Origin of the sequence: Pseudarcicella hirudinis, assembly GCF_900115665.1 — a bacterium.
In the GTDB taxonomy this organism is placed as follows: Bacteria; Bacteroidota; Bacteroidia; order Cytophagales; family Spirosomataceae; genus Pseudarcicella; species Pseudarcicella hirudinis.
In genome coordinates, this window is record NZ_FOXH01000008.1 from 1 (window position 1) to 57,671 (window position 57,671).

Below are 57,671 nucleotides of genomic sequence, written 5' to 3' on the forward strand. Positions count from 1 at the left end.
ACTTAATATACTTCCTGCCATCTTAGCCGGGGTGAATCTGTGTGTAACTTTAAACTGATTTTGATACCTCTGTCTGTCTCCTGCTCTTTTATTCCAGGTTCCAATTTTATTTTCCCATCTTGACAAATAAGCAAGTATAGTTCTGTCATCCAGTGAAGGGAAGTTATGACGGTCATAAACCTCACCAGTTTCATTATTGATTACTTCAAGTTGTCCAACCCAGAAACGCATATACTCATTAAATACCATTTTTGCGGTCGGTTTAACAAGTCTGCCAGCGAAAAGATTATTCAATAACTCAATCACATCAGCAGTTACCTTTACAGCGTTTTTATTCTCATGCTTCCGGCTTATTAAAGACTCTAAACCTTCTGTATCAAATTTTCGTAGAGCTTCCAGGAAACGACGTTCATTCGCAGGTAAAGTATGCTCATATCCATACTTCATTTGCTGAACCTTTTTAAAATACATTGCATCTTTCCAAATTGTTGTTGGTATTCCTCTCAAACTTCCTCTCTTAGAGAGTCTCTCAGTCGTACGAGCTGTTTTTAACATACCTGCTGCTTTGAGTGTACATGCGTTAACCGTGTATTCCTTGACGTGCTTGCTTTCCAAGCCTTTACCACTTTCAAAGTGGTATGACAGATAAAAGTCTTCAACATCTTTCGAAAATCTGTAAAACTTATCCATCCAGTCAATCACCTTACGAGGGTCTCCAAGTTTTTCTTTAATATCAATTGATAATGAATCAAAATCTATTAAGAGTTCTCGGCCATTACCGCCTGACTGAAGTTTCTTAATACCTAAAGTTGAGTCTTTATGCCTTTGTATATTTTTTTTCAAATGTTCATAGCTATTGAAAAATGTCGGCACTAATTCATCAACTTTTACAGCGATTTTATCTTTCCATTCGATTGGCATACTACTTTGTCTATTGATTGAATAATATGACTTTTTCTCTTTTCAATCATTTTCTTTATTGTTCCACTTATTAAATCACTTTGAGCCGTGCCTTGAAAAACTCTATATACAGACCTAGAATTTACCTTTAAAATAGTTGCTATTTCTTTCAAGTCACCTTTTTTCAAAAACTCCTTTCCTTCGAAAATTTCTGATTCTGTTTCAATGCTCTCAATTTCTTCCATTTTTAAATGTTGCATTTTTGTTTATTTTTGTAGTAGTATTGTTTACTTGTATGCAATATTATAAGATATATTCTAATTACACAAATAAAAGATAAGATATTTTTTAAGATATTTTCTAAAATCATGGATTCCCCCCTACAAAGAATAAAGCAATACATTGATTACAAAGGAGTTACAGTAGCTCAGCTGGAAAGATCAATAGGTATGTCAAATGGTTCATTTGCCAGCCAATTAAAGAATAATAAATCTATTGGCTCAGATAAAATAGAAAATATCTTAAGATTTTTTCCAGACTTAAACCCCGCATGGGTATTTCTTGGAACAGGAGAAATGACAAATTCTACACATGAAACCTCACAATTAGAAAAAAAACAACTACCGGATAATAAGTTTTTCAATGCTGAATCAATTGGTATTTTAAAAGATACCTCAGATGATTCTTATGTTTCTAAAAATGGAATGATCTTTTTTGAAATTGGAAATGGAAAGCTTCAGATGTTAATGCCATTAGTGGAATCTTACGCTTATGCAGGTTACTTACAGGGGTTCAATGAAGTTGAGTATTTAGATGAATTACCCAAGTTTTCTATTATAGTTGATAAATATTATAAAGGTATCTACAGAGCATTCCAAGTTAGAGGAGAATCAATGTTTGATGGAACTATACAGTCAATATGCTCAGGAGAGGTTGCAGTAGGAAGACATATAAGTAAGGATTACTGGAAGTCTAAGTTTCATTTACATCAATGGGAAGACTACATAATAGTTCACAATGAAGGCATTATTATAAAAAGGATAATACGCCATGATGTTGAAAATGGAATTATCGTTTGCCATTCTTTAAATCCAGATAAAGACATTTATCCTGATGTTGAAATAAATCTATCTGATTGCTTAGAAATATATAATGTAATTCAAACAACTAGGACTAGACAATTTTAGTACTAATTGTAATCATTTTTAAGCACACACACATTTATTTTCAAATATTATCCTGATAAAAACGATATAAGTAACTAATAAATAACATATTACATTTATGTTCCACGATTTTTTAATGTTTTTAGTGGTATGTTCCACGCATTTTTTGTGTATTTTTGATAGTTTTTAAGCACTCTATTATACATTTGGTTACATATTTTTACACAGTTTTGTCCCTCCAACTGTCCCCCCAACTCATAAAAACCTATGTAAATCGGTCAAAAACATACTTTTTTCATGCTTGTACTGCTCGAATAAAACGCTTTAAAAATGAGGCATATAAACACTCATTTTAACAAATGAAAAACGCCTTAAAATAGCCGTTTCCGGTTCATTTAAGGCGTTTTTTGCTTGTTATTACTACAGTATATATACTATCTATTTATATCCTTTTAAAAGCCGTTAACGTTTATGTACATACTACGTAGTATCTTGTATTTGTGTACATTTCGTTTTAATTAACACCAATAAGAAAATTTTAGGCTAATTTATTGTATTTCAGTTCTTTAAATCTGCAAAATTAGACAAATTATACTCTATGTTTATGTACTTATTGTTTTACCGCCTATATATGATTGAAGAATCATTACTTTTCCTGTTAACTTTTATCGCCACAGACCGAATGTACAAAATCCATCGGTTCCTGAGATTCAGATTAAAAATAATAGGTTTTTCCTTTAAACTTATTACCATTTGTCTATTCCAATAGTGCAATAATCTTTAACACTTTCTCACATCATTTAAAGCATATCTGTCTTGAAAAAGCTATTAGCCATCTCACTCTTTTTCTTATGCATAGCCTGCAAAAAAGATACTTCATCCGACAAAAGCAGTAATACTTTACAGTTTCTGGTCTTAGGAGACTGGGGAAGAAACGGCACGCAAAATCAACAGGAAGTTGCCAATCAGATGAATCTTACTGCCCTGAGTGAAAACACAGAATTTGTTATTTCTACGGGCGACAACTTTTATGAGACAGGCATACAAAGTACCAGCGATCCTCAGTGGAAAACTTCTTTTGAAGATGTTTATGCCGGAAAGGGTCTGCAAAAAGACTGGTTTGTGGTACTTGGGAACCATGATTATCAGGGTAATCCCGGTGCACAGGTTTTATATTCTCAGAAAAGCACCCGATGGAAAATGCCTGCCAGGTATTTCACTGTTGTTAAACCTATAGACGGAACAACTGCTGTAAGGTTTGTATTCATCGACTCCAACCCTTTTGTCAATGAATACCTTCAAAAATCAAGTCTGTATGCAGATATTCTTCAGCAAAACACTAAAAAACAATTGGCATGGATTGACAGTGTACTGACAAACAGCAAGGAAAAATGGAAAATTGTAGTAGGTCATCATCCGATTTATTCCGGAGGATATGGCCACGGTAATCAGGATGAACTAATTGCGCAATTGAAACCTATTCTGGAAAAAAATCATGTTCAGATGTATTTCTGCGGACATAGCCACAGTTCACAGTACTTAAAAGTCCCGGGCAGCCTGGTAGATTATGTGGTGGCCGGAGCAGGTTCTTCCACACAGGAATTTGTGCAACCTCAAACTTCAGTACTTTTTGGCACAATTGCCCCAAGCTTTACACTGGTAAGCATTTCTTCCGACAGCCTGAAAACGAGCTTTATTGATACGACAGGTCATGTACTTTTTAAAAACCGCAGAAGCTATTAAAATTTCCGGCAAAAACTTCGTTTCATAGTTCCGGAATTTAAAAACCAGATAACTTATACCCTCTTTAAAATGAAATTATACATTTCCGGAAAACCTTACAGACATAAATCTGCTTTCAGGGTTCTGCTTATATTTATTGCCTATTTAGTCAGTTTAACCCCCACAAGTGCTTTTTCTGAAATTGACAGCCTTTCTCATCCGGACAAAAAACGCCTGAAAACTTTGATAATTTCTGAAACTGCCGGGTATGCCGCTACATTAACAGGGCTTAGTGCCGCATGGTACAGCGAAAAAGCAAGCGGATTCAGGTTTTTTAACGATAATAACGAATGGCTTCAGATTGATAAACTAGGGCATTTTTATACAGATTATAATCTATGCCGGGTAAATCAGAGAGCATTTCTCTGGACAGGCCTGGATCATAAAAAGGCTACTTTATATGCAGGATTGTCAGGGCTTTTATTTATGACTACAATTGAAGTGCTTGATGGCACACAACCTGAATATGGTTTTTCCTGGGGAGATATGACTGCTAATATTCTGGGTCCCGGTATGTTTGTAGGGCAGGAAATACTCTGGGGAGAAAGTCGTATTCAGCCTAAATGGTCGTTTCATCCAACGGAATATGCCGCTTTATCACCCAATCAGCTAGGGAGATCATGGAATGAACAATGGCTTAAGGATTACAACGGGCAGACTTACTGGTTTTCAGCCAACATTGCCAAATTCCTCAGAAAAGATACGGGATTTCCCAAATGGCTTAATGTAGCGGTAGGTTATGGTATTCAAAACATGGTCGATGCGGATCCGGCCAAAAGTATTGCCAGAGGTTATACGCCTTATCGTCAGTATTATCTGGCATTAGACCTTAATCTTCAGCATTTTAAAACCAGATCCAGGTTACTGAACACACTGCTTTTTCTGGCAGATCAGATTAAAATCCCGGCCCCGACCCTTGAATATAATTCAAAATCAGGCTTTTCTTTTCATTCTTTATATTTTTAAACTACACGGTCTGAAACTACAGATTTTCAACAGATTCATTTTCTACTTTTGAATCAACTTACACGATTCTTAATAAACAGAAACATGAAAAAAACAATTTTGCTTGGAATAATGGGGCTTTCAGCCCTTACAGGCTTCTCACAAACCAAAGAAATTCCTGAAGCTGTTAAAGCTAAAATCACACAGACTTACCCAAAAGCGGAGAAAGTAAAATTTGAAAAGGAAAAGGGAAATTTTGAAGCGGGTTTTAAGAACGAAGGTAAAGAAATGTCTGTCGTACTGGACGCCAAAGGTAATATTCTGGAAACAGAAACGGACATAAACTTCTCCGGATTACCTAAGGAAGCAAAGCAATATATTGCCGAACACTTTAAAGGCAAAAAAATCAAAGAAACTGCTGAAATAACTGATGCACAGGGAAAGAAAAAATTTGAGGTTGAAATTGGTGGAAAAGATTATCTTTTTGATGAATCAGGTAAACTTTTAAAGAATTAATCGAAATACAACTTAATAAGCCCTGCTTCAGAAACTGGGCTTATGATTCCTCTTTTCTGATAAGTCTGGCGGTATAAATCCACAAACCAGCTTTATTCACTAACTCAATCTGCTTTTCTGAGTAGTAAATTTATGTTATCATCCTTCATTATTTTGTTCATTTGCGCACTCCTCGCCTTTTCTTTAAGTGCAGTTTGCGGTGGCGGTGCAGGGTTAATCTTAATGCCTGTTCTGGGAGCTTTTTTACCGGTAACCTATGTTCCTGTAGCACTTTCAATCGGAACTTTCTCAAGCTCATTCTCAAGAATCATTGTTTTTTACTCAAAGATTCGCTGGGATATTGTACGATGGTTTGTTCCTGCGGCTTTACCTGCCGTGTGGTTAGGCGCATGGCTGCTTAGTTACGTCAATCCGATGTACATTCAGTTATTGATGGGATTGTTTTTAGTCATCAATCTGCCTCAGATCTTTAAAACGCCTAAACCTGACACTAACAGCAAATTTTTACCTGCCTGGGTGCTTCTGTTTATTGGTTTTCTTACGGGCTTTGTTTCAGGATTAACCGGGGCCGTTGGCTTATTGTTCAACAGATTTTATTTCAGATATGGGCTCAGCAAGGAAGAAATTGTAGCAACCCGCTCGGCAAATGAGATAATTCTCCATCTCATAAAACTTTGTCTTTATGCTTCATTCGGCATAATTACGGCTAAAGTAATAAGTCTGGGAATAGCAGTGGCAGTGGCAGCTATTATCTCCTCTTTCTGCATGAAATGGATACTACCCCGTTTAAGCGAATCTGTTTTCAGGAAAGTTGGTTATACAGCGATGGTTCTGTCCGGTTTTTTCATGCTGGCAGAATCCGGAAACCGAATCAGCAATGCTAAAAATATCAACCTGAGTTTCACCCCCGTTTCTGATGGCCTTGAAACCAGAATGCAATGGAAATCTATGAATATTGCCTTTGAATTTACATATGATGAAGGCTTTGAATACGAACAAATTATCCCGTTTTCAGATTTGCCTGTTCAGAAACAGTCTTTTGTCCGGCAATTCAGTAAAGACGCCGATCATGTGGTAATCGAAGAAGTCTTTGGAAGAGACCAACATTTTTATGAATTGTATGTAACCAGAAAAGGGGCTATCAAAAAATTTGATTTCTGATTATTAAAGGCTGGAAATAATACTCTTAGCAACCTTGATCATCGCATCCGGAGAAGTCTTACTCGTCAGCCTGTTTACTTTAAATCTGAGCATTTTATTGCCCTTTCTAGCCAGAATAAGGTAAAAGTTTAGGGAGTCTGTATGTGAAAATGACTCGCATCCGGTCACTTGAAGAATGTCTAAACTGGCCCCTCTGAGATTTTGTGTAAGAATATCTGTAAACACTTTCCGGGCTGAAGATTCGTCCTTATATTTTTCAAACATATAGTACAACTTACCTGTTTTCCTGGTTTTAGCGTCTTCTGAAATGGCGGTATAGGTGCATTTGCACTGGAGAATTGTCTCTTTCATAGTTGAAGACTTTTCAGATAACCGGGCTGACTGACCGAGAATACTTTCAGCTTCAGACTGAGTAATGCAGGATTGCGGAATACTGTCAGAATGAACAAATGGTTCTTTTTGAAAATCATAAGCAATACCTAAGCGCTGTTTTTCAAATGAATGTTTTGGAGACCCGGAAAAGATAAATAACAAGACTGCCGGAATAAGAATAAGATTTCTCATGGGCTGGATGGTTGCAGTCTTTCCGCTGCCGGGATTAAAATACATTGTTATTCAAAACATCTCCTTTTTATTCCAAAAACCGCCATAACATTTTCACATAATAGGCTATTAAGTTACATAAATTTCAGCTATAAATCCGGAAGGGTTTACTAAAAACATTCGAAACTAATTATCATTTGGTAACATACTGTTAATATACACATAATCTCCTTATCCTTTCCGATCCCCTACTTTTGTCAGTTATAATCTATTCAGGAATCATCATTTCACAGTTCTGTTACCTTCAGGAATTTTACGCTCATAAACAAGGGATACGCATGGGTACTTCCCTGAGGGCTTATAACCTCATTTATAACATTTAAAAAAATGAAAGTATTAATTGTAGAAGACGAAAAAGAACTCTCAAAAAGCATTGTTAACTATCTTAAACAAGAGCAATTTGTCTGTGAAACTGCTGAATGCTACGCAGAAGCACAGGACAAAATAATTTGTTATGACTACGATTGTGTTTTACTGGATATTTCTTTACCTGACGGAAACGGTTTTAATCTTCTGGAATTACTGAAAAGTCAGAAAAAGAATGATGGTGTAATTATCATCTCCGCCAAAAATTCTATTGATGACAAAATTAAAGGGCTGACATTAGGCGCGGATGATTATCTTTCAAAACCATTCCATTTAGCTGAATTAAGTGCCAGAATTAAGGCGATAATCCGCAGAAAAAGCTTTGAAGGAAATAATCAGGTTGTAATCGGTCAGCTGGTGATTGACCTCAATCAGAAAACCGCCAGCTGGGGACAGGATTTGCTGGAATTTACCAGAAAAGAACTTGAACTTTTATTATTTCTTCTCTCAAATAAAGAGAAAGTTGTTTCAAAAAAAGCTATTGCGGAACATCTTTCAGGAGATAATGCAGATTTATTTCCCAATTTTGATTTTATCTATGCGCATATCAAGAATCTGAAGAAAAAAATGGCAGAAGCCGGATGCCCCGATTATATACAGTCTGTTTATGGATTAGGTTATAAATTTGTTTATTGAGATGCAATTATTAAGTAAAACTGTCCGGAGTTATCTCATTTATTGCGTTGTCATTATTATTTGCAGCATTCCGACCTTATATTTTCTGTTATATAATTTTATCAGACACGAATCGGAAGAAGCCCTTCACATCAGGAAAGAGCATATTATTAAAAGCACGGCAAAGCTTCATTCTATCAGGGAGCTGCAACAGTATATACAATTCCATGAAGATTTAACCATTACTCCGCTTGACTCTTCTATTGAAAAAACTGATGAAAAAACGTCGAAAATATTCGAATATGATAGTATTTCTCAGGAAAATATTCCGTTTGCAATCTTCTCATTTCCGCTTGAATTTGAGCATAAAAAATACCGGATCGACCTCCGTGAGTCTTTAATTGAACGGGAAGAGCTGATGGAGCTCATTCTTTCTATCCAGATCAGCGTATTAATGCTCCTTCTGGCGGGATTATTCTTTATCAATAAGAACCTTGCTTCCAAAATCTGGACTCCTTTCTATCAGATTCTGGAAAAAGTGAAAGAAATAGAAGTAAATCGTGATGCAGAATTGAATCTCCCCAAAACCAACATCCGGGAATTTGAAGATTTAAAACAGGCCATTCTTTATCTGGCCAAGAAAAACCGCAGAGTTTATCAGGTACAGAAGGAATTTACAGAAAATGCGGCACATGAAATGCAGACACCACTCGCCATATTTCAGTCAAAACTGGAATTACTGATGCAAAGCATGAACCTCAATGAAGAACAAGCTAATCTTATTGAATCATTACTTAACGTCAGTCAGCGTTTATCCAGACTCAACCGCAGTCTGCTTCTGCTGGCTAAAATTGAAAACGAACAATTTATTGAAAAAGAAGAAATTGATGTTTGTGAGGTAATTCAGGCACTTATCGGGCAATTCTCTGAACAGTTCAGGTATCAGAAGATTAAGTCGGACATTCATTTACCGAATCCGATCTACCTGAAAGCAAATACTACTTTACTGGAAATTCTCTTTTCAAACCTCATCTCAAACGCCATTAAATACAACCTTGAACAAGGTATCTTTCTATTGAACAGCAATAGCCGGAATGAAATAATTATCAGTAATTCTGGTCGGTTATCTGCTGTGCATTCGGCTGACATGTTTGAACGTTTCACCAAAAATGCTTCAGCGCAGGAAGGCATTGGTTTAGGGCTTGCCATTGTTAAAAAAATATGTGATACCTGCCATTATCAAATAGATTATCATTTTGACGACGATCTTCGTCTTCATCATTTTAAAGTAAAATTCTGATCTGCTTTTGCCTATGAATGAGGCAAAAGCCTTTTGCTTTAAAGGAATTGTTACCAAAACATCAACACCATGTTAAATCAAAAATGATTGCGCAAAAATTCTAAATTCATTCAGAATTGCCCTCATTCCTTTGCATGAATATTAACTATCCCGTAAATAATCATGCAGCATTTTTACAAAATTATAATTTTTCTTCTCCTCTCAAATCAGCTTCTTGCCGGAAGTCTAAAAGGCAAAGTAGTTGATTCCCGTACCAATGAACCACTTGTCGGAGCTTCTGTGACTGTGAAAATAAATGACAAAAAGATTGGCACGCTGACAGATCTGGAAGGTAAATATGAAATCAAAAATATCTCTGCCGGAACTTACGAAATTCATTGCAGTTACACCGGTTATAAGAAAGCAGAGCATAAAATTACAGTAACTCAGGACAAAATCACTTTTAATATTTCATTGACCGAAACGAGTATCGACATCGGGGAAGTAGTCGTAAAAGGTTCTGTAAACAAAGAAACTGAATCCAGTGCCCGGAAATCTGAAAAAAACTCAGATAATATTCTCAACATTATTCCGGCAAAAACAATCCAATTGCTTCCGGATATTACGGTAGGTAACATTTTACAAAGAATTTCAGGGGTTTCGGTAGTGAGAAACAGCAGCGGGGACGGCCAGTATGCCATCATCCGGGGAATGGATAAGCGTTATAATTATACCCTCGTAAACGGCATAAAAATCCCAAGTCCTGATAATAAAAACCGTTACGTTCCGATGGATATTTTTCCGGCAGAAATGCTGGAAAGGCTGGAAGTCGTAAAGGCATTGACGCCAAATATGGAAGGAGATGCAATCGGCGGAGCAATGAATATGATTATGAAATCTGCGCCTGATCATCTTACCATTTCCGCAACGGCTTCAACCGGATACAGTCAGCTATTTGCAGACCGACCTTTTTCAGGTTTTGATTCAAAAGGCATCGCTTTTCAGGCTCCATCAGAGATTCATGGCAGTAAATATGTAGCAGTTCCTTCTGATTTTTCCGTAAAACACCTGAATTATCAGGAAGTCAAATTGCCTGTCAATTCATTATTCGGCTTCACACTTGGAAACAGAATTCTGAATAACAAACTGGGATTCGTAATTGCTGGAAGTTTCCAGAAAACTTACCGGGGAAGCAATTCTATCTTTTTTAACCCAAATGGACAGCCTTCTCCCGATCCTGCCCCAAATACCCCGCTTTTTGATAAAATTCAGAAAAGAGAGTATTCTACTTTACAGACAAGATCAGGTTTGCACACAAAATTAGACTACCTTCTCAATGCCAACAATAAACTAAGTCTGTATGGCATGTTCATGCAGTTAGATGAAGAAATGCATCGTCATACCATGGATAATTCATTTACAGTACTGGGAGATGAAAGCATTCTGGATCGTTCAAGGTTTCAAAGACAAAACATTTACAATGCAACTTTACAGGGAAATCATACCTTAACCCCTAAATTAAAGTTTAACTGGTCTGCTGCATATTCAAATGCAACGAGTAAAACCCCGGACTGGACTGACCTCAGTGTAACTTATAAAATTACTATGGGTGCAGATGGAAAACCTACGGAATCTGCAAGATATATTGATCCTGTTACACATATCTGGACACATAATCAGGATGAGGATAAATCAGGTTACCTTAACTTTATCTATGACCTGAAGAAAAATGTAGAAATATCTGCCGGAGGGATGTATCGTACAAAAAACCGAAGTAATTTCTATACTTCAAACCGGCTTAATACGGTTCTTCCGGGGGCAGACCGTCAGGTATTTACCACAATCAATCAGGCTATATTCTCCTTCAGACCCGAATCTGATGCTTATGCCGATACGACCAACGGAAATAACTATACTGCTCAGGAACAAATCACAGCGGCTTATATTCAGGGAAAAGTACTCCTGAATAAATTGCAGATTGTGGGTGGATTAAGAGCAGAGAATACTTCTCAAAGCTATACCTCACAACTTCCGGTTACTGCAATAGGCAAGACAGGTAAAATAGAATACCTGGATTTATTGCCGAGTGTTCATTTCAAATATTCACTGGATGAACGCCAGAATATCAGACTATCCTATTTCAAAGGAATCAGCAGACCTGGTTATTTCGAATTTATTCCTGCCCCGATTGCCGGAGATTATTTCGACGAAAGCGGTAATTACAACATCAAGCATACCCAGTCGGACAATATTGACCTCCGATATGAGATTTTCCCGAAAGGTAATGAGCAGTTATTGGTAGGTGCTTTTTACAAAAACCTGACAAATCCGATCGAATACGGATTTCAGCAGGTAGGTAACAACTCTTATTTATATACGCCGCAAAACTTCGGAAATGCGACTAATTACGGTTTTGAACTTGTTTTCGTAAAATACCTGAGAAACTGGGGAATTTCAGGTAACTATACTTATACAAAATCTTCGATCACAACTACCAAAAGAGTTTATTACCGTGATGCCAATGGTTTTATTCAGAATGCTCCTCCGGCAACTCCTGAATACCCGACCCCTCCTACCCAAACCAGACCTTTACAAGGCCAGTCTGATCACATTGCCAATATTTCATTAATCTATAAAAATGCCAAACTCGACTTTGATGCACAACTTTCCTGGGTTTATACAGGAAAAAGAATCAACATTGTTTCGCCTTACAAGGATCTTGATTACTGGCAAAGAGGAACCTCTCAGTTAGATTTTTCAGCAGAAAAAAGACTCTTGAAAAATTTCTCGGTATTCGTAAAAATGACCAACCTGCTTAATAATCCGATTATTGTTGAAATCCTTCACCCAAACACACTCGGAGGCTTACCGGAACAAACGCAGGATGATAAAATTTTAGTCCAGAAAGATGTTTTTCAGCAAACCTATCTGGCAGGTATTCGCTATAAACTTCAATAAACCCCGACCGGAAAGGGAAATCCTAACATCAGCGCTCTCCATCCGGATTCAGGAGAGACTAAACAAATAAACATGAAAAAGTTTTCAAATCTTCTTATTGCAATTTGCCTGCTGGCTTGCGTATTCTCCTGCAGTAAATCGGATGAGGTTGTTACCGTTTCTCAGCCATTATTAACTATCGGTAAAGCAGTGGATAACAAAACACCTTTGTCAGGATCTATTAAAGGAACCATGAAAAGCGATTCTGTTTACAACGTAAACGGAGATGTTTTCATCAACGAAAATGACACATTACTTATCCAGCCCGGTGTAAAAATTTATATTAACGGGAATTATAGTATCGTAGTAAAAGGAACTTTACTTTCACTTGGTTCTAAAGATAAACCGATATATTTCACAGTTAAAAATGTTACTAAAACAGATCAGATTGGTGCAGACCCAACCACAGATCCTGCTTATAAAGGACTTTGGGGAGGTATTTTAGGAGAAACTACAGCTAAATTATTGGTGGTAAAATGGACACACGTAGAATTTGGCGGTGGAAAAGCAACCGTTTCTCCGGTTTCTTTTATCGCAAATAACGGAAACACTTATCCTTTGTGTTTCAGTAATCCGGACGGTGTTTTTGTTTTAGAGGATTCATGGGTTTACGGTTCAGTTGATGATCCTATCCGTACTTTCGGTGGAAAATTGCATGTAATGAGAAATACCTTTGAAAAAAGCGGATTTACCGGAGGTGAATGTCTCAATATTAAATCGGGAAGTGTCGGAAACTTCGCTTATAACCTGTTTATCGGTTCTGCTACCAACGGTTCTAAAGCTTCCAATAACGGAGGTAAAAACCCGCAGACTACGATCTATATGTACAACAATACGTATATTGATTGTGGTTACCGTCGCGCAGCAGCTGGCAGAGGAGGTTCTATCAACTTTGAGGAAGGCTCAAGAGGAGTTGCGTATAACAACCTAATCGTAAACTGTAAATATGGTGTACGAATTGTCGGAGCAAATGGTACCTATCTTGGAAATACTTTAGTCTCTGCTGATACAGCCAATATCAAATATGGTTATAACTTCAATTACGTAGATTCTACTTTTATCGCAAATGAAATTTACCCAACCGGATTTGCTACTAAAATACAATCAACTGACATTCCGGCACCTGGTTCTTTCCTTCCGGCTTCTTATAAGCCAGGACAAGTATATGATGGTTCGGCTGTCGTAGGTAAGAATAATCCTTCTTTTGTTAATTTCCCATTACCTCAAACCAGCAAAAGAATGAGAGATATCAGTGTGGTAGGAACCTATAATTTCAGATTGCAATCAAACTCTCCTGCACTTGGTAAAGGATTTACCGGATTCTCTCCTTTGGCAAATGGTGTTCCGGTAAGTGCGAATTTCGGAGCGACAGAAATTACACCTCCGAATAAAGACCTTGGCGCTTATCCTTCGGATAATTCAGGGAACAAACATTAATATTTCTTTCTCCCCGGATTCTTTCAAATCAGAAAGATCCGGGGTTTGAAACCCCCAGAACCTTTCACAGAAAAGTCCCCCTTCATGAATAAATTTAAATATTCATTCCTGCTCTTAATGCTCTCATTACAGGTTTTTGCTCAGAAAGACCAGCATCGTTCCCTGAATTTCTTTGTATTGGGAGATTGGGGAATGAAAGGACAGGAGCAACAGACCGAAGTTGCCAATCAAATGAGAAATGAGGCAAAAACCTCAGATCTTTCCTTTCTGCTAACTACCGGAGATAACTTTTATGAAAAAGGTGTGTTAAGCACTACTGATGAACACTGGACTTTATCCTATGAAAATGTTTATCAGGAATTAACCAGGCAGTTCAATTGGTATGCAGCGTTGGGAAATCATGATTATATGGGCTCTCCTGAAGCTGAAACGGCATATCATAAGGTCAATCCTAACTGGAATCTTCCTTCAAGATATTACACATTTGTTAAAGAAACTCCTGATAAGCAAAAGGTTCGTTTTGTAGTATTGGATACCAATCCTTATGCCACTGCCTATTATAAGGATCCGAAATATGCAGAATATGTTAAAACACAGGATACTACACGCCAGACTCATTGGGTAGACAGCGTGTTGGCAGTTTCAAGTGAACCCTGGAAAATTGTGGTTGGCCACCATCCCATTTACAGCTCAAAACCTAAACCCGGAGAAACAGAATTTTTAAGATCCTCAATTGCCCCTTTGCTGGAAAAATATAAAGTGCAGGCTTACTTTTCAGGACATGACCATCTCATGCAGTTTAACAAACCTGAAAATACTTCGGTAAGTTATATTATTTCCGGAGGAGCCGGAAAACCACGGAACTCCGCTACAAAGGAAACATTCACCGTTTATTCTGAAAACAAAGCAGCATTCGCCTCCTGCAGCATTCAAGGTAAAACACTGAAAATAACCTTTATAGATGCACAGGGTCAGCATTTATTTGACCATAAAATCCATCGGTAAATCATTAATTGTTCTGTAAATCTCCAATATAAGCATAAGCTTCTTGTCAAATTCATCATTCAATCATTAAACAATGAAAAATTTATTCAGAAATGCCTCTTTGATGGCAATGGCTGTTTTAGCCGGAAATATGCAGCTATCTGCTCAAAACACTATAGCTCCAACCTATAAATTCATTAAGAAAATAAACCTGACCGGAAACGGCAAATGGGATTTCCTGAAAATGGATGGTGAAAAAGAAAGACTTTATGTCTCCCATTTTGACAAAGTGCATGTCATAGACCTTAATACAGACAAACAGATTGCTGAAATTACAGGACTGAACGGTGTTCATGGCATCGGACTCGCCAAAGAGATTTCCAAAGGATATATCACAAACGGAGGTAATAATACGGTTACTGTTTTTGAAGATAAAACTTTCAAAGTCCTTAAAACAATCAATGTAAAAGGGAAAAAGCCGGATGCAATTATTCATGATAAAGCATCTAATAAAGTTTTTGCTTTTTGTGGAAAGAGTAATAATGTAGTGGTTATTGACCCGGTAAATGATGAAGAAGTTGCCTCAATTGAACTTGGTGGTAAACCGGAAATTGCCGTAGCAGACGGAAAAGGATTAATTTTCAACAATATTGAAGATAAAAATGAAGTGGTTGTTATTGATTCTAAGAATTTAAAAGTTAATAAGCACTACTCTTTAGGAAATAACAAGGCTCCTACAGGAATAGCTTTAGATGCCAAAAACAATCGTCTTTTTGTAACTTGCGAAGAATCAAAAACATTGGTAATTATGAATGCGGAAAATGGCAAAATAATTACGGTTCTTCCGATAGGTGAAAATGTTGACGGGGTTATTTATGAAAAAGAATTAGGCCTTATTATTACTTCCAACGGAGATGGCACTGCAACTATCGTTAAGCAAATCAGTGCAGATTCTTATAAGCTGGCTCAAACGCTGAAGACAAATAAAGGTTGCAAAACCATTGTTCACCGTGGAACCACACATAATATATTCTTAAGTGGTGCAGAGTTTTCTGAAAAGGAAATCAAACCAGATACATTCGGGGTATATATTTACGGACCGGGTAAATAACATCAGTCCTAAGATTAACCTTAGAAGAGGCTGCCTGAAAATGGTAGCCTCTTTTCGTTTTCCCCCATCCCATGGTTTGTGACCCACAAACCACAAACTACCTTGATTAACTCATTTGTAAAGACACAAACGAGGCTAAGCAATTACTGAAAACATTCAACTTTCTGACTTCTGTTTATTTTCACCATGGTTTGTGACCCACAAACCATCACAAACTACCTTGATTAACTCATTTGTAAAGACACAAACGAGGCCATGCAATTACTGAAAACATTCAGCCTTCCCGACTTCCATTTATTTAACTAATTGGTTAAAAGACACTTAATAACAACACATGATTTATCATAATGGATAATAACGGTACAGTCTTGGTCAATTATCACCAATCCATTTGCAAGTGAGCCAAATATCTTTGTTAAGGAATCTTTATCGATTCTTTAACAAATCTGCCCATCATTTTACCGAAAAATCATGTTATGAAAAAACAACTATTAAGAAACCTCATTATACTCTCCGTTTTTTTATGCTACGGTATGACATCCTATGCACAAAAAATCTCACTAAAAGGGAAAGTGACAGATCAGGAAGGCAAAGCCCTGCAGGGAGTATCTGTAATCGTAAAAGGCACAACCAGGGGAACACTTACCTCTCAAAGCGGTTTATTTGAAATCAGTGCCAGTCAAAAAACTGTGCTGGTTTTCAGATATGTCGGGTTCAGGACAGAAGAGCGCAGCTTTGAAAACAGCAATAATAACATCGACATTCAGCTAAAGCAGGATGACTCGGCCCTCGAAGAAGTTGTTGTTACAGCTTTAGGGGTAAAACGCGACAAAAGGGCCTTGACCTACAGTTCTCAGGATGTCAAAGGAGATGAACTTGTCAAAGCCAAAGAACCAAATATCGTAAATGGTCTGGCAGGAAAAGTTTCCGGTGTACAGATCACCAGTTCCTCCGGTGCTCCCGGTAGTTCTTCCAGAATTGTAATCAGAGGAACAACCTCAGTATTCGGAGATAACCAGGCATTAATTGTGGTGGACGGTGTTCCGATCAATAATGATGAAACCGGTAACCTGAACTCCGGCCCGGGTAGCAACCGTCTGGTTGATATTGACCCTTCAATTATTGAAAGTGTCAACGTATTAAAAGGGGCTGCAGCTACTTCTCTCTATGGTTCAGCAGGTGCAAGAGGAGTTTTAATGATTACTACCAAAAGTGGTTCTGCTGAAAAAAAGCCCGTTTTATCCTTCAGTGCTGATTACTCCTTCGAAAATCCTCTTCTCCCGCAAACCCAAACGAAATATGCACAGGGTTCAAGAGGGCAATTTATCGATGGAGAAGCCAATAAAACCAGTCTTTCATGGGGGCCGCTTATGGATACTCTTAAAGTCAATGGTGCCCCTGCGAAGAGATATGACCTGCAAAAAATGTTTTTCAAAACAGGAATTACCCAAAACTATACAGTTGGTTTAAGTGGTGGTGGCAGTAATTCAAGCTATTATATTTCTTATTCAGATTTTAACCAACAGGGAAGTGTTCCCAATACTTCATTCAACCGTCATGCCCTTTTCACGAAATACACTACAAAAGTATTCAAAGATTTAACCAGCAATTTCCAGTTTAACTACAGCAATACTTCGAACGACAGAATGCCCGAAGGATACGCCCTGGAAAACCCGATCTGGACAGTCTTAGCCGGACCCGTTTCATGGAATCCTCTACCCTATCTGAATCCGGACGGAACTCAGCGGGTTTATCGCTATTCCCGGAATAATCCATTTTGGGTATTGGACAATGTTTACAACAAATCTACGGTAAACCGTTTCATTCCGATCATGACATTTACCTATTCTCCGTTAAGCTGGTTAACGGTTACGGAAAGACTTGGTGCAGATATTTACGGGGAACAGTCGAAGTACAAAGAAGCGCCAAGTTCCACCTTAGCTACTTTAGGAAGAATCATCGAACAAAACACCAATTTCAGAAGATTTAATCATGATCTGATCATCAGTGCCAATAAAGACTTCGGTAATTTCGAACTGAATGCCTTATTGGGAAACAATGTCACTTCAATTTATACGCAGAACCATTATATCAAAGGTACAGGTTTAAATATTGATGGTTTTGACAACGTCGGATCTGCCTCTACAATAACGGCTTATGAGAACAATTTTTTACAGCGTAAAGTTGGTTTCTATGCACAGGCAAACTTAGAATATAAACATTTTCTGGCTTTATCACTTACCGGAAGATATGACGGAAGTTCTGTACTTAGCAAGGAAAAAAGTTTCTATCCTTACAGCTCTGTTGCAACAAGCTTTATCTTCTCTGAATTGCTGTCGGGTTCTTTAAGTGAAGTAATTAATTTCGGTAAAATCCGCTTATCCTATGCCACTGTCGGAAATGATGGCGTTGGTCCTTATTCTCTTACTACCCCTTTTATTATTCCTAACTCTCCGAATACACCTAACTTCAATAACCTTTCATTTCCGTTTCAGGGACAAGCAGGATTTTTGCTAAGTCCGACCTTAGGTAATTCGAATCTGAAAAACGAAACCCTTAATGAATATGAAATCGGATTGGAAGCAAAATTTCTGCACAACAGAATCGGATTGGAAGCTTCTTATTTTAACCGCAAAACAATTGATGGCATTATTCCTGGTGTAGCCATTGCTCCTGCTACCGGTTATACAGGTACTACTGTGAATAGTGCCAGTCTGGAAAACAAAGGGTTCGAGGTTTTATTGAATCTTACTCCGATAAAAACCTCTCATCTGAAATGGGATATTGCTTTCAACTTTACCCGCATCCGAAACAAAGTGCTGTCACTTTATGGAGATACCAAACAACTGGGTAATGGTTTCTCTCAAATCATTGTCGGAGAGCCTTACGGGGTAAAATACGGAGCAAGGTTTAAAAGAACCACAAGCGGAGAACTGCTCATTGATGCCAAAGGCTTACCTATCCGTGATGAACAGGATGGGATAGTTGGTAATATTTCGCCGGATTGGCTGGCAGGTATGAACAATACAATCCGGTACAAACAATTTGGGTTGAGTTTCTTTTTTGATATGAAAAAAGGCGGTGATATTGAAAACAATGTGGACGGTTACGGCGCATTTTACGGAACAACCAAAGCCAGTGAAGACAGAACACCGAGGGTACTGAAAGGAATCAGCATTGTAGATAATAAGCCAAATACTGTTCCGGCAGATATGCAGACTTATTATCAAAATTTCGGAGGTATGCTGGAAAGTATCATTCAGGATGGCACGTATATTAAACTACGTAGCGTCAGTGTCAATTATGACCTCCATCCGAATTTATTGAAGAAAACTCCGTTCAGATCTGCCTCAATTGTAGTAAGCGGCAGAAACCTCTGGATTTACAGTCCTCATTTTACAGGTGCGGATCCGGAAGTCAGTTCATTTGGTTCCTCAAATGGTTCACAGGGAATTTACTCATTCTCAGCTCCTACTTCGCGTTCGATAAATTTCTCTCTGAAAGTAACTTTCTAAAGAATCCTTGCGATAGCTTTTGAGTGAATTGTTAAATTTTAAACAGATACAAAATGAAAAAGATAATTCTATATATCAGTACTTTAATCATGTTTCTTAATACGGGCTGTGAGAAATTCATAGACGTAAATCAAAATCCGAACAGCCCGACTGACGTACAGGAATCCTTGATTCTGGCTCCGCTCGAAGTAGCCATTTCGCACAAACTTTATAGTGGCTATGCAGCCGTTTTATCTCTGCATTATACTCAGGCTGTTGCTCTTAACCAGACCCTGCCGAATGATGGCACTTATTTTCTCGTCAATTCTCAGATGAATGATGAATGGAGTAATTTATATACTACCTGCATGAACAATTTAAAAATATTAAATGATAAAGCAGAGAAAAACGGTAATTCGAATTATGCTGCCATTGCGAAAATCCTGACCGCTTTCAGCCTTGGTACAGGTACTGATTTATGGGGAGATATCCCCTATTCTCAGGCATTGAAAGGAGTAGGACAATTAACTCCGGTTTATGACAAACAGGAAGATATCTACAAAAATATTCAAACCTTACTGGATAATGGTATCAGTGATATTGCCAAAAATCACACAAGAATTCCGGGAGGAGATGATTATATTTATCATGGCGATATGAGCAAATGGAAAAGATTAGCTTATACACTTAAAGCCCGTTATTATATGCACCTGACCAAAGCCCCTGGTTATACAGCAGGTACTCAGGCAGATTTAGCCCTCGCTGCCCTGAAAAACGGTATGAGTTCCAATGATGATGATTTTAAGTTTGGATATTCCGGAGCAGCAAGCAATGAAAATCCCTGGAATCAAACATTTTTACCGGGATCCACATTAGTGTTATCCTCCTATACAGTAGAAACACTGAAGCAACGCAATGATCCTCGTCTGGCGATAATGGTAAAACCCGCCACAAGTCCGGATCCGGTTTCAGGACAGTATAACGGACGTATAATCGGAACGAATGACATCGGAAGTCTTGAATCTTATTCAATTGCAGGAGACTTTTATGCCGGAGCTGGCGCTTTTAATTACATTTTCAATTACTCTGAGGCTCTTTTCCTGAAAGCAGAAGCTACGCTGATCAAATCAGGTTTCAGTGCTGCGCAATCTGTTTATCAGGATGCTGTTAAATCTCATATGCAAAAATTAGGGGTAAATTCGGGAGATATTACTGCTTACCTCCTATCTAGAGGTGATCTTACCGCAGACAATGCACTTCAGAAAATTATGGAAGAAAAAAATACAGCCGATTTTCTTTCTGTAGAAAATTTCACCGATTGGAGAAGAACAGGTTTTCCGGTTCTGAAAAAAGTCCCTAATGCATTGGTGAGCGAGGTTCCAAGAAGGTTCTTATATCCTGAAGTTGAAATGATTTCAAATCCTCAGCCTCAGCAGACTTCTAAATTAATTGACAGAGTCTGGTGGGATAAACAGTAGTTTTCTTTCCTGAACAAAGTTTTGTCAATTTCCGACAGGTTTTCATTAATTATTAAGAACACCAATTGACAGATTTAAGTCAATTTGTAAAGAATCAAAGGTTTTTTACAAATTGACTATTTCGTTTCCGGTTTTCCGGAAATATCATAAAACGATTTTAACCAATCATACCGATAAATGAAGTCTTATTTCCTCAGCCTGATTTTTCTTGCTTGTTTTTGCCATTTGGCAAACGGCCAGTCTTATGTACCCGAAAAAGCGGACAAACGATTTAAAATACAACCAGTCATCCAGCTTAAGGCTTATGCTTTCAGTACCAAAGATGTAACCCTTTCCGAAGGTTCTCCTTTTAAAAATGCGATGGACAAAGACGCTGCCTATCTGCTTTCTATCAATCCGGATCGCTTGCTTCATCGTTTTTATACAAATGCAGGTTTACCGGTAAAGGGTGATATCTACGGCGGCTGGGAAGATTCCGGCCTGTCTGGCCATACCATGGGGCATTATTTATCAGCCTGTGCCATCATGTACACTTCCACAAAAAATGAAGTTTTCAGACAAAGAGTTGAATATCTGGTAAATGAACTGGAAAAATGCCAGAAAGCACGGAAAACCGGTTATGTTGGTGCTATTCCAAAAGAAGATTCTCTTTTCGCAAAGGTAGCTAAAGGAGATATCAGATCAGGAGGATTCGATTTAAACGGAGGCTGGAGCCCCTGGTACACTGTTCATAAGGTAATGGCCGGACTGATTGATGCTTATTTATATTGCGATAATAAAAAGGCCTTGAATATAGTAACAGGAATGGCCGACTGGACAGCAAAAACCATTAATCCTTTGTCACCGGAATTGTTGCAGAAAATGTTAAAATGTGAATACGGGGGCATGAGTGATGCTCTGGCAAATATTTATGCGATTACAGGCAACAAAAAATACCTTGATTTATCTTACAAATTCTACGACGACTTCGTAATGGTTCCCCTGTCAAACCGGATTGACCCGATGGCCGGGAAACATTCCAATACCAATGTTCCGAAAGCCATTGGCAGTGCCCGTCAGCATGAACTGACCGGTAAGCAGTCTGACAAAACAATTGCTTCTTTCTTTTGGGATATCATGGTGCACGATCACAGTTATGTAATCGGAGGAAACAGTAATTATGAATATTGTACAGAACCTCATAAACTCAATGATCATTTAAGCGATAATACCTGTGAGACCTGCAATACTTATAATATGTTAAAGCTCACCAGACATTTGTTTTGCTGGAATCCTAGCAGTGAATTAGGAGATTATTATGAGAGAGCTTTGTACAATCATATTTTAGCCTCTCAAAACCCTGAGAATGGGATGATGTGCTATTTCGTGCCTTTGAGAATGGGAACCAAAAAAGAATTCAGTGATCCTTTCAATACTTTCACCTGCTGCGTAGGAAGTGGTATGGAAAACCATTCAAAATATACCGAAAGTATCTATTTCGAAGGAAATGAAGGGAGTTTGTACGTCAATTTGTTCATTCCCTCGGTATTAAACTGGAAAAGCAGGGGTGTTAAAATTACACAGACTTCTTCCTATCCTGAAAACGGAAACACTTCGCTTCTTATTCAGACAAAAATACCTCAGTCTTTCGCCATACGTATCCGACAACCCTGGTGGGCTGCTAAGGGTGTAGAAATAAGCATCAATGGAGAGACAATAAAGACTCAGAAAGACAGCTCAGGCTATCTGGTGCTAAACAGAAAATGGCATCAGAATGATGTTATCAAACTAAGTATGCCTATGTCACTTTACACAGAAAGCATGCCTGATAATACCAATCGTATTGCCTTTTTATACGGCCCTTTAGTCCTGGCAGGGCAATTAGGTACACAAACTCCTGATCCTGTATATGGTATTCCTGTTCTCTTAACGGATGACAAAAAGGTAGAAAACTGGGTAAACCCTATTGCAAATGAACCATTGACTTTCAAAATGAAAAATACAGGAATGCCTTTTGATGCCGTCCTTGTTCCGTTTTATAAGAGCTATCAGCAGCATTATAGTGTCTATTGGGATTATTTTACCAAAGCAGACTGGGAAACCAGAAAAGCTGAGTATGAATCTGAGAAAAAACGCCAGCGGGAGATAGAAGAAATGACCATCGATAATTTCAGAATCGGAGAAATGCAGCCGGAACGGGATCATAACCTGAAAGCCTCGGAACAGTCATATGTTGGTGAGGCTTTGGGAAGAACCGGAAGAGAAGCCCGAAGCGGCGGTTTCTTTTCTTTTGAGATGAAAATAATGCCGGAGAAAGCTAACAGCCTGCTGCTGACCTATCTGGGAGATGACAAAGGACGGATTTTTGATATTCTGGCAGATAATGTAAAACTGGCTACTCAGGAATTAAAAGGGAGTACAACCGGAAAATTCTTTGACATTGAGTACACCATTCCTGCTGAATTACTAAAGAATAAAGAAAAAATTACCATCAGTATTCAAGCCAATCAGGGGAAAACCGCCGGAAGAGTATTTGGTTGCCGAACCATTAAAAAATAGATTCAGTAACCTCTGATTTTTTTCTAAACAATCTATCGTATGAAGAGATATCAACGCTTTTTTGAATTAACAATTATACTGCTTTGGCTTTCAACAGAATCCAAAGCACAAATGGCCTCTTTTGCCCCATACCAGCCCTCAAAACAGGAAATGCTGGCAAATTATCGCCGGGCTCAGTTAATGGATAGTCTTACCAAAAATAAAGTATATAAAAACACACTGAAAACCTGTTGGCAAAAGGGTGGGAATGCTTTCTGGTATTGCAATACAGTTAAGGATAACGTCAGGGAATACTGGCTCGTAGATGTGCAAAAAGGGCAGAAACGCAATGCTTTTGACGCAGAGAAACTGGCATCAGGATTAAGCGCACAGCTTGGCAAATCTTTAGATGCCAGACGTTTGCTGTTAGACAGCCTTTGTTTTGATAAAAACAATCAGTTCCTCTCCTTTAAAGCGGAAAAAAGCTATTTTCAATGCAATCTGAATGATTACACTTGTACTAAAATCGAAAGTCTGCCAAAAGATGAAACCGTTTATCCTTCTTTTTTACACAGCTGGGAACGCTGGAACTCTTTTGCTACTGACAGTATTTCACCAGATAAAAAATGGGTGGCTTTTATAAAAAACAACAATATCCTCATTCAACCGACTTCCGGCGGACAAAATATTCAATTTACAAATGATGGTTCTACATCTAAACCTTACGGAGCAATAGCCTGGTCTCCCGACAGCAAATACATAGTAGCTTACCGGATCAGTCCGGTAAAAGATTCTCTGGTTTATTACATCAGAACGGATGTACCCAATACTACCAGAGGTCAACTCAATTCACAGCCTTACAAACAGCCGGGAGACCCTTTTACCACTTTTGAGATGTTTGCTTATCGTTTAGACACTCAAAAAGCTATTAAAATTGATTGTCCTGTTTTGGATTTCTTTGAGGCGCCTAAACTTAACTGGCGTAAAAATGACGAAAGATATTATTTATTTGAAAAGGTTGACCGGGGCCATCAGCGTTTCAGGATTTTCGAGGTTGATTCATTCACAGGACAAACAAAGACTATATTAGACGAAAAAACTAATACTTTCATGTATGAAAACCGGCTTTTTACCCATTATTTGCCGGAAACCAATGAAATAGTCAGAACTTCGGAAAAAGACGGATGGAGGCATTTGTATCTGAAAAGTACCTTAAAAGATACTGAACAGCAAATTACCAAAGGAAACTGGGTAGTAAGAACGATAGACAGCATTGATGTAAAAAAGAGGGAAATCTGGTTTTCTGCCAGTGGCATGAATCCTGAAGAAGATCCTTATTACATTCATTATTACCGTATTGGTCTGGATGGTAAAAATCTGCTTGAATTAACTCCTCAGAAAGGAAATCATAATCTCTCATATTCTCCGGATAAGCGTTTTTACATTGATGCTTATTCAGAAGTACATGTACCCACAAAATTTGAACTGAAAAGAACTTCGGACGGCAAAAAACTAATGACGCTGGAACAAGCCGATGCCAGTGATTATCTAGCCACCGGAATTCGTCTTCCGGAACCCTTCCATACAAAAGGCAGAGACGGACAAACAGACATCTGGGGGATTATCTGTCGGCCAAGTAAATTTGATTCTACCTTGAAATACCCGGTTATTGAGCAGATTTATGCCGGGCCTCAGGATTCATTTGTTCCCAAAAGTTTTATGGGAAGGTACAGTGAAATGCAAAGTATGGCAGAATTAGGGTTTATTGTCGTACAAATTGATGGTATGGGAACGGCTAATCGTTCAAAAGCTTTTCATGATGTCTGCTGGAAAAATCTGGCAGATGCCGGTTTTCCTGACAGAATAAAATGGATCAGGGCGCTGGCACAAAAATATCCTTACGTTGATATCACAAGGGTCGGATTATTCGGTACTTCTGCCGGCGGGCAAAATGCACTAGGAGGTTTACTGTTTCATCCAGAATTTTACAAAGCCGGAGTGGCAGCCTGTGGTTGTCATGACAATCGTGTAGATAAACAATGGTGGAATGAACAATGGATGGGCTATCCGGTCGGGAAGCATTATGAAGAACAATCGAACGTGGTAAATGCCGGAAAACTTCAGGGAAATCTCCTTCTTATCGTTGGGGAAACAGATACAAATGTCCCGCCCGAATCTACTTATCGTGTAATTAATTCCCTGATTAAAGCGGGTAAAACGTTTGATTTTCTGCCAATCCCTAACATGGGACACAGTGACGGAGGACCTTACGGAAGAATCAGAAAAAGAGATTTCTTTGTTAAATATCTGCTGGGTATTGATCCTCCTCAGCGAAATACCAATGAACTTCTGACAGATAAATAATTCTCAGATCTTAACGCATTCAAACAATGGCAATATTAATGCACAAATTATTCCGGAAAAATATCTGGCTGTTATTGGTTAGTTCCCAGGTGATTTACGGTCAACACAATGACTATCCTATTCAGCCGGTAGCATTTACACAGGTTCATTTAAAAGACAATTTCTGGACGCCTAAAATGAAAGTAAATGCTGAGGTAACCATTCCTTATACACTAAATCAATGTAAAATCACCGGAAGAATTGATAATTTCTACCGTGCCTCCGGAAAATTGCCGGCAGATAAAATGACGTCTTTTACCTTCGACGATACAGATCTCTACAAAGTTATAGAAGGAGCGTCATACAGCCTCCAAACCAGGAAAGACCCTTCTCTTGAGAAATACCTTGACACCCTGATTTCTTCCATTGCTGCAGCTCAGGAACCTGATGGCTATTTATATACTTTCCGAACCATGAAGGCCGCAAAACCACATGAATGGATTGGTACAAAACGCTGGGAAAAAGAAGAAGATTTAAGTCATGAATTATACAATTCCGGGCATTTATTTGAAGCAGCAGTCGCTCATTATCAGGCTACCGGAAAAAGGAATCTGTTAAACATTGCCATAAAAAATGCCGATTTATTAGTTAAAACCTTTGGTTGGGGAAAAGAAGAGCATTTTCCGGGTCATCAGATCGTAGAAACCGGACTGACAAAATTATATCGCGCCACAGGCAAAAAAGAATACCTGAATCTGGCTAAATTTTTTCTGGATTTAAGAGGCTTGCCAGGCCATCTTAATCAGGAATACAGTCAATCTCATAAAAAAGTAGTAGAACAGCACACTGCCGTCGGGCATGCTGTCCGGGCAACTTATATGTACACCGGCATGGCCGATGTTGCCGCTTTAACGGGAGATCAGCAATATCTTTCAGCTATTGATGATATCTGGCATGATGTAGTTGAAAAGAAACTTTATATCACCGGAGGTATCGGTGCCACCGGTAATGGGGAAGCCTTCGGAGAGAATTATGATCTGCCGAATATGAGTGCTTATGCCGAAACCTGTGCAGCTATTGCCAATGTGTATTGGAACAATCGCATGTTTTTACTGCATGGAGATGCCAGATACATCGATATTCTGGAAAGAACACTTTACAATGGATTATTATCCGGAATTTCATTAAGCGGGGATAAGTTCTTTTATCCCAATCCGCTGGCTTCTCTGGGTCAGCATCAACGGAGAGCCTGGTGGGATTGCGCTTGTTGTGTTTCAAATATGACTCGTTTTCTTCCTTCCGTTCCGGGTTATGTTTATGCTCAGAATCAGGATAATCTGTATGTAAATCTTTTCATCGGAGGACATTCCGTAATAAAATTGCCTAAAGTTTCTGTATCGATAGACCAGCAGACCAATTATCCCTGGGAAGGTACCAATGAACTGACTATCAATCCTGATAAAAAATCTGCGTTCGCTTTAAGAATTCGTATTCCGGGTTGGGCTGTAAACCGGCCCGTTGCCGGAAATTTATACAAAGATGAAAGTAAATCAAACCCTGTCAGTATCATATTAAACGGGAAACCTATCCATTTTGAAGTAATTAAAGGATATGCCGTAATTCAGAGGACATGGAGTAAAGGAGATAAAGTCAGTCTGAATCTGCCAATGGATATTAAAAAAATCATGGCAAAAGACAGCGTTAAAGCAGACCGGAATCGCTTTGCGCTCCAACGCGGACCAATTGTCTATTGTCTTGAGGGACATGATAACAAAGATGGCTCAGTCATGAATATCCTGGTGGATAAAAATGCTCCTGTCAAGGCTGTCTATAAACCGGATTTATTAAATGGCATCATTACATTGCAAATGAAAGGTTCTTCGGCCAAAAGACAATTAAATACAGATGCACTGATTCAGTCGGAGCAGGAAGTTACCGCCATTCCTTATTTCTCCTGGGCAAACAGAGGTTCTGCTGAAATGGAAGTCTGGATTCCTTATGAGGCATCGGCTACCAAACCCAAACCCGCTCCGACAATTGCCACAAACAGCAAAATTTCCTCTTCCCTGAAAAACGGGTTAATGCTGAAAGCACTTAACGATCAGTATGAGGTTGAAAACTCTAACGACAAAAGCGGGAATTTTCTGCATTGGTGGCCGAAGAAAAATACGATAGAGTACGTCCAGTATGATTTTGATGCACCTCATCTCGTTTCAAAATCGAGTGTTTACTGGCTGGATGACAGCCCTTGGGGAGGTTGTCGCATTCCTGCAAACTGGAAAATATTTTACCAGAAAGACGGAGAATGGATTCCTGTAAAAGTGATAAAACAATCCGGTATTGTTAAGGATCAATTTAACACGATCGAATTTGAACCTGTTACCACTTCAGCCTTAAAACTGGAAGTTCAGCTGCCTGTTGACAATGCTTCGGGAATTCATGAATGGACTGTAAATTAATGAAATAACAATATTGCTTCAATCGGGTATTTCAGGAAGGGGAGATTTCCTGCAAATCTTAAAAACCATTTTCATTCGGAAATTTTTACCAGGAAACTAAAAACAGCATCTTTAATCAGTGAAATTTCCGGAAGACCGGCAAACATTAAAATTTCACATTAATACCTATTTTATCATAAATTTTCTTTTGAAAAGTAAAGTTTTTGATTATTTTTAGAAAACGCCACTACTAAAACTTCTCAAAAATTATGTATAGAATAGATGATTTAATTTGTGAAAAACGCGTCTTCGACGAATTGAAAAAAATTTCCCACTACTATAATATCGATGGCGAAATCCAGTCAATACCTGTAAATCTGGAAAATGGGGAATTGTCAAAATTTGTAAAAATCAGCTTTGAGTTTGAATATTTACCAACACTTTTCCAGGTTGCTTTTAACATTGGCATTAATTTCGGGAAAGAAGGGAAAGTAATCTCTGATTTTGAAGAGGGTATGTCTCAGAATCGATAAAGACTTTATTAAAATTGTACCGGGAGATCATTATGGTCTCCCGGTACATCAAATCATGAGATTCTAAATAGTTATTACAATTTTACCTTTTGTCTTACCGGTTTCAATCTGAGTATGTGCTTTCGGAATATCTTCAAAAGTATAAAAATGCGAGATATAAGGTTTGATTATCCCGTCTGCCAACAACCCGGCTATCTCTTTCATGTCATTGCCATTGGAGTTTACAATCATTTTATAGGCAAAAACATACTTTTTATGAATTTTCTCCAAAACACTTTCCTCATTAAGCATATTGAGGAGACTTATAATTGTTCCTCCGTTTTTTACTGCTTCCAGGGAACGCAGGATATGATCTCCGTACAATGCCTCGAGTACAATGTCAGCATCTTTTACTTTGTCTTCAAATTTTTCTACAGTATAATCAATAAACTCATCCGCTCCCAGACTAATGACAAAATCAAGGTTTGAAGAAGAAGCTGTTCCGAGTACATAAGCTCCTAAATGTTTGGCCATTTGTACAGCATAATGCCCGACCCCACCAGCTGCAGCATGAATCAAAACTTTATTACCTTTTTTGACTTTTGCATGCGTTTTAAGAGATTGCCAGGCTGTGAGTGCCGCAAGACAGGAAGCAGCGGCCTCCTCATGCGTAATGTTCTGAGGTTTCAGGGCTAAATGACTGGCAGGAGCTGCTGCATATTCCGCATAAGCTTTTCCATGTCCGGCAAAATTAACCATGCCAAATACCTCATCCCCTATCTGAAATCCGTCAACCTTTTCCCCGATTTGTACTACAATTCCGGAAATATCCCAGCCCGGAATTACAGGCTCATTTTCTTTGGGTTGCAAAAAGGCCCGGAGAGCAAAATTATGCTGACGGACAAATGCATCGACAGGGTTCACAGCAATAGCTTTCACTTGTATCAATACTTCTTCCGGTCGAATTTCAGGTTTTTCTATTTCCGTAAGGTGTAGGTTCTCTATACCACCATTCTCTTTTAAGACGATTGCTTTCATTTGGAGTTTTTATTAATGTTTTAACAAAATTCCGCAAAAGCAACTGATTATTTCCGGTACAAATTCAGGTTTAATCTGTATAATTTAAGGCAAACAATTATCAGTCTACCTCATTAATCATCGTCGTCATCATCGTCATCTTCTTCTCCTTTTTTCTTTTCTTTCAATTTCACAAAAGCACTTCGCTTAGGAGCAGGCATGATACTTTTCGGACCTTTCACAACCTGCCAGATCACTTCATTCAAAGCAATATCCGGGGCAGCGTCTTCATGAGTAAAGTCGAACAAAGCGGACTTTTTCGAATTGGCATTAACAGCAACGTTCTTTGCATTTAAATCAAAATTACTGGCTAAAGCTGTATAAGGCGAAGTATTTGCCTTTTTCATAAAACAACGATACATCGGTATAGCAGCCGCATCATACTGACTCATCGGCGGAAGTCCGAGTATGAGTTCGATAGTCCTGAGCATAGAAGACGTTGAGTACATTGTATGATCTATAAAACCTCTTTTCACAAAACCTCCTGCTACATAAGCTGTAGTGCGGTGAGCATCAATATGATCCGGACCGTTCTGTGCATCATCTTCAATAATAAATACAGCTGATTCAGCCCATATCTTACTTTTAGAAAGATGTTCAATAAATTTCCCGACGGCTAAATCATTATCCGCTACAGCAGCTTCGGGAGTCGGAGCATTCAATCTCGCTCCGGAAGTATGATCATTTCCCAATCTGATCGTGTTAAATTTCGGAATAGCATTGGCTCTCGCCAGTGAGTCAAAATCCTGCTCCCAGATGGCCACACGATCCACATCTTTAATATTCATATCAAAACCGGGAAAGTCTCTACAGAAGTGTTTTTCCAACACAGGTAAACTTGCCTTCTTATGATCAGAGAACTCTCCGTAAGTGCGATAACTGATTTTGGCTCTCTGGCAATAATTCCAGATAAAACCATTTTTAGGATAGGCTATTTCACGTCCTCCTCCTTCGTAATCATAAGTTCCACCCCGACCCCCATAACTTGAAACCCATGTTTTTTCTACATAGTCGTTGGCATAGGCAGCAGTTGACCAGTTATGGCCATCAGCACTTACTTCAGCATCAGCATAAAAGTTATCCAGTAAGACAAACTCTTTAGCAATTTTATGCAGATTCGGCGTATTTTTTTCCGGGAAAAGACATAAAGACGGATCTCCGTTACCACCTTTTATATCTCCCAGCACCTGATCATAAGTCCGGTTCTCTTTGATAATGTAAAAAACATATTTTATCGGAGAACTCTCTCCCACTTTTGTTGGAATCGGATTGCCTTTCTCGCCTTCCGCTGTTAGCTCTCTGGCTTTTGAATAAGGAGAATTTTCATATACCAATTGAGAATAAACTCCTAAAATTTTAGCATCCGGTTCCTCGAAAATCGATAAAGTTCCCTTAAAAAGCCCTGCAATGTATTGCTTTCCTTTATTTGCTTCAGGATTGGGGCCTTTTTGCTGAGCAGCTTTCCTTCCGACCGGATTCGGCCCGTCAGGATTCGCCATCGAACTAAAACCTTTTCCATTACAGACAAATACTTTTTTGCCAACTAATTTAACAGCAGTAGGATACCAGCCTGTCGGGATAAAACCCAGAGAACGGCTTTTGCCTTTTTCAGAAATATCAAAAACTGCCAGACAGTTGTTATCAGCATTGGCAATATACAATTTTGTCTCATCCTCGTTTAATGCAACCCCGTTTGGTGTGGTTCCTATTGGCGAGTCCGGATAAATACTTGCCGATAAAGATTCAATCTTTTGTCTGGTATTTGTTTCAATGACAGAAACCGTATTGTCATTTCCATGAGAAACAAACAGGTATTTGCCGTCTTTGGTTAAAGTCAGATCATTCGGATTTTTGTCTGTAAGCACCTCTCCTGATAAAGTTTGTAAGGCCGTATCAAAAAAAGCAACTTTAGCACCTCCCCACATAGAAATATACAATGTTTTCCGGTTCGGAGACAACATGCAAGTATAAGCTTCATTAGTTAAATCCACCTTCTTCGACACTGCATTTGTTTTCAGATCGCAGATATAAAGCGAACGGTCATCTTTCGTCACCACATATAACAGCTGTCTTTCAGAATCTACACACAAACCTACCGGAGATATTTTATTCGGCCAGGGTTTCCCTAACACGATTTCAGACTTCTGAACAAGCTTCTGGTTTTCAATAGAATACACAATGATTTTATTGTCATTTCCGGCTGAAGCGTACAGCGTTTTTTCATCATCGCTAAAAGCGAGACCTAAATACGACTTCGGAATAGAGACATCGTCAAGTACTTTCTCTGTAACCGCATCAATCAGGGTTATACTCTGTGTACTCTGACCATTATTGCTGACAGCCAGGTATTTATGAGAAGGAGAAACTATTAAGTTAAGTGGTAAGTCATTCAAAGGCAAACTTCTTCCGACCGGTGTCAGCGACCAGCCGTTAGGCAGTTTAACCCTTTTGGAAGATAAACTTTTCAATAATGCTTCTTCTTCCTTATTCGCCGGAGTCATAGCCTTTTTGCATGACCAGCATAAAACAATCAATACGATGAATTTTAATAATTTCATATAGCTCGGAGTATTTATAAAGTCCGCTAAGTTATAACTTTTGTCAGTTTTGTTATTTATGAAAGTATTAAGAAATCAGGCAAGGCTTTTCTGTCCTGCCTGCATATGGCAGATTCCTGTCTTTTATTCCGTCATTAAAATATTTCAGGTTTTTCAAATCACTGCTGACATAAGGCTGTCACTCCCTCTGATTTACTTTGTATCGTAATTCATTTAAAACCTAAAACGAACATGGAAAATACAAATCAGATTGCAGAACAGACCGCACAAGTTATCACACCTGAAGGGCTATTAAATCACTGGCAAGGACATCGTAATATTACCAGGAGAGTAATTGAGGCATTTCCGGAAGAGCATTTGTTCAGTTATTCTATCGGAGGTATGCGCTCATTCGGCAGCATGGCGATAGAAATCATGGATTTATCAGCTAATGGTATTATCGGGATTGTCACCGGAAACTGGGCTTCTGTTCCGGAACTCAGTCACCGCAGTGGTTCTTCGTCAATCAAGACTAAAAACGACTTATTAAACTTCTGGGACAAAGTTACTGAGGACCTGAAAAATTACTGGCCACAAATTCAGCCTCAGCAATTTCAGGAAGTAATTCTCGCTTTTGGACAATATGAAGGAGATGTAACGGGAACCATTCAGTACATCATTGACAATGAAATTCATCACAGAGCGCAGGGATTTGTTTATCTGAGAGGGTTAGGCATTGAACCTCCGGCTTTCTGGGACAGAAACTAACAAATTAAATTTCATTTTTGAGCAAAGTGGTGCAAATCTGTTATCTTAAAGATTTGTACCACTTTTACATTTCGGAACCCTCCGGCAAAATGGAAATAGGGACATCTGTCTAATCTTTTATCATTCATCTTGTATCTTGCACCATTCTTCAACCCTAATTGTTACAAATATCTATCTTTATTACAGACAAATTTTAAACGTTATAGTATGTCAGATTATACCAGTCGTGCCCGTCGTTTCACACTCAGGTTTCCTTTGATGACTCATCTTTCTATTCAGATTAACTTCTGGATAATTGCCCATATCGTATTTAACTTAATCAGCTATTTAATCTTTCGCTCCTTTTCAACAGCGTTTTCCTTAAATATTAAAGCCACATTGGGGCCAAACATTCTGCTGGCCATTGTTCTTGGGATTTTCTATGGTTTATCTTTTGGTCTGATAGAATATTTTCTTGAAAATCAGTTTTTCCGAAGGAAATCACTTGGCCGGGTTTTGTTTTTGAAAGCCATTTTTTCCCTCCTTGTTTTCTTTGTGCTTTTCGGGTTAATCAAGCTGGCCATTTATAAATACATCATTTCGCCTATGTTTTATCCGAATGGTTTATCATTAACTGATCAGGTCTGGAAGTACATTTTCTTCATGTATCTGATTTATACATTTTTCATAAATCTTATCATAAGTTTTATCAACCAGATGAACAAGAAATTCGGCCCCGGTGTATTGCTTCCTATGTTATTCGGCAGATACAGGTCTCCGAAAGAAGAAGACCGAATATTTATGTTTATGGATTTAAAATCCTCCACCAGTATCGCAGAGGTCCTCGGACATATAAGATACAGTGCTTTCATCCGTGACAGTTTTATGGATATTAATTATGTGTTATCACAGTTTAATGCAGAAATATACCAATATGTCGGTGATGAAATTGTACTTAGCTGGTCAACTGATGATGGTTTAAAAGAGTCTGTTTGCATTGCTTTTTTCTTTGCCTGCGAAGCACAATTCAATCGGAAGGCGGAGATTTATCTGCGTGAGTACGGGATGGTTCCGGAATTTAAGGCCGGAATTCACAGAGGGAAAGTGACTGCGGTTGAAATCGGTGAAATTAAGAGAGACATTGCTTATCATGGCGATACTTTAAATACTACGGCAAGAATTCAAAGTGTCTGCAATGAATTCGGGAAACCTTTTTTAGCTTCTAAGGAAATGATTGACAATACGGATATTTCAAAACATTATCATATAACTTCCATCGGAATGATTTCGCTAAAAGGCAAACGCAACCCTGTGGAAATTGTAAGTGTAGAACAAATCTGAGAATTACAGGAATCAGGCCAGGAGCATGCGAATGTTTTACCGGATTTCTCTTCTCTTTCTTCATTTACCTGAAAAACCAGCATTACTGAAGTTCATTTCCAGTTAATTTGACTCAATCAGCACCCTAATTTGTCGCTATTACACAGCATCCCCGTCATATTTTGCTTATAAATTTGCGTATATTTAATTTTCCTCTAAAAATTCTAATGTAACAATAAACAGATTAAACTATGGCAACAAAAACATTCATCAACCTGGCAGTGAAGGATCTTCCTGAAACACGAAACTTCTTTCATGCACTGGGCTTTAATTTTAATGAGCAATTCAGTAATGAAAACGGAGCCTGCATGATTATCAGTGAAGAAAGCTACGTTATGCTTCTTCAGGAAGTCTTCTTTAAGGAATTTACCAAAAATGAACTGGCTGATGCGAGAAAAGTGACTGAAGTACTGATTGCACTATCTTTTGACAGTAAGGAAGAAGTAAACAGCATCCTTGAAAAAGCCATTGAACTGGGTGCCAAAGAGGCACGTGAGCCACAAGATCATGGCTTTATGTTTGCCCGCAGTTTTCATGATCTTGACGGTCACATCTGGGAGATTTTCTGGATGAATATGTCTGAAGTTCCTCAACAATAAACCAATATATCTATGTCTTCCAACAAAACAACTAAAATTATTTATTGGGTAACAACAGGGCTTCTGGCCTTATTTATCCTCCCTGGCATTTTTTTCGTAACCAGTGAAACGGCTACACAGGGAACAGCTCATCTTGGCTTACCAATGTGGTTTCATTGGGAACTCAGTATCGGAAAATTTATCGGAGGAATTATATTAATCCTGCCATTTTTTCCGGCACGCCTTAAAGAATGGGTTTATGTAGCCTTTGGAATTGATTTCATTTCAGCATTAATAGCCCATATAGCAGTAGATGGTGTGTCTGCAATGTCATTATTTCCTGTGTTTACCTTTGCCCTGTTAATAGCTTCATATATCACATACCATAAAATCTGGGTTAATAAGGGTTAATTGTATCTAAAGTAATGTACCTGATTTCAGGGAAAATAAAGAAGGGAAGTCGCAATGATAATAAAGCGGCTTTCCTTTCTTTGTTTCAATCGGATCTTCACCATTCACCCATCATCACAATCTACAGATAATCAATATCTTAATATTATCTTCCCAGAAGATTACCGGAAAATTGCAGAAATAATCAGCTTTTTCATGCCATTACCAAACATCACTTCCTGGTCAATTCGCAGAACTTAAATGACAAATGGATGGAAGCTATGAATTTATAAAATATATTCGTGTCAGTTTTTAATTTAGCACAATCTCAAATCACCAGCTATGAAATTTTTATCTTTCTTTTTTTGTACTTTTCTACTTTATACAACTTCCTATGCTCAGGAAGTTATAAAACTGTATCCCGGCAAAGCACCGGGTTCTGAAAACTGGACATGGTCCGAAGCAGAAAATAACAATAATTTATTCAAAACAAGAATAATATATAATGTTACCGATCCGAGTATTACAGCCTATCTGCCGGATAAAGAAAAAGCTACCGGAACGGCAGTATTAATTGCTCCGGGCGGTGCTTTTCATACCCTTTCTATTGATAGCGAAGGAAATGACGTAGCGAAATACCTGAATGCTAAGGGTGTTGCTGCTTTTGTTTTAAAATACAGAGTTGCCCGTAGTTTCACGGATGATCCTGTTAAGGAATTGATGGGAAAAATGTCAGATTTCAGGAAATTAGATGAGGAAAACGCACCTGTCATTCCACTGGCTATTCAGGATGCTCTTACGGCGTTGAAATATATCAGAAAGAATGCTGAAAAGTATGAGGTGGATCCGAATAAAATCGGTATCATGGGATTCTCAGCGGGGGGTACGCTTACTTTAGGAGCAGCTTATCAGGCTTCGGAAGAGGCCAGACCTAATTTCATAGCACCTATATATGCTTATACGGCTGCACTTGAATCCATCAAAAATATTCCTAAAGCAAAAACACCGACTTTTATTGCATTAGCCTCTGATGACCAACTGGGCTTTGCTCCCGCCAATGCGCAATTATACCTCGATTGGAAAGCAGCAGGGCAACCTGTTGAAATGCATATTTACGAAAGAGGCGGACATGGTTTCGGTATGAATAAGCAAAAAATCCCGACAGATTATTGGTATGAACGTTTTGGAGAATGGTTAAAATTGCAGGGTTATCTGAAAAAACGCTATCCTAATAAATGGGAAAAGCAGTTCAGCGAAGAGCAAATCGAGGAGTTTTCCAGAAAAAATGCTGAGAGAGAAAAAAGAGACTGGGCCTATCTGTCAAAATATAAAAATGCCAATGCTCAGCTTACTGCTTCAAAAACAGGTAAAGCTAGGGTAGTATTTACCGGAGACTCCATCACCGAAGGATGGGTTACAGCCGATCAGGATTATTTCGAAAAGAATAATTATGTTGGCAGAGGTATCAGTGGCCAGACTTCACCTCAAACCCTGCTTCGTTTTCGTCAGGATGTAATTGCTTTGAAACCGTCAGTTGTGGTCATAAATATCGGAATCAATGATATCGCTGAAAATACCGGAGATTATATGCAGGATTATACCCTCGCCAACTATCAGTCGATGATAGAAATAGCAAAAGCAAACAATATCAAAGTTGTTCTGGCATCGGTATTGCCAGCAGCCTCTTTCCCCTGGAGAAAGGAGATTAAAGACGTTCCCGCAAAAGTCATTGCTCTGAATGAAGGCATTAAGAATTTAGCCGGACAATACCATTTAGTTTATCTCGATTATTTCAACGTTCTGAAAGATGAAAGAAATGGATTAAGCAAGGAAATGGCTGAAGATGGTGTACATCCAACATTACCATGTTATAAAATCATGGAAAAGTTAGCGGATGATGCAGTGAATAAAGCTCTGAAATAACGGCACTGTCCGTTTGCCCTGTGATACACAGCGCATAAATCTAAACTGGCAAGTGGTCCCTGAGTAATGGGCCATGGTGAAGGCACGGCAAAATACCGCTTAATCATTATGATTTGCATCGAGTTTTTTTTATCCCCAAATTAAATCACTGAGCCTGTAATTTTACAAATCTTCAGTTTTAAACCCTGTAGTTAAATATTATATTTGAAAAAATAACAGATAATGAATACAGAAATATTGAAATTGTATAAGCAACTGGACAATATGGAACAAACTAAAGAAGTGCAGTTCCTTAAAGACCAGATTAAAGAGTCCTTATACCAGAATTTAAGAATGCACTTCCTTGAACTATCCAGTATCGGGAGAGTTATCGGATATGATGAATTACAAAATGAACTGAAAAAAGCTATTGAGCTGATTGAAATGCAGAAAGCATAATTATCCTTTCCTCTCTCAGGGTCTGTGACACAGACAAGTCTCTATCCATGCACTGTGACACACAGAGCATAAATCTAAACTGGTAAGTGATCCCTGAGGTGAAGAGTCACAGGACATGTGAAAAAAGAAAAATCGGGGCATTGTGTTCAACACAATGCCCCGATTTTCACAATATTTAAAAACAACTATTTCCCAACAGAAATCAGGTTGGCAAACAAACGATAAGCTCCTGAAACTCCTGCAGGCAGCTGACGGAAAAATGCATATCCTGTAAATACATAATTCCCTTTACCGTATTTGGCATAGAGTAATCCTCCGTCTGATGGTTTTTCACCCGGATCATTTGAAGAAAGAATTACTTCATATTTTGAATCCCATTCGTTCGGGAAATATAAACCTCTTTCCTGTACCCAGTTATCAAAGTCCTTTGCAGTAATTTTATTAGGTACATTCAATAACGGACTATCAGGTTTCAGGAATCTCATTTCCGCTTCCTCCACAGTCGTACGATCACGGGAAAGTTTGAAAGGATACGGCCCGATTCCATCGTTCAGTTTTTGTAAATTCGAGTTTACCTGATATTGAACTATCATGTTTCCACCATTCTGAACATACTCCATTAATTTCGACTGGTAATATTTCAAGCGTTCTTCGGTGTTATAAGCTCTTACCCCCACAACAATGGCATCAAATTTCGACAAATCTTCATTTAATTCCTTCTCGGTAATCATGCTTACCTGATAACCAATCTGTCTTAACGCAGAAGGAACTTCATCGCCTGCTCCGGCAATATAACCTACATTTTTACCTTTTGTAAGGATGTCGAGTTTGACAATTTTTGCCTCAGCGGGAGGAAAAAGCGTTTGTGGTGGAATATGATCGTAAGCCACTGTTAAAATTCCCTTATCAAAAGCTCCCTGAGCAGTTTTAGCAACAGCTTTAACAATTCCCTCAGCATAATTCAGATTTGGCGTAACTTTAAAAATATACTTCTGTTCCTGGTATTTATTAGCCAATGAAAAGTTAATGGAAGCAGGTTCTGCCGTCCAGCCTTTCGGTAATTCAAGACTTACACTTCCGGATACATTTGCTTTTGCAGATTTTAAAGTAACTTCTACATTTTTAGGCTGTTTTTCCGCAAAAACATACACTTTATCAGCAATATTAACCGCCACTTCCGGTCTGATTTCAAAAGGTCTGTACAATTCCCCTCTTACTTCATCTGTATATTTATAAATGACAGGGCTTAAAAACTTAAATTCCTGTCCTTCTATTGAAAAAGAGAATTCTGCCTGTAAATCAGCAGGTTTTTCGGGTAAACCAATCAAAGTCTGATCATCCACTCTGTACATTCCTTTGCTCATTTTCTTCTGAGCCAGGTAATATGGTTGTGTCAAAGCCTGGTTTTTAGGAATTTCAACAGAAAAACTCAGTCTTTGTAATTCGTTATTTCCCAAAGCCACATTCAATGTACTGTCTTTTGATAAACCGATCAGACGGATTCCGGTTAAACTTACCGGAACATCCGATCTTTTAATAGCAATCGCTGTTACCGCTACTTTCTCACTGGCAGCAGCAGCAAAATCATTCGGATTTGCTTCAAAATACAAACCTGAACAGGCAATGATTAATGCTTCAAGCTCTTTTTTCTTTTGGGTTTTCCAATATTCATCTTCCAGCTTATTTACCAGTTGATACGCTTTCAAAAGATCAGGAACTATTCCTGAAGGTTTTTCAGGATTAAAGTTTTTAAGCGTCTGATCTAATACTTTTGCAATTTCATCCCCTCCTTTTACTCTTCCCCAGCTAAGGTCGATGCCATCAAAAAGATCCTTTTGAGCCAGATCGCCCAGTTTATGTACCAGATATTCCTGACGAAGACCACGTGTACGCGGTACACCAAAACCCTGACTTTTATGCTGTGATCTGCTTTCAGCGGCAATTTCGGTATAGGCCTTGCCTAAAAGCGGATTGAAATCTCCGATTTCTACCGGAATCCATGTGCCTTCTGTTGGTTTTTGCGAAACAGCCCCGAAATTAAAGGTATTCCAAACCACTCTTTTAGGTTGCCATGGTTTAACATATTTCAATTGCTCAGGAAATTTTGTAGGGTCTCCTGCAATTTTGAAAGCTTCTTCTGCCAGATAAGCTGAAGCAGAGTGATTACCATGCCCTGCCCGGAAATCAGGTGGGAAACGGCAAATGATTACATCTGGTCTCAGATTTCTTATTCTCCAGACTACGTCGCTCAAAACGGCATCTTTTCCCCAGATCTGAAGTGTTTCTTCTGTATTTTTAGAAAAGCCAAAATCATTGGCACGGGTAAAATACTGTTCCGGGCCATCAATTGCCCTCGCAGCCAGTAATTCCTGCGTACGGATAAGTCCTAATAACTCTCCCTGTTCTGAGCCAATCAGGTTTTGCCCGCCGTCTCCTCTGGTAATAGAAAGATAAGCTGTTCTCACTTTTCTTTCTTTAGCCAGCCATGAAAGCATTATGGTATTTTCATCATCGGGGTGTGCCGCCATGTACATGGCAGTACCCAACACATTAAGTTTCTTGAGGTTAAGCAGAATTTCTCCTGCCGGCATAGGTTTAACGGGTTGGGCTATAACTGTTTTTACACAGAGTAATAACAAGCAAATGAAAGGGATTTTTTTAAAGTGCATGGTATTCAGGTTAAATTTTCGCTAAGTTAACAGAAAAAACAATTAAAAAAATTCAGGTTTGGAAGGAGTAAAAAGCTTTTTTACGAACAAAAAAACGATTTTAAGGGTTTAAGAAAAAGAGACGGAAAAATATGTTTTTCCTGCTTTATTTAGTTCGCCAAAAAGCCCGATACCCGATTTATGAAATATCTTTACCTCTTCAGACCTAAGTTAATCCTTATCCAACCATATGTTCTTCATTATGAATCTGTTGTAACCAACCCGTTACTTTCAGATAAAGTTTCCGGATCAGATTTTCCTTTCATTTCAGAAATCAAAGAATATGACGGAATTTAAAATCCATGAAAAACTGATGGGTTCTGCTTTTGAACTGATTGTGGTTTGTGAAAAGCAGTCGGAAGCTGATATTTTTTTGCAGGATGGACTTGCAGAAATTTCAAGGATTGAACAATTGCTTTCTGAATTTAAAGAAGACTCTGTCACGACTTTACTGAACAATGAAGCCGGGAAAAATGCTGTTAAAATACCGGAAGAGGTTTATCAGTTACTTCAGCGTTGCATTCATATTTCTCAATTCACCCAGGGAGCTTTTGATATAACTGTGGGTCCTTTAAAGAAGTTGTATAATTTCAAAAACCAGGATTTTACCTTCCCCGATTACTATCAGCTTCAGAAGACCTTACCAAAGGTCGGTTTTTCCCGTATATTATTGCAGAATAATCATAAGGTTCTGCTTTCCCAGAAAGGTATGCATCTTAGTTTTGCTTCAATCGGAAAGGGTTATGCCGCAGATTGTGTCAGGAAGCTATGGTTGAAAAATGGTTTACAGGGTGGTATCATAAATGCCAGCGGAGATTTGACGGTTATTGGCAAAAGAGCAGATCTTTCTACCTGGAAAGTCGGGATTGCCCATCCTGATGACCCTAAAAAGATCCTGGCTTATATTCCTGCTGAAAAAGAATCTGTAGCGACTTCAGGTGATTATGAACAGTTTTTTATAAAAGACGGCATCAGGTATTCGCATAATATCAATCCGAAAACCGGAAAGCCGCTGACAGGAATCAAAAGTGTTTCAGTAGTAAGTCCGGGTGCTGAATTAAGCGATGCGCTGGCTACCGCAGTGTATGTAATGGGTGTGGAAGTGGGTATTCATTTTATCAATCAGTTACCGGAAACTCATTGCCTGATAGTGGACGACCAAAACAAAGTTTTTCATTCTAAAAACATCATTTTCGAATATGCCAATGCCTGACAAAACTAAATTATGGATAGGACTTTTTCTATGCCTCATACTCATTGGGGGATGTAAAACGGTAAAACCATATCAGCGGATTTACCTGAATGATTCTGAGATGCAAATCGGCAATACTTCTGCCAGAAATTTCGAAAATTACGTTCAGTCAATCAGGGAAGGTGCAACAATGCCCGGTGGTGCTAAGTCCAGCGGTGGCTGTGGCTGCAATTAAATAGTTCATGAAAAAAATATTTCTTTCTGCTTCTTTGCTGGCGATGACCTTATTCTCGAAAGGTCAGAAAACTGATAGCTTATTTCAAAAGAAAGCTGTTTCAAAAACCGATATCCAGATTGTATATTCCCAATATATTCAAAACGGGAACAATTCCGCAGTCACCGGAGGAATTGGTACAGAATTACTCCATGTTTACGCTCCGGGTGCAAAGATTTCCAGAACTTTCAAAGGTTATCATCAGCTTAATGTAGATTTTGGTGTAGACATAATCAGCTCTGCATCAACCGATAACATTGATTTTGTAGTTTCTTCGGCTTCCGCACTTGATCAAAGAGTACATATCAATGCCAATTATAAAAAACAGTTAAAAAGATCTCCTGTAAAACTGGGAATCGGCACAGGATTTTCCATAGAGTCGGATTATTTGTCTATTCCGGTAATGCTTTCCTGGGAATACGCCGAACCCTCCCAAAACCGAAGCTATCAGGCTGTTTTTCAGGCTTTTTTTGATGATTTGCGATGGGGAAGATTGAATCCGGATTATTACAGACCCGTAACTTTAATCTATCCTGTGGAACTAAGGTACAAGGATTGGTATGAGGGTTACACCCGAAATTCATACAATTTAAAATTGGGATTCACACAGGTAATTAACAGGAGGCTGATCGCCGGATTTTTCCCGGAATTTACTTATCAGAACGGACTGTTAGCCACTCCGTTTCATCGGGTATATTTTAAGGACGGCTCAGAAAAAGTAGAATTTTTTCCCGGAGAGAGGTATAAAATACCTCTCAGTTTTCAGCTCAATTATTTTCTGGGAAGCAGGATGATTTTAAAAGGGATTTATGGTTTTTACTGGGATAATTTCGGTATTCTGGCCAATAGCTTAGAACTTGAAGACGCTATAAAAATCACACCTCAGTTTACATTATCCCCTTTTCTGAGGGTTTATCAGCAATCTGCCTCTAAATATTTCAAACCCTATCAGGAGCATGATATCCATGAGCAATTTTATACTTCTGATTATGATTTATCTAAATTTCAATCTTATAAAACCGGACTGAACTTCAGGTTACTTCCAGCGAAGCGGCATAAAAACCATCTGATTTTTGAAGAAATCAACCTTCGTTACAGCTATTATCACAGGAGCAATAACCTGAATTCTCATATTTTATCATTGGTGCTGGACTTCTCTTCCCCGGACAAATACAAATAAAAGAGATGCTTTAAGCTATTCATGATCATCATATTTCAGAACCCTAAATTCGCCGATTTCCTGATGAGAAAATGTTGACCTGAACCCGAAATAACCTGTTTTATTAAATCCAGCCTCAGTATTTGTGAAAAAACATTGATCATCTACCCAAAAACTGGTCTCATTTTCTTTCACGATAATTTTGATCCGGTAGGTTTTATTGGCTTGTAACAAGTGAAGACTATCGGTATATTCTTTGAGTAAAAGACGCTCTCCTTTCCCATCATATTTCCTAAAACGGGTGGTAGAATTATAATTCCCTCCCATTCCGACATAGTACAACCTTAGGGAATCATATTCCTCAAATTTTCCTTTCCGGGTAAACAAATTGGTATTCTGAGGATCTTTCGCCTGCCAGAAAACATTCAGGTCGGAAAGCCGGTCATTTCCACCCTTACCGAGAATTACTTTTCTGGTAAATTCAATCTGATAACTGCCTTCCAATGCTTTGTTGAGCCAAACCGTGACACCGCCCCTGGTATCCAGTACTAATTTTCTGTTTTTCACAAAAACGTGGGAATCCGGCTTATTTTCAATCTCTGCAATCCAAATCGAAGAGTCTAATTTTACCGGAAAATCATCTGCAAACAAAAGTGAATGATTCACATGCTTTTTAATCTGTGCATGCAGGAATGTTGAACAGAAACCAGTAAAACAAAGGGCCAGAATCAGGCATTTCTTCTTCATTTTTCAGCAGGAACAGGTTTAAAATCAAAAAAAAGAACAGGTCTGAATTTCTTCGAACCTGTTCTTTCAGAAACAATTATATAAAGTATTTAATTCATTACTTCTACTGTCCGGCTTGCTCTGCCTTTTGTATTAAAAACCTTGAATTTCAGTTTTCCTTTATCTGCAACAGGTTCTGTATAAACTTTGCTCTGTAAACCTGGCTCCGAACCGTCAGTTGTATAACGGATAGTCAGACCCGGTAACTGAATATTTGCAATGGCTTTTCCATTTTCAAGAATTACACCCGGAGTCGGGATTCTGTATTGAAAACCTCCTCCATAATTATCAAGACGGGGAAGCTCTCTTTTTCCGACTACGTTTACAAATTCTGACCAGGCCTGAGTGTATAATTCCGCACTTTTTGCTTCATCTTTCTCAATGGCCCAGGCAGGATCTTTGGCCCAGGCTCTTTCTGCCAAACCAAACATTTTAGGCAGCAGCATATATTCCAGACGTTCTGGGGTTTTCACACTCTCACTCCATAACAAGCCCTGAACTCCAACAATGTTAGACTTTCCATAATCAGTAAGTCTGTCTTTTCCGATAAAATAAGATTGTTCAATCGGATTACCCCGGCGATCTTCTTTCGAATTTTTAAAGTAATCGTACGGAATAAAGTAAAAAGGTTTATCAATATCCACAAAACCTCCCCAATAGTAGCCAGGTTCTTCATAAGTTCTCTGATAGGCCAAATCGAAATACATATTACTTACGCAGGATAGTACGACTTTATATCCGGCATTAGCCAAACGATAAGGCAGATCTTCCGCACCCCAGCCAATCATGTTATTCCATACGTTTACCTGAAAATTTTCATTTGCTAAAACAGGATTCGGGATCAGGGTTTTGTTACCATTTATTGAGGTTTTCCTCATAGCGATTTCCTCCCAACCTGATAAGAACAAGCCTTTCTTCTTCAGAATATCGTTTATCTTTCCGAAATAATAATACCACAGATCATCCGTATTTTTCAATGATGGCGTATTTTTGATCAGATCCTGACAAACCGGAGATTTTTCCCAGACACCTGCAGGAACTTCATCTCCGCCAAAATGAATGGTAGTCAGGGGTGCCTTTGCTTCCTTGTACATATCCACAATCTCATCTACCACTTTCTCGGCAAAACGATAAGTTGAAGGCAAACCCACACAGATGATATTATCCGTCCAAAGCTGTGCCGTACGATATTCAGATTTATCATTTATATCTCTCAGCAAATATTTCTCAGCTTCTTCTTTATTTCCCTGAGCCATAAAACGCTCATAACGAACATCCATTGCTTTGATAGAAGCTCGTGCATGACCAGGTGATTCGACTTCCGGTATAATCTGAATATGGCGATCGTTTGCATATTTTAAGAGATCTATGAATTCTGCTCTGGTATAGTAACCACTGGCAGAAGTAGCTCCCGGAACCGGACCGGCTCCAAAAGAAGCTGGCAAAAATTTCTTGCTATCAAGTGTATGACCTCTTTGAGAACCGATTTCAGTCAATTCCGGTAAAGAAGGTATTTCCAATCTCCAACCTTCGTCTTCTATAAAATGAAAATGCAATACATTCAATTTATAAAGTGCCATCAGGTCCAGCACTTTTTTTATTTCCGCAGGCTTTTGAAAATTCCGTCCGACATCAAGCATTATACTTCTGAACCCGAATCTTGGTGCATCTTTTACCTCTGCTACTGGCACTTTGATATTTTGCTGAATTCCTGCCCAGGCATTTGAAGGAATCAATGATTTGAGCGACTGAATAGCATAAAAAGCCCCTGATGGAGTTGAGGCACTGATTTCTATACCTGAGGGTCTGATGCTCAACTGATAAGCCTCCGGAGCTGATTCGTTTTTCCGGAAAATAATACTTTTTCCATCTGTTCCTGTATTGACAACTGAAGGTTTCTTCCCTAAAATCACACCCAGCTCATCAGCCAGATAAGAAGCCTCTTTCTGAAAGAATCCATCCGCTACAATTCTGGTCGATTCATCAAGAGTCAGTTCTCCTTCTCCTTCCTGATAAAATTCAGGTGTCGGAAAAACTTTAGTCAGCTTTTTTTGAGGAATATCAGTGATTTTACTATTCTTTTTGAAAATATCGGCAGCACTTAAATAGCCGATTTTATCTTCTTTCGGTGCTTCAGAAAGATAATTAGTGATAGAATATCCACTTTCCGGAGCGTTATCCCAGACTATATAAAACCCAAAAGGGGCATCAGAAACGTTCACAAATAATTCAGAGGAAACAAAATCAATTGAAACAGATTGGTTTTGTTTCAATTCCCTGAAGTCTGCGGTAGGCACTATCCGGAAAATATCTCCGTTGACTGGTTCGATTTTAACGCCTCCGCTTACTGAAGCAGGTTCAATATCGCGGATGTAATTGAAATAAATTGCCCAGCCTTTTGAAGGGAAAACCGTCTTTCCCTGATTGGTAAAAGTAAATGAGGAAAGATACTGGCGTTTATTTTGAAATTTATTTTCCTTAAGTCCCCAATTGATCCGTAGATTTTTAACATCGAAAGGAAGGCTTTTTTTCTGGGCAAGGCCATTGGTCATAAAGCCCAAAACTACCATAAAGGATAAAAAAACACCCAGTTTTGTTCGAAAGAGCAGCATTTCAGAGAAAATTTAAATGAAAAAGTTATTTAAGGTATAATTCATAGGATTTTATAATCTCACTAAGTTAGTTATTATTCTTAATGCTATTTATAAAAAGTCGCAAAACAGAAATATTTTTTCAGTAAAACATGCAATATATTTCCGATTTTAAAAAAGTTTATATAAAGAGTTCGTTTTCAGCACAGCAAAAAGGCGTTAAAAACCTATGAAAAAAATCTTTTGTGAGAAACAGAATATAACTTAGTCATAATCAAGCCTAAAGCATCATTTCCGGGAAAATCTTTCAGAAAACCGGCAAATAAACCAATAAGATTAGTCCAATTTAATCTTGGAATAATTTTTTTCTTTACTGGTAAAAAGTATATTTGTGAAAGTTCAAATTTGTATAACCTTTTAATTTTAACTCATGAATAACATTGTTTACTTAGTGCCCGCTTTTGGGATTGTGGGTTTGCTTTACACCGCATGGCGTTTCAGCTGGGTTTCAAAACAGCCAACCGGGGACGAGAACATGCAAAGGCTTTCGGGTTATATTGCCGACGGAGCTATTGCATTTCTTAAAGCAGAATGGAAAATATTATCTTACTTCGCTATTCCTACTGCCATTTTATTAGCCTGGCTTGGATCACGCCATGGAACTCCCGAAAATCCGATCCATTCCTCTCCTATTATTGCCATTGCTTTTTTAATCGGAGCGCTTTTTTCTGCTACAGCAGGTTATATCGGTATGAAAATCGCCACCAAAGCTAATGTTCGCACAGCTCAGGCGGCACGTACCTCCCTTGCTAAAGCGCTTGAAGTTTCATTCACAGGTGGTTCTGTAATGGGAATGGGAGTTGCAGGATTAGCCGTTTTAGGTCTGGGCGGTCTTTTCATTACTTTTTATAATCTATTTGCCCAAGGTCAGGCGCTTACCTCCGATGAAATGAGAAAAGCAATCGAGGTTTTAGCCGGATTTTCACTGGGTGCTGAATCTATTGCTCTTTTTGCCCGTGTAGGCGGGGGTATTTATACGAAAGCCGCAGACGTAGGAGCTGATTTAGTTGGAAAAGTAGAAGCAGGAATCCCGGAAGATGATGTACGTAACCCTGCCACTATCGCTGATAACGTAGGTGACAACGTAGGTGATGTGGCCGGAATGGGTGCCGATTTATTCGGATCTTATGTTGCAACGATTCTGGCTACCATGGTTTTGGGACAGGAAATTAATGTCAGCGATAATTATGGTGGTTTTTCTCCGGTTTTATTACCAATGCTTATAGCCGGAGTAGGTTTGCTGGCTTCATTGGTTTCTACTTTTTTTGTACGAATCAGTAGTGAAACGGCCTCTGTTCAGAGTGCTTTGAATTTAGGCAACTGGGCTTCAATCATCATTACATTTATTGCGTCCTACTTTCTGGTAAAAAATATCCTGCCGGAACAATTAAATCTGCGTGGTTTTGAATTTACTTCAACCGGTGTTTTTCTGGCAATTATTGTTGGTTTGGTAGTAGGTGCATTGATGTCTATGATTACTGAATATTATACTGCAATGGGTAAACGTCCCGTTCTTTCAATTATTGAGAAGTCAGGAACCGGTCATGCAACCAATATCATCGGCGGCCTTGCTGTGGGAATGGAATCTACGGTATTACCAATCTTAGTATTGGCAGCAGGGATTATTCTTTCTTATAAATTTGCCGGACTTTACGGAGTTTCTATTGCAGCCGCAGGTATGATGGCAACAACTGCTATGCAATTGGCAATTGATGCGTTCGGACCGATTGCTGATAATGCCGGAGGTATTGCCGAAATGTCTCAATTACCTCCTGAAGTACGTGAGCGTACTGATAATCTTGATGCAGTAGGTAACACCACTGCGGCTACAGGAAAAGGATTCGCAATTGCTTCTGCGGCTCTTACCTCTCTGGCTTTGTTTGCCGCATTTGTTGGTATTGCCGGAATCAAAGCAATTGATATTTACAAAGCTGATGTATTAGCCGGGTTGTTTATCGGCGGAATGATTCCATTTATTTTTAGCGCGCTGTGTATTTCTGCGGTAGGTAAAGCTGCCATGGAAATGGTGAACGAGGTTCGTCGTCAATTCAGGGAAATTCCGGGAATTATGGAATATAAAGCTCAGCCTGAATATGAAAAATGTGTGGCTATTTCAACACAGGCCTCTATTCGTCAGATGATTCTTCCCGGAGCAATTGCGCTTACTGTGCCTGTAATTGTTGGTTTTACGATGGGACCAGAAGTACTCGGCGGAGTACTTGCCGGAGTAACTGTTTCCGGTGTATTGATGGGTATGTTCCAGTCTAATGCCGGAGGAGCCTGGGATAATGCTAAAAAATCTTTTGAAAAAGGGGTGGTTATTGATGGGGAAACATATTACAAGAAATCTGAACCGCATAAAGCTTCTGTAACAGGAGATACTGTAGGTGATCCATTCAAAGATACATCCGGGCCTTCGATGAACATTCTGATCAAACTTATGTCGATCGTTTCATTGGTAATTGCTCCTTATATTACTGTACAATCAGGAAGTATGGAGAACACCAAGCTTGAAGAATTAAGTCCTAAGGCTGTAACTGAATTACCAGTTTCTGATAAAATCAAGGATTTAGGAGCACTTTTCAGTAAAAAACTAAGTTCCGGCGTTGATTTGAATATTCCCGAAAATGGTATCGAAAATAATTTACTGAAGTTTATCGAAGATGCATCCAAGCCTGTTGATAAAACAACGTGGTTTGATTTCGATCGCCTTACTTTCGAAACAGGAAAGTCTGTTCTTAAACCTGAATCTCAGGAACAACTAAAAAATATTGCTGAAATCCTGAAGGCCTTTCCAAAAGTTTCCATCAAACTTGGCGGCTATACTGATAATACCGGTGATGCCAAAGAAAACCTGATGCTTTCCAATGAAAGAGCAGCTTCAGTTAAATCTGAACTTGAGAAGCTTGGTGTTTCAGCACAAAGACTTGAATCTGAAGGTTATGGTCAGGAACATCCGGTTGCAGACAATACTACTGAGGAAGGACGTGCTTTAAACAGAAGAATTTCTATCAGAGTTTTGTCGAAATAATGACCTGAGGAAAAAGAACAACTTATAAGTTACTGAAGAAAAGCCCATTACAGAGAGATACTGTTTTGGGCTTTTTTGTAACCACATAGGAACATAGGACACATAGGTTTTTGTAACCACATAGGAACATAGGACACATAGGTTTTTGCAACCACATTGGAACATAGGACACATAGGTTTTTGCAACCACATTGGAACATAGGGCACATAGGTTTTTGTAACCACATAGGAACATAGGGCATATAGTTTTTTGTAACCGCATTGGAACATAGGGCACATAGGTTTTTGTAACCACATAGTAACATAGGACACATAGGTTTTTGCAACCACATTGGAACATAGGGCACATAGGTTTTTGCAACCACATTGGAACATAGGCACATAGGTTTTTGCAACCACATTGGAACATAGACACATAGGTTTTTGTAACCAGATAGGAACATAGGGCATATAGGTTTTTGTAACCGCATTAGAACACAGGACACATAGGTTTTTGTAACCACATAGGAACATAGGGCACATAGGTTTTTGCAACCACATAGGAACACAGGGCATATAGGTTTTTGTAACCACATTGGAACATAGACACATAGGTTTTTGTAATCGCATAGGACACATAGGTTCATAATATATTTGTTGTTAAAATTTTTTATGGAAAAATGTCTATAAATTCCAGACAAATTTCCGTACATTTGGGTAATAAACAACAAAAGCTATGCAAGTTCAGGAAGCGGCTGCAATCTATTCAAAATACGAAACACAGATCAGAGACAATATCTCTATCGTATTTAATGCAAGAAAAGGTCTTAGTACAAAAGCCTTTTATGATATTGTATTGCTTTCAGGTTTCAAAAAAGAACAATTGGCTGAGTTATTTCATACCTCACTCAAAACCATCAACCGTTATTACCAATCTGAAAAAAATCTTGATGCAGCAAGCAGTGAACAAGCCCTAAAAATCATCGCCCTGTTTAAAAAAGGAACTGAGCTTTTCGGAGATCTGGATGCTTTCCGCAGATGGATTACCAAACCGGCATTTGGTATTGGCTGGCAAACCCCTCTTGATCTGATGCAAACCTCCGGTGGTATTGATCTGGTTATGGAAGAACTTTACAGAATTGAATACGGGGCAACAGCCTGAGTATGCAAGTTTTCAGAATTACAAAAGAGCAATGGGCCGGTAATCTCAGAGGTTCCGGATTTGCTGCCCGCTGGAATTCGAACGGCGTGTTTATGTGTTATTCAGCTTCTTCAAGAGCCCTTGCCTGCCTTGAAATGGTAGTGCATCTTACCGGAGACAGACTTGCAAGTCCTTTTAAAATTACGGTTATCGATATTCCGGATGAGGTCGCAATCAAAAAAATTAACCCTGCTTATCTGCCAGCAGACTGGACCGATTTTCGTCAGTACGATGTTTGTCAGGCAATTGGTGACGACTGGATCAAAAGCTTCGAAACCTGTATTCTTCAGGTACCCTCCGCTATTATTAAAAACGAATATAATTTTCTGATTAATTCACAACACCAGGATTTTCAAAAAATAAAAGTAGTTGAAATTGAGGACTTCACTTTTGACTCAAGGCTAAAAGATTAAACTTCCAAACCTCTTATGATAAGGCTTAACCGACTTACTGCCATCCTGATTCACTTACAATCAAAAAGGGTTGTAAAAGCACAAGAAATTGCCGATCGCTTTGAAATTAGTCTGAGAACTGTTTATCGTGACATCCGTGCACTTGAAGAAACAGGGATTCCAATCGGGGCAGAAGCAGGAATCGGGTATTTTCTGGAAGATTATCACTTACCTCCGGTAATGTTTACCAATAATGAAGTAAGTTCTCTGCTTTTTGGAGCAAAACTGGTTGAGAAACTGGCTGATAATTCTATCAAAGAGTCTTATGAGTCAGCCTTATATAAAATCAAGTCTGTCCTGAAACATCCCGATCAGGAACACCTTGATCTATTAGACCCAAGCATTGAAATTTCAGAAAAATTCAGTACGGAGTCTGTTTCAAGCAGCCATCTGACTCCTATACAACAAGCCATTGTTCAAAGAAAAGTGCTTGAAATCGAATATTTCTCCCCTTATAGTGAAACAACCACGAATCGGTTTATCAATCCGATCGGTTTATACCATTATGGTTCGGGCTGGCATTTAATTGCTTTTTGCCATACCCGTGACGATTACAGAGATTTCAGGGTTGACAGGATTAAAACCCTGTCCGAAACTTCTGAATATTTTAAGAAGCATGACTTCCATTCACTGGACAAGTATTTAAAGGAGGTGAAAAATGAAGTACAAAAAGAAGAGGTTTGCATTAACGTTTCAAAAGACCGTGCCAGGTATATGTACGAGCAAAAAAAGAACTGGGGCTGGGTTTCAGAAGAAGATTGCGGGGATTATGTTAAAATGGTCTTTAAAATAAATCATTTACATGGCATGGCACATTGGCTCCTTTCATTTGGGAAAACGGTCAGTATAGAAAGACCTGAAAAGTTAAAGTCTATCATGAAAGGACTGGCAATAGAAATTTATGAACATTATATTTCGTAGAAACGCAGAAAATATTTTCAATTTTCCGAAACACTACTGACATACCTTTGTCACTCGTACAGGCTTTCTTTGCATAGAATTTCACATTAACGTTAACCTCTGTATGCAAATTAAAGAAATTTCTCCTATCCAAACACTGGTGTTCACCACTCAAACCACGCTTAATACGATGGTTTTATATGTTGGAAACGTAGCAGAAGACCTGTTCAAAGAAGCTCAAAACCTAAATCTGGACATTACCGGCCCTATTTTCTGGATTTATACCGGAGCTGACGGAAAGCCTGACACTGAATTCAAGCTTGAAATTGCACTTCCTGTTAAAACTGAAGGCAAAAAATCAGAAAAATTCAGTTACAAACTACTCGAACCATTTAAATGTGTATCAAAAATTCATAATGGTGCCTGGGACAAAATGAATGAAACCTATTGCAACCTATTTCCTGAATTTTACAGGAATGGCCATCAGTTTAGCGGAATCTGCCGGGAATTATACCTAACTATGGATTTTGAAACGCCTGAAAAAAACGTTACCGAGATACAGGTAGGAATGGTTTAATCTACTGTCATCTGATTCTCAAAAACTCCGGCTTTGATCCGGAGTTTTTCATGTCAGCTATTTCCCGCAAAAGGCTATTTATTCTGGTCCGGTTATTCAAAACTCATCAATCTGTTTATTTTTTCTGAAAAATTATTAAACAAAATAAACAAATGTAAGTTTAGTTTATAGCCAATCCGCCTAAACGATTTGGGAATTAAATTCATATGGGAATCTATACATTAGAAAGAACTCAGGCTATTCCTTCCTCATTAGAAAAAGTCTGGGACTTTATTTCTTCACCGGATAACCTGAAAGTGATTACTCCGGATTATATGGGATTTGATATTGTGAGCCGGAATCTCAGCAGTAAAATGTACCCGGGAATGATTATTTCCTATAAGGTAAGTCCGCTTATGGGTTTAAAATTCCTCTGGGTTACGGAAATTACTCAGGTAAAAGAATTTGAATTCTTCGTAGATGAACAAAGAGTCGGACCATATAAATTCTGGCATCATCAGCATCATTTAAAAGAAATTGATGGCGGTGTTCTGATGACAGATATCGTAAATTATCAGCCTCCTTTCGGAATACTGGGAGACTTGTGTAATACATTGATTATCAGAAAAAAGCTACAGGAAATATTCAATTTCAGAACGCAAAAAGTACAGGAATTATTCGGAAAATTCTAAATCTGTTTTACCTCTAAACTGAAACCTTTTACAAAAAGAAAGCCCCCGAATCGGGGGCTTTCAACCTATCAGTTAAACGGATCGGGAAGTTTCAGCGCAGATTAAGCGTTGATTTTACCTCTCAATGCACGTGGAATATCAATTGTTGCAACCGGGTTTGATAGTGGATTCAGGATTTCGCAACCTTCAACTACCAATTTAGCTACTTTCAAAGTTTGTCCAAGATCCAAACCAGTGATATCAGCAGTAACTGAATCAGGAATGTTTTCAGCAAGACCTCTAAGCGTAACTTTTCTTAGTTTCTGAACCATTTTACCCCCTTTGATAACCCCTGGAGAATTACCGATAACTTTCACAGGAACATCAATTTTAATTTGCTTGCCTTCTGTGATTTCAAGGAAATCAACGTGTAAGATCATCTCGTTAACCGGATGAAACTGAGCATCCTGTAAGATAGCTCTGTACTTAGTACCTTCAATATTCAATTCTACTTCGTGAACTTCAGGAGTGTACAACAAGTCACGGAATAAAATCATTGGTACCGCAAAGTGTACCTGCTCAGATCCACCATACAATACACATGGAGCTAAAGCTTCGTTACGTAAATCTTTTGCGGTCTTTGAACCGAGATTCGCTCTTTTAAACCCTACAATCTCTAATATTTTCATTTGATTTTTTATTAAGTTACCAGCCTTTCATTAATTGCTTAATTATCCTCCGGTAACGGTTGAAATTTAATTTAGTACTTTATAAATAATGAACTGATAGATTCGTGATCACGGATTCTTCCGATTGCTTTGGCAAATAATTCTGCTACGGAAAGAACCTTAATTTTATCGCTTTGCTGTTGTAAAGGAATTGTATCTGTTACCACTAATTCAGTCAGAACCGAATTATTAATATTGTCGTAAGCTTTCCCTGACAATACCGGGTGAGTTACAATTGCTCTTACAGAATTAGCACCTTTATCCATGATTAACTGAGCCGCTTTACACATTGTTCCCCCGGTATCAATTAAATCATCGACTAATACTACATCTGCTCCTTTCACATCACCAATCAATTGCATGGAAGCTACTTCATTCGCTCTTTTACGATGTTTATCGCAAATTACCATATCTGCATTAAAAAACTTGGCTGCATTTCTGGTACGAACCACCCCGCCAACATCCGGTGATGCAAAAATCAGGTGTTCAAGGTTTAGTGACTTCAGGTATGGTACAAAAATGGCGGCACCTTCCAGATGGTCAACAGGGAAATCAAAGAATCCCTGAATTTGTCCCGCATGAAGATCCAATGTCATCAAACGGTCAGCTCCTGCGGCTGTCAGCAAATTGGCGATCAGTTTTGCTCCAATTCCAACTCTTGGTTTATCTTTACGATCCTGACGAGAGTATCCGAAATAAGGAATCACGACGGTCACATAGTGAGCTGAAGCTCTTCTGGCTGCATCAATCAACAACAACAGTTCCAGCAAATTATCAGCCGGAGGAAATGTTGACTGAATCAGGAACACATCACAACCTCTGATAGATTCGTCAAAACTTGGTGACATTTCTCCATCGGAGAATTTTTGAATGGTGGTAGAGCCTAAATCTTTACCAAAATACTTTGCGATTTCTTTGGCCAAATACTGAGAAGATGAGCCTGAAAAAATCTTTACTGCATTGATGGATGCCATTATTGCTTGCTGAGATTTTATTCCCTTCAAATGTGGGCGAAAAATTGATATTTCAGGAATAACCGAATCGATGTTCTCCCTAAATTTCCCGCAAAATTACAAAAACATATCGTCAAAAGCACTGTTTTACTTTAATAGTTTTTATCAAAAGGTGAATTTTAAGACAGAACTTCCCTTCTGACAAGTAAAATGTTGCCGTTTTTACATAAAATCAAAAAGTCAGGCAATAAAACCTGACTTTTATCCATTTCTTATATACCTGTTTTATTCCAGATTTCTAAAGATTACCTCCGTTCTGGAACCTTGATTTTGTTTGGAGTAAACTTTCAGATCTCCTTTCAGAAGTTGCACCCGGCTCTGCATTCCCTTCAATCCGAGGCCCGCTCCGGTCTGATCCGGATCAAATCCGATTCCGTTATCTTCAAAAATAATTGATAAAGCATCCGGATTTCTCAGGTAATCCAATTTAAATTGTGAACCCTGAGAATGTTTTATGGCATTATTAAACAATTCCTGAACTACTCTGTAAATAAGCATTTCATTCTCTTTCCTAAATCTGAAGTCCTCCCCTTCCTGGTGATAAATAACCGAAATATCTGTAGAATTCTGTACTTTTTCTGCCAGATCTTTGATAGCAGAAGCCAAACCAAAATCCCGCAAAACCGGGGGAAGTATATTACGAATGATATTTCTGATTTCTGAAATACAGTCTTCAGTAAGTTCATGGGTTGTTTTGAGCAATTCCTGCTGTCTGGGAAGGTTGACAGGCTCTACGTTTGACAATTTATCCAATTGTCTGACATTTAATTTGATGGCTGACAAGACCTGTCCAACACTATCATGAAGATCTTGGGCAAGCCGGCCTCGTTCAAATTCCTGTGTTTCAAGTACAGCTTTAAGCAAGGCTTCCTGTTTTTCAGTTTCCAGTTGCTGTATTTTCTGCTGATTTCCCAGCATTCTCCGTTGAAAAATTACAGCATAAATTAAAACGAATCCGACAATCAGTAAAATTACTGATGTAGAAATAATTAAAATGACCGTTGTATTTTGGACTGAGGTTTGCAAAATAGGCCGACTGTATAAAAGATTTTTGAGACAATATTACAAATGGAATTGATTATACTATAATACTGAAAGGAGGGTTTATATCCTTCAAGAAAATACTTTTGTAATAGAAAAAGGGTAAAGGTTCCTGCGAAATATACAAGTATTCCTGAAATAATCCAGAAATCTGCCTCTTTTTCGAAACGAAAAATTTTATCTTCATTAAAAACCTTATAAAAATATAATAAAGCGAGTAAGGTGAAAGAAAAATTCTGAACGGCCAGCGGAGTAGATGGGAATTTATTAATCCCGCCTTCCCAGATTAGAAAATAAAAAGAAACAGACAATGAAACCAAAGCCAGAATTAAAGTAAAGACCGCATATTTCGAGTTGATGAACACAAAATAAAAAAATGCCGATACGAACAGTATCTGCACAATTCCAAAAACATGAGTCATCAAAAAACCATAATACGGAATTACTTTGAAATTCATCAAAAGAAATATCAACTCAAAGACTGCGTCGACAAACATGAAGATGAAAAATATTTTATCCGGCAATAAAATCCGTTTATAAGAAATCCCTCCTGCTATAACTGGCGGAAACATCATCAAAAGTGACAATTTATATAACAGGGAGAATTCTAATATCTTCTCAAGCATAATAATTTTCAATAAAACTTTCTCAGGTAAAATATAAAATGTCTAGGTTTGCGGAGGTGGGCCGGGCATGGTCATATCAGCGGCATCAAAGGCTTCGTCCAAAGCATAATATTCGAATTTACCTCCTCGTCCTTTAATAACAGGCGTAAAAATATCTCTGTTGTTTTCGTCAACCCCTAAAATTACCACTGTCCGTTTCCATTGATCTTCATTTGTTGAATCATAAGCATGATACACTCTGATTCCGTGTACCCGCTCATCTTTCAGAAAAGATTCCAAAACATCTCTTCCTATTAAATGCCCGCGGGTATTTTTAGGATGAACTTTTTGATAATTCTTCGTTAATTTGACAGCCAGCGAGTTAGGAATTCTACTTCCAACTGCTCTCACAATTAATCTCTTTTCTTTTGAATCAGCCATGACAGTATTTTTTTGGAATAAGTAGTTAAGATTTTTGATATAAGTTTACAAATTTTTGACAAACTATACAAAATCTGAATATCTTCTCAATCTACAATAATTCATTAATTATCAAACACTTAATCCGATAACTATTTTTCATTTCCCGTAATAATACCCTAACTAAACCGTAAAATTACCTAATGCCCTAAAACAGCAGAAGGACGCCCTGAAAGAGCGTCCTTCTGATACTGTATTCAAACCGGAATATTTATCTTATTTCACTGAAGCACGGATGATATTCAATGCTCCACCTGCTTTAAACCATTCGATTTGCTGCTCATTATAAGAATGATTTACTGTAATTGAGTCAGAAGAACCATCTTTATGATTTAATACAACTGTCAATGATTTATTTGGCGCAAAATCAGTCAAACCGACGATGTCAATCAGATCATCTTCCTGAATTTTGTCATAATCTGCCTCATTTGCAAAGGTCAATGCCAACATACCTTGTTTCTTAAGGTTAGTTTCATGGATACGGGCAAAAGATTTTACCAATACTGCACGAACACCTAAGTGACGTGGCT

The 57,671-nt window shown here is 38.4% G+C and carries 45 protein-coding genes (1 of these 45 running past the window's edge); 32 read left to right on the forward strand and 13 right to left on the reverse strand.

Annotated features, from left to right (window positions below):
* The coding region (locus BM179_RS14390) for a hypothetical protein (protein ID WP_218159224.1) at positions 1-921 on the reverse strand (921 nt) is incomplete at its 3' end.
* Complete coding sequence (locus BM179_RS14395; protein WP_143095232.1) at positions 888-1,160, reverse strand: hypothetical protein; 273 nt, start codon at positions 1,158-1,160, stop codon at positions 888-890. The genes BM179_RS14390 and BM179_RS14395, both read right to left, overlap by 34 nt.
* 108 nt (positions 1,161-1,268) lie before the next feature.
* Between BM179_RS14395 and BM179_RS14400 the strand changes: the two genes are divergently transcribed.
* From BM179_RS14400 to BM179_RS14420, 5 genes are all read left to right on the forward strand, one after another.
* Positions 1,269-2,087, forward strand: a complete 819-nt coding sequence (locus BM179_RS14400; protein ID WP_092017852.1) for a hypothetical protein — start codon at positions 1,269-1,271, stop codon at positions 2,085-2,087.
* 795 nt (positions 2,088-2,882) lie between these two features.
* Complete coding sequence (locus BM179_RS14405; protein WP_177219412.1) at positions 2,883-3,809, forward strand: purple acid phosphatase family protein; 927 nt, start codon at positions 2,883-2,885, stop codon at positions 3,807-3,809.
* A 69-nt stretch (positions 3,810-3,878) separates the two neighbouring features.
* Entirely contained in the window at positions 3,879-4,814 is a 936-nt protein-coding gene (locus BM179_RS14410; RefSeq protein WP_092017854.1) for a DUF2279 domain-containing protein, read from the forward strand.
* Positions 4,815-4,898: 84 nt separating this feature from the next.
* Positions 4,899-5,309 (forward strand): PepSY-like domain-containing protein, encoded by a 411-nt coding sequence (locus tag BM179_RS14415; protein ID WP_092017855.1) that lies wholly within the window; start codon positions 4,899-4,901, stop codon positions 5,307-5,309.
* Positions 5,310-5,462: 153 nt separating this feature from the next.
* Positions 5,463-6,470, forward strand: a complete 1,008-nt coding sequence (locus tag BM179_RS14420; protein ID WP_229632953.1) for a sulfite exporter TauE/SafE family protein — start codon at positions 5,463-5,465, stop codon at positions 6,468-6,470.
* Positions 6,471-6,473: 3 nt separating this feature from the next.
* On the opposite strand, the gene BM179_RS14425 is transcribed toward BM179_RS14420, so the two are convergent.
* Positions 6,474-7,034, reverse strand: coding sequence for a hypothetical protein (locus BM179_RS14425; RefSeq protein WP_143095233.1), 561 nt, complete (start codon positions 7,032-7,034; stop codon positions 6,474-6,476).
* 366 nt (positions 7,035-7,400) lie between these two features.
* Here BM179_RS14425 and BM179_RS14430 point away from each other — a divergent pair, with 366 nt between their 5' ends.
* From BM179_RS14430 to BM179_RS14485, 12 genes are all read left to right on the forward strand, one after another.
* Positions 7,401-8,075, forward strand: a complete 675-nt coding sequence (locus BM179_RS14430) for a response regulator transcription factor (protein WP_092017858.1) — start codon at positions 7,401-7,403, stop codon at positions 8,073-8,075.
* 1 nt (position 8,076) lies between these two features.
* The gene (locus tag BM179_RS14435) at positions 8,077-9,354 is read left to right on the forward strand and encodes a sensor histidine kinase (RefSeq protein ID WP_092017859.1); all 1,278 of its coding nucleotides are present in this window, start codon (positions 8,077-8,079) and stop codon (positions 9,352-9,354) included.
* Positions 9,355-9,516: 162 nt separating this feature from the next.
* A complete protein-coding gene (locus BM179_RS14440) occupies positions 9,517-12,291 on the forward strand; it encodes a TonB-dependent receptor (RefSeq protein WP_092017860.1) in 2,775 nt (924 codons plus the stop codon).
* Positions 12,292-12,363: 72 nt separating this feature from the next.
* On the forward strand, positions 12,364-13,767 hold the full coding sequence (locus BM179_RS14445; RefSeq protein ID WP_092017861.1) for a hypothetical protein: 1,404 nt from the start codon (positions 12,364-12,366) through the stop codon (positions 13,765-13,767).
* Positions 13,768-13,851: 84 nt separating this feature from the next.
* Entirely contained in the window at positions 13,852-14,772 is a 921-nt protein-coding gene (locus BM179_RS14450; RefSeq protein ID WP_092017862.1) for a metallophosphoesterase, read from the forward strand.
* 73 nt (positions 14,773-14,845) lie between these two features.
* Positions 14,846-15,862, forward strand: coding sequence for a YncE family protein (locus BM179_RS14455; RefSeq protein WP_229632954.1), 1,017 nt, complete (start codon positions 14,846-14,848; stop codon positions 15,860-15,862).
* 476 nt (positions 15,863-16,338) lie between these two features.
* The gene (locus tag BM179_RS14460) at positions 16,339-19,377 is read left to right on the forward strand and encodes a SusC/RagA family TonB-linked outer membrane protein (RefSeq protein ID WP_092017863.1); all 3,039 of its coding nucleotides are present in this window, start codon (positions 16,339-16,341) and stop codon (positions 19,375-19,377) included.
* Positions 19,378-19,430: 53 nt separating this feature from the next.
* A complete protein-coding gene (locus tag BM179_RS14465) occupies positions 19,431-20,834 on the forward strand; it encodes a SusD/RagB family nutrient-binding outer membrane lipoprotein (protein WP_092017864.1) in 1,404 nt (467 codons plus the stop codon).
* 177 nt (positions 20,835-21,011) lie between these two features.
* Complete coding sequence (locus BM179_RS14470; protein ID WP_092017865.1) at positions 21,012-23,372, forward strand: glycoside hydrolase family 127 protein; 2,361 nt, start codon at positions 21,012-21,014, stop codon at positions 23,370-23,372.
* Positions 23,373-23,411: 39 nt separating this feature from the next.
* Positions 23,412-25,715, forward strand: coding sequence for a S9 family peptidase (locus BM179_RS14475; RefSeq protein WP_092017866.1), 2,304 nt, complete (start codon positions 23,412-23,414; stop codon positions 25,713-25,715).
* A 26-nt stretch (positions 25,716-25,741) separates the two neighbouring features.
* The gene (locus tag BM179_RS14480; protein ID WP_218159225.1) at positions 25,742-28,153 is read left to right on the forward strand and encodes a glycoside hydrolase family 127 protein; all 2,412 of its coding nucleotides are present in this window, start codon (positions 25,742-25,744) and stop codon (positions 28,151-28,153) included.
* A gap of 248 nt (positions 28,154-28,401) precedes the next feature.
* On the forward strand, positions 28,402-28,665 hold the full coding sequence (locus BM179_RS14485; RefSeq protein ID WP_092017868.1) for a hypothetical protein: 264 nt from the start codon (positions 28,402-28,404) through the stop codon (positions 28,663-28,665).
* Between the two features lie 63 nt (positions 28,666-28,728).
* On the opposite strand, the gene BM179_RS14490 is transcribed toward BM179_RS14485, so the two are convergent.
* Entirely contained in the window at positions 28,729-29,682 is a 954-nt protein-coding gene (locus BM179_RS14490; RefSeq protein ID WP_092017869.1) for an NADP-dependent oxidoreductase, read from the reverse strand.
* 113 nt (positions 29,683-29,795) lie between these two features.
* Positions 29,796-32,279 carry a bifunctional YncE family protein/alkaline phosphatase family protein gene (locus BM179_RS14495; RefSeq protein WP_092017870.1) on the reverse strand — a complete coding sequence of 828 codons (2,484 nt, stop codon included), beginning with the start codon at positions 32,277-32,279 and terminating at the stop codon, positions 29,796-29,798.
* Between the two features lie 231 nt (positions 32,280-32,510).
* Here BM179_RS14495 and BM179_RS14500 point away from each other — a divergent pair, with 231 nt between their 5' ends.
* From BM179_RS14500 to BM179_RS14525, 6 genes are all read left to right on the forward strand, one after another.
* Positions 32,511-33,026, forward strand: a complete 516-nt coding sequence (locus BM179_RS14500; RefSeq protein WP_092017871.1) for a DinB family protein — start codon at positions 32,511-32,513, stop codon at positions 33,024-33,026.
* A gap of 207 nt (positions 33,027-33,233) precedes the next feature.
* Positions 33,234-34,346: an adenylate/guanylate cyclase domain-containing protein gene (locus BM179_RS14505; RefSeq protein WP_092017872.1), complete on the forward strand. Its 1,113-nt coding sequence runs from the start codon at positions 33,234-33,236 to the stop codon at positions 34,344-34,346.
* 230 nt (positions 34,347-34,576) lie between these two features.
* A complete protein-coding gene (locus BM179_RS14510) occupies positions 34,577-34,984 on the forward strand; it encodes a VOC family protein (protein WP_092017873.1) in 408 nt (135 codons plus the stop codon).
* Between the two features lie 12 nt (positions 34,985-34,996).
* On the forward strand, positions 34,997-35,374 hold the full coding sequence (locus BM179_RS14515) for a DoxX family protein (protein WP_092017874.1): 378 nt from the start codon (positions 34,997-34,999) through the stop codon (positions 35,372-35,374).
* A 321-nt stretch (positions 35,375-35,695) separates the two neighbouring features.
* Positions 35,696-37,276: a GDSL-type esterase/lipase family protein gene (locus BM179_RS14520; protein ID WP_092017875.1), complete on the forward strand. Its 1,581-nt coding sequence runs from the start codon at positions 35,696-35,698 to the stop codon at positions 37,274-37,276.
* A gap of 222 nt (positions 37,277-37,498) precedes the next feature.
* On the forward strand, positions 37,499-37,714 hold the full coding sequence (locus BM179_RS14525; protein WP_092017876.1) for a hypothetical protein: 216 nt from the start codon (positions 37,499-37,501) through the stop codon (positions 37,712-37,714).
* Between the two features lie 185 nt (positions 37,715-37,899).
* Here BM179_RS14525 and BM179_RS14530 read toward each other — a convergent pair whose 3' ends face one another.
* Entirely contained in the window at positions 37,900-40,383 is a 2,484-nt protein-coding gene (locus BM179_RS14530) for a PIG-L family deacetylase (RefSeq protein WP_092017877.1), read from the reverse strand.
* A gap of 322 nt (positions 40,384-40,705) precedes the next feature.
* Here BM179_RS14530 and BM179_RS14535 point away from each other — a divergent pair, with 322 nt between their 5' ends.
* Genes BM179_RS14535 through BM179_RS14545 form a run of 3 tightly spaced genes read left to right on the forward strand, consistent with a single transcriptional unit; the run spans position 40,706 to position 43,068 of the window.
* Positions 40,706-41,635 (forward strand): FAD:protein FMN transferase, encoded by a 930-nt coding sequence (locus tag BM179_RS14535; protein WP_092017878.1) that lies wholly within the window; start codon positions 40,706-40,708, stop codon positions 41,633-41,635.
* The gene (locus tag BM179_RS14540; protein ID WP_218159226.1) at positions 41,628-41,849 is read left to right on the forward strand and encodes a DUF4266 domain-containing protein; all 222 of its coding nucleotides are present in this window, start codon (positions 41,628-41,630) and stop codon (positions 41,847-41,849) included. The genes BM179_RS14535 and BM179_RS14540 overlap by 8 nt, the downstream gene beginning before the upstream one ends.
* 7 nt (positions 41,850-41,856) lie before the next feature.
* The gene (locus BM179_RS14545) at positions 41,857-43,068 is read left to right on the forward strand and encodes a DUF3570 domain-containing protein (RefSeq protein WP_092017880.1); all 1,212 of its coding nucleotides are present in this window, start codon (positions 41,857-41,859) and stop codon (positions 43,066-43,068) included.
* Positions 43,069-43,083: 15 nt separating this feature from the next.
* Here BM179_RS14545 and BM179_RS14550 read toward each other — a convergent pair whose 3' ends face one another.
* Positions 43,084-43,794 (reverse strand): DUF6250 domain-containing protein, encoded by a 711-nt coding sequence (locus BM179_RS14550; protein WP_092017881.1) that lies wholly within the window; start codon positions 43,792-43,794, stop codon positions 43,084-43,086.
* 89 nt (positions 43,795-43,883) lie between these two features.
* Complete coding sequence (locus tag BM179_RS14555; RefSeq protein WP_092017882.1) at positions 43,884-46,445, reverse strand: beta-N-acetylhexosaminidase; 2,562 nt, start codon at positions 46,443-46,445, stop codon at positions 43,884-43,886.
* A 409-nt stretch (positions 46,446-46,854) separates the two neighbouring features.
* Between BM179_RS14555 and BM179_RS14560 the strand changes: the two genes are divergently transcribed.
* From BM179_RS14560 to BM179_RS14585, 6 genes are all read left to right on the forward strand, one after another.
* Positions 46,855-49,515 (forward strand): sodium-translocating pyrophosphatase, encoded by a 2,661-nt coding sequence (locus tag BM179_RS14560; protein WP_092017883.1) that lies wholly within the window; start codon positions 46,855-46,857, stop codon positions 49,513-49,515.
* A 715-nt stretch (positions 49,516-50,230) separates the two neighbouring features.
* Positions 50,231-50,656, forward strand: coding sequence for an Xre family toxin-antitoxin system antitoxin (locus BM179_RS14565; RefSeq protein WP_092017884.1), 426 nt, complete (start codon positions 50,231-50,233; stop codon positions 50,654-50,656).
* Between the two features lie 2 nt (positions 50,657-50,658).
* Positions 50,659-51,108, forward strand: coding sequence for an RES family NAD+ phosphorylase (locus BM179_RS14570; RefSeq protein ID WP_092017885.1), 450 nt, complete (start codon positions 50,659-50,661; stop codon positions 51,106-51,108).
* Between the two features lie 15 nt (positions 51,109-51,123).
* Positions 51,124-52,068 carry a helix-turn-helix transcriptional regulator gene (locus BM179_RS14575; protein WP_092017886.1) on the forward strand — a complete coding sequence of 315 codons (945 nt, stop codon included), beginning with the start codon at positions 51,124-51,126 and terminating at the stop codon, positions 52,066-52,068.
* Between the two features lie 103 nt (positions 52,069-52,171).
* Positions 52,172-52,624 (forward strand): GyrI-like domain-containing protein, encoded by a 453-nt coding sequence (locus BM179_RS14580; protein WP_092017887.1) that lies wholly within the window; start codon positions 52,172-52,174, stop codon positions 52,622-52,624.
* 206 nt (positions 52,625-52,830) lie between these two features.
* Complete coding sequence (locus tag BM179_RS14585) at positions 52,831-53,295, forward strand: SRPBCC family protein (RefSeq protein ID WP_092017888.1); 465 nt, start codon at positions 52,831-52,833, stop codon at positions 53,293-53,295.
* 101 nt (positions 53,296-53,396) lie between these two features.
* On the opposite strand, the gene BM179_RS14590 is transcribed toward BM179_RS14585, so the two are convergent.
* From BM179_RS14590 to BM179_RS14615, 5 genes are all read right to left on the reverse strand, one after another.
* Complete coding sequence (locus tag BM179_RS14590) at positions 53,397-53,963, reverse strand: 50S ribosomal protein L25/general stress protein Ctc (RefSeq protein ID WP_092017889.1); 567 nt, start codon at positions 53,961-53,963, stop codon at positions 53,397-53,399.
* 71 nt (positions 53,964-54,034) lie between these two features.
* Entirely contained in the window at positions 54,035-54,976 is a 942-nt protein-coding gene (locus BM179_RS14595) for a ribose-phosphate pyrophosphokinase (protein WP_092017890.1), read from the reverse strand.
* A 264-nt stretch (positions 54,977-55,240) separates the two neighbouring features.
* The gene (locus tag BM179_RS14600) at positions 55,241-55,933 is read right to left on the reverse strand and encodes a sensor histidine kinase (protein WP_092017891.1); all 693 of its coding nucleotides are present in this window, start codon (positions 55,931-55,933) and stop codon (positions 55,241-55,243) included.
* Positions 55,934-56,724: 791 nt separating this feature from the next.
* Positions 56,725-57,102 carry a hypothetical protein gene (locus tag BM179_RS14610; RefSeq protein ID WP_092017893.1) on the reverse strand — a complete coding sequence of 126 codons (378 nt, stop codon included), beginning with the start codon at positions 57,100-57,102 and terminating at the stop codon, positions 56,725-56,727.
* A 255-nt stretch (positions 57,103-57,357) separates the two neighbouring features.
* Positions 57,358-57,671, reverse strand: the 3' end of a protein-coding gene (locus tag BM179_RS14615; RefSeq protein WP_092017894.1) for an aconitate hydratase. The gene runs 1,948 nt beyond the window's last position; only the last 314 of its 2,262 coding nucleotides appear in the window; its start codon lies off the right edge, out of view — the gene reads right to left on this strand; its stop codon occupies positions 57,358-57,360.

Coding starts and splice junctions, on each gene's coding strand:
- BM179_RS14395 (WP_143095232.1), bottom strand. CDS start 1,160: ATGCAACATTTAAAAATGGAAGAAATTGAGAGCATTGAAACAGAATCA.
- BM179_RS14400 (WP_092017852.1), top strand. CDS start 1,269: ATGGATTCCCCCCTACAAAGAATAAAGCAATACATTGATTACAAAGGA.
- BM179_RS14410 (WP_092017854.1), top strand. CDS start 3,879: ATGAAATTATACATTTCCGGAAAACCTTACAGACATAAATCTGCTTTC.
- BM179_RS14415 (WP_092017855.1), top strand. CDS start 4,899: ATGAAAAAAACAATTTTGCTTGGAATAATGGGGCTTTCAGCCCTTACA.
- BM179_RS14425 (WP_143095233.1), bottom strand. CDS start 7,034: ATGAGAAATCTTATTCTTATTCCGGCAGTCTTGTTATTTATCTTTTCC.
- BM179_RS14430 (WP_092017858.1), top strand. CDS start 7,401: ATGAAAGTATTAATTGTAGAAGACGAAAAAGAACTCTCAAAAAGCATT.
- BM179_RS14435 (WP_092017859.1), top strand. CDS start 8,077: ATGCAATTATTAAGTAAAACTGTCCGGAGTTATCTCATTTATTGCGTT.
- BM179_RS14440 (WP_092017860.1), top strand. CDS start 9,517: ATGCAGCATTTTTACAAAATTATAATTTTTCTTCTCCTCTCAAATCAG.
- BM179_RS14445 (WP_092017861.1), top strand. CDS start 12,364: ATGAAAAAGTTTTCAAATCTTCTTATTGCAATTTGCCTGCTGGCTTGC.
- BM179_RS14450 (WP_092017862.1), top strand. CDS start 13,852: ATGAATAAATTTAAATATTCATTCCTGCTCTTAATGCTCTCATTACAG.
- BM179_RS14455 (WP_229632954.1), top strand. CDS start 14,846: ATGAAAAATTTATTCAGAAATGCCTCTTTGATGGCAATGGCTGTTTTA.
- BM179_RS14460 (WP_092017863.1), top strand. CDS start 16,339: ATGAAAAAACAACTATTAAGAAACCTCATTATACTCTCCGTTTTTTTA.
- BM179_RS14465 (WP_092017864.1), top strand. CDS start 19,431: ATGAAAAAGATAATTCTATATATCAGTACTTTAATCATGTTTCTTAAT.
- BM179_RS14470 (WP_092017865.1), top strand. CDS start 21,012: ATGAAGTCTTATTTCCTCAGCCTGATTTTTCTTGCTTGTTTTTGCCAT.
- BM179_RS14475 (WP_092017866.1), top strand. CDS start 23,412: ATGAAGAGATATCAACGCTTTTTTGAATTAACAATTATACTGCTTTGG.
- BM179_RS14480 (WP_218159225.1), top strand. CDS start 25,742: ATGGCAATATTAATGCACAAATTATTCCGGAAAAATATCTGGCTGTTA.
- BM179_RS14485 (WP_092017868.1), top strand. CDS start 28,402: ATGTATAGAATAGATGATTTAATTTGTGAAAAACGCGTCTTCGACGAA.
- BM179_RS14490 (WP_092017869.1), bottom strand. CDS start 29,682: ATGAAAGCAATCGTCTTAAAAGAGAATGGTGGTATAGAGAACCTACAC.
- BM179_RS14495 (WP_092017870.1), bottom strand. CDS start 32,279: ATGAAATTATTAAAATTCATCGTATTGATTGTTTTATGCTGGTCATGC.
- BM179_RS14500 (WP_092017871.1), top strand. CDS start 32,511: ATGGAAAATACAAATCAGATTGCAGAACAGACCGCACAAGTTATCACA.
- BM179_RS14505 (WP_092017872.1), top strand. CDS start 33,234: ATGTCAGATTATACCAGTCGTGCCCGTCGTTTCACACTCAGGTTTCCT.
- BM179_RS14510 (WP_092017873.1), top strand. CDS start 34,577: ATGGCAACAAAAACATTCATCAACCTGGCAGTGAAGGATCTTCCTGAA.
- BM179_RS14515 (WP_092017874.1), top strand. CDS start 34,997: ATGTCTTCCAACAAAACAACTAAAATTATTTATTGGGTAACAACAGGG.
- BM179_RS14520 (WP_092017875.1), top strand. CDS start 35,696: ATGAAATTTTTATCTTTCTTTTTTTGTACTTTTCTACTTTATACAACT.
- BM179_RS14525 (WP_092017876.1), top strand. CDS start 37,499: ATGAATACAGAAATATTGAAATTGTATAAGCAACTGGACAATATGGAA.
- BM179_RS14530 (WP_092017877.1), bottom strand. CDS start 40,383: ATGCACTTTAAAAAAATCCCTTTCATTTGCTTGTTATTACTCTGTGTA.
- BM179_RS14535 (WP_092017878.1), top strand. CDS start 40,706: ATGACGGAATTTAAAATCCATGAAAAACTGATGGGTTCTGCTTTTGAA.
- BM179_RS14540 (WP_218159226.1), top strand. CDS start 41,628: ATGCCTGACAAAACTAAATTATGGATAGGACTTTTTCTATGCCTCATA.
- BM179_RS14545 (WP_092017880.1), top strand. CDS start 41,857: ATGAAAAAAATATTTCTTTCTGCTTCTTTGCTGGCGATGACCTTATTC.
- BM179_RS14550 (WP_092017881.1), bottom strand. CDS start 43,794: ATGAAGAAGAAATGCCTGATTCTGGCCCTTTGTTTTACTGGTTTCTGT.
- BM179_RS14555 (WP_092017882.1), bottom strand. CDS start 46,445: ATGCTGCTCTTTCGAACAAAACTGGGTGTTTTTTTATCCTTTATGGTA.
- BM179_RS14560 (WP_092017883.1), top strand. CDS start 46,855: ATGAATAACATTGTTTACTTAGTGCCCGCTTTTGGGATTGTGGGTTTG.
- BM179_RS14565 (WP_092017884.1), top strand. CDS start 50,231: ATGCAAGTTCAGGAAGCGGCTGCAATCTATTCAAAATACGAAACACAG.
- BM179_RS14570 (WP_092017885.1), top strand. CDS start 50,659: ATGCAAGTTTTCAGAATTACAAAAGAGCAATGGGCCGGTAATCTCAGA.
- BM179_RS14575 (WP_092017886.1), top strand. CDS start 51,124: ATGATAAGGCTTAACCGACTTACTGCCATCCTGATTCACTTACAATCA.
- BM179_RS14580 (WP_092017887.1), top strand. CDS start 52,172: ATGCAAATTAAAGAAATTTCTCCTATCCAAACACTGGTGTTCACCACT.
- BM179_RS14585 (WP_092017888.1), top strand. CDS start 52,831: ATGGGAATCTATACATTAGAAAGAACTCAGGCTATTCCTTCCTCATTA.
- BM179_RS14590 (WP_092017889.1), bottom strand. CDS start 53,963: ATGAAAATATTAGAGATTGTAGGGTTTAAAAGAGCGAATCTCGGTTCA.
- BM179_RS14595 (WP_092017890.1), bottom strand. CDS start 54,976: ATGGCATCCATCAATGCAGTAAAGATTTTTTCAGGCTCATCTTCTCAG.
- BM179_RS14600 (WP_092017891.1), bottom strand. CDS start 55,933: ATGCTGGGAAATCAGCAGAAAATACAGCAACTGGAAACTGAAAAACAG.
- BM179_RS14610 (WP_092017893.1), bottom strand. CDS start 57,102: ATGGCTGATTCAAAAGAAAAGAGATTAATTGTGAGAGCAGTTGGAAGT.